This is a genomic window from Comamonas sp. E6 (assembly GCF_001010305.1).
In the GTDB taxonomy this organism is placed as follows: Bacteria; Pseudomonadota; Gammaproteobacteria; order Burkholderiales; family Burkholderiaceae_C; genus Comamonas; species Comamonas thiooxydans.
The window spans coordinates 1-56121 of the sequence record NZ_BBXH01000020.1 but is presented as its reverse complement, the minus strand read 5'-3'; the positions used below and the strand labels follow the sequence as shown (position 1 = coordinate 56121).

Sequence of the window (56121 nt, the reverse complement as noted above, 5' to 3'; positions counted from 1 at the left end):
CTGGTTCATCAGCATGGACTTGTTGGCGATCTGCAGCCACACGGCACCGGCAGCCTTGTCTTCCAGGCGCACGGTGCCCGTGGAAGTCTTGACGGGAGACATGTGGTACTTGAAGCCACGGCCGTCCACGATGAAGTAACCGGGGTTGGCGGTGTCGGCATTCACATTCACATAGGCACCAAGCTCGCAGGCAATGCGGCCCTTGTGCACGCGCTCGGCCACGGCCAGCTCTTCCGTGCCCAGTGCGGCGGAAGCCGGGCCGGCGGCCACGGCGGCGGCAGCACCCGCGCCACCTGCAGCTACGGCAGCGGCAGCCTTGCCCTTCTTGGAAGTAGTGGTGGCCTTCTTGGCGGCGGGAGCCTTCTTGGCGGCGGCCGCCTTGGACTTGGGAGCGGTTTCTGCCACGGCAGAGTGGCTGATTGCGACCAGGGGAGCGGCAATCATCAAAGTGGCGATCAGGGTCTTCATAGGAATTAGCTCCTGCAGACTTGTTATGAGTTCAACGGATTGAGGCCGGGGCAAACCAGGGTTGAACTTCAACCGGCAAGACCTGCCCCGTCTGGTGAGCGCGCTCCAGCAACTGCCAAAAATAGCGGTAGCTCGCGCGGTCGTGTAGTACACCACCAAAACTGATGGGCGCCCAATTCTGCACCGCTGCAGAGGTAAGTATTTGTGCCGCCTGTAGAACTTCGTCCTCTGCTGGCGCAAATGCACGCAGAATCGGGCGAATCTGGTCAGGATGGATGCTCCACATGCGTGTGTAGCCGAGCTCACGCGAGGCTTTTTGCGCACAAGCCTGCAAAGCTTCAGGATTCTTGAATTCCGTGACCACGCAGTGCGAGGGCACCTTGCCGTGGGCATGGCAGGCTGCCGCGATCTCGAGCTTGGCACGAACGACCAAGGGATGCTCGAACTGGCCCTGTGCCGTCATGGCGGAGGCCGGGATGGCGCCGCCGTGAGCCGAGACAAAATCCATCAGCCCGAAGGAGATGCTTTGCACGGCCGGGTGCGCGGCAATGTCGAAGGCCTGCTGCACGGCAGCAGGAGACTCAATCAAGACATGTAGCGGCACACGCTTGTCTGTCGCGCGCTGCAGGGCTGCTTCGGCCTTGATGACGTCATCCACCGACTCCACCTTGGGAATCATGATGTGGCAGAGCTTGTCCGCCGCGCCGCCGGCAATGATGTCCATGTCTGCCTGGAAATGAGCATGCTCCACCGCATGCACCCGGGCCGCCACGCGCGCGCCTTGAGCAGCTCCATTCGCCAGCTCGACCACCAGGCGAGCGTGCTCGGCCTCCTGGCCGACAGGAGCGCCATCCTCGCAGTCCAGCGTCACGTCGAACACACAGGTGCCGAACTCCTGCATCATCTCTGCCTGCAACTGCAGGCTTTTGCGCATGCGCGCTTCCACGCCGCTGTAGTGATCGCAGACGGGCAGACGCTGAGCGCCACCCTGAGCATCGAGCAGCACGGTGGCGGGATGAACCAGTTCTTTCGTCATGACTTGCGCTGAGCCACCATGAAAAGTCGGGGAAAAGCCAGCAGACGCTTGCCGTCGGCTCGCTCCGGATACGCCGCATCGATGCGGCTTTGATACTCGGTCAGATACTCGGCTTGCAGCTCCCGGGGCAAACCTTCCACGAAAGGCTTGAGGCCCGTGCTGCTGAGCCACTGCACAATCGCTGCGGCCGAGTCCATGGGATGCTGGTAGACGGTGTGCCACACATCCACGCTCGCAGCCTCATTGGCGGGAGCCGCCGGCTGGGGCGCTGCCAGCAGGTCGTAATACACCCCTATGGGCAAAATTTCGGTACGCACCTTGCTCGCGTCCCCGATGTGCGCCACAAACCGGGGCAACTGGGCGACTTCGCGCATGTTTCGGTGCGAGGGTTCCTGACGGTTGTCAGGCATCTGCACGGCCAGCACGCCACCGGGCGCCAGCAACGAAAACAGACGGGGAATCAGGCTCTCATGCTCGCCCACCCACTGGATGGAGGCATTCGCATAAATCAAATCAGGTGCTGGCTCACCTTCAGCAGGTGCCCAGGAGGCAATATCACCGGCCTCGAACCTGGCCTGCGGCAACTGCCTACGCGCAGTCTCCAGCATGGCTTCGGAATTGTCGACACCGAGCACATCGGCGCCGGGAAAACGTTCCACCAGAAGTTCGGTGGAGTTGCCCGGCCCGCAGCCCAGATCCACGATGCGGAGGCTGCGAGCGGGTGAATGCAAGCTGGAAGGTACTCTTGCCAGCAGTTCTGCCGCAGGGCGCGTGCGCTCATTGGCAAAGCGCAGATATAGCGCAGGGTTCCAGTCTTGCATAGGTTTTGCGCTGATTACAGCAGGTGCTTGACGCCGTCCTGCTCGCCTTGCAGCTCAGCCAGAGTCTTGTTGATGCACTCTTGCGAGAAGGCGTCGATTTCCAGACCTTCGACGATCTTGTATTCGCCGTCAGCTGTGGTGGTCACGGGGAAACCGAACACGATACCGGCGGGGATGCCGTACTCGCCGTTGGAAGGCACGCCCATGGTGACCCATTCGCCGTTGGAGCCCAGGGCCCAGTCACGCATGTGATCGATGGCAGCGTTGGCAGCCGAAGCAGCCGACGACAGACCGCGAGCAGCGATGATGGCGGCGCCGCGCTTGCCCACGGTGGGCAGGAACACGTTGGCATTCCATTCCTGGTCGTTGATGGCTTCCTTCACGGACTTGCCGTCCACGGTGGCGAAGCGGTAGTCGGCGTACATAGTGGGCGAGTGGTTGCCCCACACGGTCAGCTTCTTGATGTCGCCAACCTTGAAGCCGCCCTTGGCAGCCAGTTGGGAAGCAGCGCGGTTGTGGTCCAGGCGCAGCATGGCGGTGAAGTTCTTGGCGGGCAGATCGGGAGCCGACTTCATGGCGATGTAGGCATTGGTGTTGGCGGGGTTGCCGACCACCAGAACCTTGACATTGCGCGAAGCCACGGCGTTCAGAGCCTTGCCCTGGGCGGTGAAGATCTGGGCGTTGGCAGCCAGCAGGTCAGCACGTTCCATGCCGGGGCCACGAGGACGGGCACCCACCAGCAGAGCGTAGTCGGTGTCCTTGAAGGCGGTCATGGGGTCGGCGTGGGCTTCGATGCCGGCCAGCAGGGGGAAGGCGCAGTCTTCCAGCTCCATGATCACGCCCTTCAGAGCGTTTTGAGCCTTTTCGTCGGGGATTTCCAGCAGTTGCAGAATAACGGGCTGATCTTTACCCAGCATTTCGCCAGAGGCGATGCGGAACAACAGGGCGTAACCGATTTGGCCAGCTGCGCCGGTAACGGCGACACGGACGGGCTTCTTGCTCATGGTGAAACTCCAAGATTGGAAAAAATTGAGATGTTATGGGCGCCAGGTTGCACCAGCGTAACCACCAGTAGCGCAAGCTCCGCAAACATGCGGCAAGTGTACTGCTGAAATCAAAGCCCGGTCAATTTGTCTTATGTCTTATATAAGATATGATCTTCACTTAGCGACCAGAGTCAAATCGACTGTTTTTTGTGCATCGCATCGCGGAGGCGATACCTTCAAAACCAACTATGCCCAGCCCCCACAACACAGCCCCGGACAACAACGCCAGCCATAGCGGTGGTGCCGGCGTCTCCACCCCAGCCTTCAGCCCTCTGTACCAGCAGATCAAGGGCCTGATCCTGCAAAGTCTGGAAGCTGGCGAATGGCGCCCCGGAGAACTGATCCCCAGTGAAATGGAGCTGGCAGCACGCTTCAAGGTCAGCCAGGGCACGGTGCGCAAGGCAATCGATGAGCTGGCTGCCGAAAACCTGGTCATGCGCCGCCAGGGCAAAGGCACGTTTGTGGCCACTCACGCCGCCCAACAGGTGCAGTACCGCTTTCTGAATCTGCGCCCCGATGCTGGCGACCTGCAGGGCGAAGGCCGCGCAGAGCGCCACATCCTCGAGTGCCGCCGCCTGCGCGCGCCTGCCGAAGTGGCCCGCGCCCTGGCCCTGCGCACCGGCGACGCCGTGATGCATGTGCGCCGCACCCTGTCCTTTGCTGCAATCCCGACTATTTTGGAGGACATCTGGCTGCCTGGCAACGCCTTCAAGGGGCTGACGGCCGAACAGATGTCCAACTACCAGGGCCCCACTTACGCGATGTTCGAGCTCGACTATGGCGTGCGCATGGTGCGGGCCGACGAGAAAATTCGCGCCGTTCTGCCGGATGCCGAGCAAGCCCAGTTGCTGAACATTCCCAGCACCACGCCACTGCTCAGCGTGGAGCGAACTGCTTACACATACAACGATGTTCCCATGGAGTTACGACGCGGCCTGTACCGCACCGACACCCATCATTACCGCAATGCATTGAACTGAATCCCCCCGTAAAAGCGTTGATTGCAACAGAACCCAATCATCTGCTATGCAAATTCGGCTAACGGATTCTGCTGCATTGCAATAGAATTTTGTGTCGCTTCGCACTAGCGATTACAACGCAGTTACATCCACGAAAGTACCCTGCCATGACAGAGCAAAAAGCAAAACAGCGGCCAGAGTTCCGCAATATCAACTTCTTCTCGGACCTACCGACCTATCGCCTGCCCCTGGCAGGCATTGTGTCCATCTTGCACCGCGTCAGCGGCCTGCTGATGGCGATCCTGCTGCCGTTCATCATCTGGATGTTCGACAACTCGATCTCGTCGGAAATTTCGTTTGATTCCTTCACGTCGGTATTCGCAGGTCCCTTTGGCTGGTTTGCCAAGCTCGTCTGCCTGGCACTGATCTGGGCCTATCTGCACCACTTCTGCGCAGGTGTCCGCCATCTGGTGATGGACGTGAACCACCACGCCGTGAACAAGCAGACCGGCAAGTCCACCGCCGCCGTCGTTCTGTGCATCAGCGTTGCCCTGACCGTGGTGCTTGGCGCCAAGCTGTTCGGCCTGTACTGATCAGCGCCCAGTCAATAACACCTCACGATAAGGAAACAACCATGTCCGTGAATTACGGCTCCAAGCGCACCGTTGTCGGTGCGCACTATGGCACCCGCGACTTTCTGGCTCAACGCTCTACCGCCGTCCTGATGGCGCTGTACACCGTTGTGCTGCTGGTGCGCTTTCTGACGGTCGGCGGCCCCGTGGGCTACGAGCAGTGGGCCGGCATTTTTGCTCCCCAGTGGATGAAGTTTCTGACCCTGGCCCTCTTCGTGGCTCTGGGCTGGCATGCCTGGATCGGCGTGCGTGACATCTGGATGGACTACGTCAAGCCCGTGGGCCTGCGCCTTGCACTGCAAGTGGTCACCATTGTCTGGCTGGTCGGCTGCATCGGCTGGGGCATCCAGGTTCTGTGGCGTCTCTGATTGAGACACAGTCTCCACGATTGAAGGTTAAGAATGAGCTACTCCAAAGCAAATATCACCAAGCGCAAGTTTGACGTCGTGATCGTCGGTGCCGGCGGCTCCGGCCTGCGCGCTGCGCTGGAACTGTCGCGCGCCGGTCTGTCCGTCGCCTCGCTGTCCAAGGTTTTCCCCACTCGCTCGCACACTGTGGCCGCTCAGGGCGGCGTGTCCGCTTCGCTGGGCAATATGAGCGAAGACAACTGGCACTATCACTTCTACGACACCATCAAGGGCTCCGACTGGCTGGGCGACCAGGACGCCATCGAGTTCATGTGCCGTGAAGCGCCGAACGTCGTGATCGAGCTCGAGCACTTCGGCATGCCTTTCGACCGCAATGCCGACGGCACCATCTACCAGCGCCCCTTCGGCGGCCACACAGCCAACTACGGCGAAAAGCCCGTGCAACGCGCCTGCGCTGCCGCTGACCGTACCGGTCACGCCATGCTGCACACGCTGTACCAGCAGAACGTCAAGTCCAAGACCAACTTCTTCGTGGAGTGGATGGCGCTGGACCTGATCCGCAACACCCAGGGCGATGTGGTCGGCGTGACCGCACTGGAACTGGAAACCGGCGATCTGTACGAGCTGCACGCCAAGGCCGTGCTGCTGGCCACCGGCGGCGCCGGTCGCATCTTCCAGGCTTCGACCAATGCCTTCATCAACACCGGTGACGGCCTGGGCATGGCTGCTCGCGCCGGCATCCCGCTGCAGGACATGGAGTTCTGGCAGTTCCACCCCACCGGCGTGGCCGGTGCCGGCGTGCTGCTGACCGAAGGCTGCCGCGGCGAAGGCGCTATTCTTTTGAATAGCGAAGGCGAGCGCTTCATGGAGCGTTACGCTCCCACGCTGAAGGATCTGGCACCGCGTGACTTCGTGTCGCGTTCGATGGACCAGGAAATCAAGGAAGGTCGCGGCTGCGGTCCCAACAAGGACTACATCCTGATGAAGCTGGACCACCTGGGTGCCGAAACCATCCGCAAGCGTCTGCCTTCCGTGGAAGAAATCGGCCACAACTTCGCCAACGTGGACATCACCAAGGAACCCATTCCCGTGGTTCCCACCATCCACTACCAGATGGGCGGCATCCCGACCAACATCAACGGTCAGGTCGTGGTCTGGGACGGTCAGCAGAACAATGTGGTCAACGGTCTCTACGCCGTGGGCGAATGCTCGTGCGTGTCCGTGCACGGCGCCAACCGCCTGGGCACCAACTCGCTGCTGGATCTGCTGGTCTTCGGCAAGTCTGCCGGCAAGCACATCGTGGAATTCGTCAACGGCTTCGGCGCTCACCACGAAGTGCCCGCCGATGGCGCCGACCGCACCCTGGCCCGCCTCAACCAGCTGCAGGACTCCAAGGACGGCACGTACGCCCAGGACGTCGCTGGCGAGATCCGTCAATCCATGCAGACTCATGCTGGCGTGTTCCGCACGCAAAAGAGCATGGACGAAGGCGTCGCCAAGATCAACGCGATCCGCGACAAGGTCGGCTCCGTGACCCTGAAGGACAAGTCCATGGTGTGGAACACCGCTCGCATGGAAGCCCTGGAAGTGGACAACCTGATCGAAGTGGCACAAGCCACCATGACCTCGGCCGCAGCCCGCAAGGAATGCCGTGGTGCACACACCGTGTACGACTACGAGCACCCTGCCGACCACGCCGAATTCCCCCTGGGCCGCAACGACAAGGAATGGCTCAAGCACACCCTGTGGGACAGCGCGACCAACAGCCTGACCTACAAGCCTGTGAACCTCAAGCCCCTGACCGTTGCCAGCGTTCCTCCCAAGGTCCGCACGTTCTAATTCAGCAGCCCACGAGAGAAGATCAAAATGAAGCGCACATTCAAAATCTACCGCTACGATCCGGATAAAGACGCCAAGCCCTACATGCAAACAGTGCAAGTGGAGCTGGACGGTCACGAGCGCATGCTGCTGGACGCCCTGGTCAAGCTCAAGGCCATGGACCCCTCCATTGCCTTCCGTCGCTCCTGCCGTGAAGGCGTGTGCGGCTCCGACGCCATGAACATCAACGGCAAGAACGGCCTGGCCTGCCTGACGAACATGAACACCCTCAAGGGCGACATCGTTCTCAAGCCCCTGCCCGGCCTGCCCGTCATCCGCGATCTGATCGTGGACATGACCCAGTTCTTCAAGCAGTACCACTCGATCAAGCCCTACCTGCAAAGCGATGTCTACGCATCGCCCAGCAAGGAGCGCCTGCAGTCGCCCGAAGAGCGCGAAGAGCTCAACGGCCTGTACGAGTGCATTCTGTGCGCCAGCTGCTCCACCAGCTGCCCCTCGTTCTGGTGGAACCCCGACAAGTTCGTGGGCCCGGCCGGTCTGCTGCAGGCTTACCGCTTCATCGCGGACAGCCGCGACACGGCCACGGGCGAGCGCCTTGACAATCTGGAAGATCCTTACCGCCTCTTCCGCTGCCACACCATCATGAACTGCGTGGACGTGTGCCCCAAGCACCTGAACCCCACCGCAGCCATTGGCAAGATCAAGGAGCTGATGGTTCGTCGAACCGTCTGATGCTGATGACGAATACTCTGCTCGACGAACGTGAGCGCGACCTGCTGAGGTGGCGCAGCCGCCGTGGTCTGGTTGAGAACGATCTGTTCATCGAGCAGTTCTTCGCCACCTACGGAAGCCAGCTCACGCGGAGACACGCGACTGGCCTGTCTGCCTTGATGGATCTGGCAGACAACGACCTGATGGATCTTTTCTTGCGTCGCAAGGAACCTGAAGGACAACTCGATACCCAAGAAGTCAGGGAAGTGCTGGAGATGGTGCGCAAGCGCCAGCCCGGTAACTGTCCCCAGTAGGCTAGGCAAACTAGAGAAGGAAGTTTGGAAATGAAACTCGCTGACAACAAAGCAACGCTGTCTTTCAGCAATGGCGCTCCCAGTGTGGAAATGCCGGTGTACCAGGGCAATATCGGCCCGGATGTGATCGACATCCGCAAGCTCTATGCCCAGACTGGCATGTTCACGTATGACCCAGGCTTCCTCTCTACCGCCGCCTGCCAATCCGCCATCACCTACATCGATGGCGACAAGGGCGAGCTGCTGTACCGCGGCTACCCCATCGAACAACTGGCCAAGAACTGCAACTTCCTGGAAACCTGCTACCTGCTGCTGTACGGGGAACTGCCCAACGAGAAGGAAAAGGCCAACTTCGAAGAGCTGGTGACCAAGCACACCATGGTCAACGAGCAGATGCAGTTCTTCCTGCGCGGCTTCCGTCGTGACGCTCACCCCATGGCCGTGCTGACCGGTCTGGTGGGCGGCATGTCGGCCTTCTACCACGACAGCACCGACATCACCAACCCAGAGCACCGCAACATCGCTGCGATCCGCCTGATCGCCAAGATGCCTACGCTGGTCGCCATGGCATACAAGTACGGTATGGGCCAGCCCTACATGTACCCCAAGAACGACCTGTCGTATGCCGGCAACTTCATGCGCATGATGTTCGGCAACCCTTGCGAAGAGTACAAGGTCAACCCCGTGGTTGAGCGCGCTCTGGACCGCATCTTCATCCTGCACGCCGACCACGAGCAGAACGCTTCGACCTCCACCGTGCGTCTGTGCGGCTCTTCGGGCACCAACCCCTTCGCCGCCATCTCCGCTGGCGTGGCCTGTCTGTGGGGCCCTGCCCACGGCGGCGCCAACGAAGCCTGCCTGAACATGCTGGAAGGCATCCAGGCCAATGGCGGCATCGAAAAGGTCGGCGAGTTCATGGAACAGGTCAAGGACAAGACCAGCGGCGTGAAGCTGATGGGCTTTGGCCACCGCGTCTACAAGAACTACGACCCCCGCGCCAAGCTGATGCAGGAAACCTGCAACGAAATCCTGGCCGAGCTGGGTCTGGAAAACGATCCCCTGTTCGCCCTGGCCAAGAAGCTGGAAAAGATTGCTCTGGAAGACGACTACTTCGTCCAGCGCAAGCTCTACCCCAACGTGGACTTCTACTCCGGCATCGTGCAGCGCGCCATCGGCATCCCCGTCAACCTGTTCACCGGCATCTTCGCTCTGGCCCGTACCGTGGGCTGGATCGCTCAGCTCAACGAACAAATGGCCGACCCCGAGTACAAGATCGGCCGTCCCCGCCAGTTGTTCACCGGCTCCGTGTCGCGCGACGTCAAGCCTATCGCTCAGCGTTGATCGGCACACCCAGGCCCGGATTTCCGGGTCTCAGGGTGGCAAAAAGCCCGCAGACTGCAAAGTCTGCGGGCTTTTTTACGTGCCCCCCGATCTCAGCTTTGGTAAAACCATAGCTGGTTACGCAAGACACAGGTCGATTTCAAGTGTGAATCATCTCAGTATCCATTGATACAAGGCGCTAGCCGCTATAGAAATTTATAAATCGATCCACATCAGAAATGCGGAGCGAGCCCGGAATCGGCTCTTCTATACTGGTCTTCATGCACGCAAAACGACAACGCAATCTGGAGCTGGCCCATGCCGTGCTCGACTGGAACCAGCGCCACCTGAGTCGTCACACCACGCTGAGCCGCGAGCAGGTGGCCGAATGCTTTGCCGAGCAATTCGTGGTCGAGCCCAACGGCCGCCACTATGCAGCGGACCTCGAGAGCTATCGCGAGTTTCTCGAAGGCATGAAGCAGGACATGGAAGGCATTCGCTACGACATCCGGCACACCACGGCCGACGAAGACTCCGTGGTCTTTTCCATGGATGTCTGCATCACCAAGGCAGATGGCGGCGCCCAGCACTTTGTCGCCATGCTGCTCATGCGTTTTGACGAGCACGAAAAAGTCAGCCTGTGGCACGAGGTCTATCTGCCACGCCCTCAAGCCGGCGCGCAATAAGACCGCACCGCAGACCACTCCCGTCAGGGCACGAGCAAAATCGGCTGCTGGGCGCCATGCGCCTCCAGCTGCCGGTGGGCCTGCGCCGCATCGGCCAGCGCAAACTCCTGCGGCTCACCCATGCGGAAATGCTTTTTGCGCAGCGCCTCGAACAGGCGCGCGGCCATGGCATCGCGCTCTCTGGGCTTTTTGACGAAGTGAAACACCATGGGCCGGCACACGCTGTTCGACTTCGCGGCCAGACGCGCAATCTCCAGCGGCGGCACCGGACCGGAAGACTGCCCGTACATCACCAGCTGGCCGCCGATGCCCAGACTGGCCAGCGAGGCATCGAAACTGTCCTTGCCCACGCCGTCATAAGCCACATCCACGCCTTCGCCGCCGGTCAACTGCTGCACACGCACAGCCACATCCTGGGCGCCCACGCCGCGATAGCGGATCACCTCCACGCAGCCGGCCTGGTCGGCCTTTTTTGCCGTGGCATCGCTGCCTGCCGTGCCGATCACCATGGCCCCCAACTGCGTGGCCCACTGGCTCAGAATCTGCCCCATGCCGCCACCGGCGGCCTGCACCAGAATCCGCGATCCCTGGCTTACCCGAGCCACCCGGTGCAGCAGCACATCGGCCGTCAGCCCGCGCAGCAGGCTGGATGCGACCAGCGCATCGCTGAGGTCATCGGGCACGGCAATCAGCTCGTCGCCCGCAATCACGCGCTCGGCGGCGTAGATGGCATAGGCGCCAGAGACATAGCAGACCCGGTCGCCGGGCCTGAAGCGAGTCACGCCTTCTCCCACTTCTGCTACCACCCCCACGGCTTCGATGCCGGGCGTGCCCGGCAGCGCCAGCGTCTTGTAAAGCCCGGAGCGCACATAGATATCGTGAAAGTTCACGCCAATGCGCGTGTGTCGCACGCGCACCTGTCCAGCCGTCAGCGGCAGCGAAGCGACCGAGGCGATCTGCAGAACCTCGGGGCCTCCGTATTCCGTCATGACAATGGCTTGATGCGTGATCTGACTCATGGCTGATGCTCCTTGCGGGTTGTAATCCTGCGAATGTAGCCTGGGCCGCGCTTGTCCCTGCGCCTCGCTGCGACGCGGCAATTCCCGCACAATGCGCCTCCTGCACACCGCTATTGATTCTTCTATGTCTTTTGCCCCCCTAGGCCTGCGCGCCGAGCTTCTGGATGCCACACTCGATCTGGGTCTGCGCGACGCGACGCCGATTCAGACCGAGGCCATCCCCGCCGTGCTGGCCGGACGCGATCTCTGGGCCTGCGCGCCCACGGGCTCGGGCAAGACCATGGCCTATCTGCTGCCCCTGCTGCAGGCCTGGCTGGCGCAAAAGCGCGGCCACACCGGCTTTGTGCGGCCGCTGGCCACCTTGATTCTGGTGCCCACGCGCGAGCTGGCCCTGCAGGTTCATGAAAGCCTGAGCGACATCACGCGCCAACTGCGTGAGCAACCACGCAGCCGCGTGGTCTATGGCGGTGTCTCCATCAACCCGCAGATGATGCAGCTGCGTGGCAGCGCCGACTTTCTGGTCGCCACGCCGGGCCGCCTGCTGGATCTGGTGGAGCACAATGCCGTGCGCCTGAACGCAGTGCAGCATCTGGTTCTGGACGAGGCGGATCGCCTGCTGGACCAGGGCTTTGCCGAAGAACTCAACCGCGTGCTGGCCCTGCTGCCCGCCAAACGCCAAACCATGCTGTTCTCGGCCACCTTCCCGCAGAACGTGGAGGCGCTGGCCACCCGCCTGCTGCACGACCCCGTTCGGGTGCAGGTCGATGCCGACCAGGCCGCCGAGCATTCGACCAGCCCCGAGAACATCAGCCAGCGCGCCATTGCCGTGGACGGCACCCGCCGCACCCAGCTGCTGCGCCAGCTCGTCAAGCAAGGCGAGAACCAGCCCGAATGGGAACGAGCCCTGGTCTTTGTCGCCAAGCGCCACACCGCCGAAATGCTGGCCGACAAGCTCTACAAGGCTGGCATCTACGCCACCACCTTCCACGGCGATATGAGCCAGGGTGCGCGCAAGGACGTGCTCGACCAGTTCAAGGCCAAGCGCTGGCAACTGCTCATCACCACCGACCTGGCCGCGCGCGGTATCGATATCGCACAGCTGCCCACGGTCATCAACTACGACCTGCCCCGCTCGCCCGCCGACTATATTCATAGAATTGGCCGCACGGGTCGTGCAGGGCATGCTGGTTGCGCCATCACTTTTGTAAGCCCCGCCGACACCGCACACTGGAAGCTGATCTGCAAGCGCAATCAGCTGGAGATCGATCTGGAGCAAATCCAGGGCTTCGAGCCTACCGAAGCCCTACCGCCACCGCCGGTCGCGCAAGACGGCAACGGCGGCATCAAGGGCCGCAGACCCAGCAAGAAGGACAAGATGCGCGCCGCAGCTGCAGCCGCAAAGCAGCAGCCAGCCGATTAAGCTGCCGCGCAAGGCCGAGGACTCCCTCGCCTCAGCTCATCAAAAAGGCCGCCCTTGCGGCCTTTTTTGCGTCTGACAGAGACCGCCTTCAACCTGGCCGGACGCAGCCGCTCCCTCTTCCTGCCGCTTTTTCGACAGCGAAATCTCCAAATTTCCATAAACCCAATTGAAATTCAATCACCAATAGATAAGAACTATTCTTACATCCACCACACCGATAGTCATAGACATTAGGAAACATGGTTTACATGAATTTTTTAAATAAAAATTGGTAAGCCAGGTCCCTTGGCAGCACTGCGAACGCGAGCCAAGGATGTCACTGACCTGTCTGCATGCGTCTGTGAAGCGATGCAGGGGGGAACGGCAATGAAATCGTTGAAAACACTGGCAGGGTTGACCATCGTCATTGCCTGCTCCGCAGTCCAGGCCGACGAAGCCAATCAGTCTGCCGAGACCACTCAGCCCGTCGAGGTCAATCAGTCTGCCCAGGTCAGCCAGGCTGCGGGCGCATGGCATATCAATCTGCACACGGTCAGCCACCATTTCAGCGAACGGAAACGTGGCAAAACATGGAACGAGGAAAACCTGGGCCTGGGTATCAGACGAGAGTTTTCCAGCAATTTCTCCGTGCAGGCCGGCTTCTATCGCAACAGTATCGACCGCTGGAGCACCTACGCCATAGGCGAGTACACGCCGCTGACTTTTGGCAATCTGCACTCTGGCGTTTATGCCGGCTTGCGCACCAACTACACACGCCCCGTCATGGCAGCCGCCGGAGCCCTGGTGCGCTGGCAGGGTGAGCGTTACAGCGTTACGGTCCGCGCTGCACCAAAGATCTGCGGCCAATGCTCGGCTTTCATTGCGCTCGAGTTCGGCTGGAAACTGTGATCAATTTGTAAAACGGGTACGGAACCGCAGTGCATACATTGCCAATCAGCGTTGGCAGCACCAGAGAGCACGCTAAAGTGCCAGCTCACTGTGCTTTTTGATGCCCCATGCACGCAGACTCGAATTCCGCCCTCATCACCCGCCAGCTCGAAAAAAGCCGCCAGGCGCTGCTGGACCTATCCACACGCAACCGGCTGCTGAGCCTGCCTCAGGCCGCCACGGCACGCGTGCTGCATTTTGCGGATGAACGCACGGACGAGGTCTATCGCCTGCTGGCGGGCGAAAGCAAAGCCATGAGCTTTGCGCCGGCAAAGGCCGAGGAGGAGCAAGCAGCCGCAGACCCTGCAGAGGCCCAGGAGACACAGACCACCCTCGCCCTGCCCCAGCCCGAAGAAAGCGTCGACGAACAGCTCGATGCGCGCGGTGTGGCCCAGCGCCATCGTGACCTGAAATTGCAGACGCGCCTGTCCAGCGAGAAGCTGCAGCGCCGGCTACTGGACATGTATTCCGATGCCCGCACCTTCATCGAGGAACAGGGCGTCAACATCTTGTTTCTGGCGCTGGGTCAGCTGCAATGGTTCGACCGCAATGCTCCCGACAAGCCGCGTTTTGCGCCGCTGATTCTGCTGCCCGTAGCACTGGAGCGCAAAAGCGCGGCCGAGCGCTTCACCCTGTCCTGGTTGCAGGAAGACGCGGCGGAGAACCTGTCGCTGGCGGCCAAGCTCAAGGCCGACTTTGGCCTGGAGCTGCCCGAATTCAATGCCGGCGACGACTTCGCCCCCCGCGCCTATCTGGCCGCGGTCGCCGCCATGGCTGCAGCCCAGCCCGGCTGGCAAGTGTTGCCCGACGCCATGACGCTGGGCTTCTTCAGCTTTGCCAAGTTCCTGATGTACCGCGATCTGGACACTGCGACCTGGCCGCCGGAAAAGCGGCTGGACCAGCAGGCGCTGATTGCTGCCGCGCTGCAGGACGGCTTCGAGGCACGCGAACATCTGTTCCCCGAAGACGCCAATGTGGACCAACTGATCCCCGTCGACAGCCAGCGCCATGTGGTCGATGCGGACAGCTCGCAGTCACTGGCCATCGAAGCCGTGCGCCGCGGCGAGAACCTGGTCATTCAAGGCCCGCCGGGCACGGGCAAGTCCCAGACCATCACCAACGTGATTGCAGCGGCGATTGCCGACGGCAAGAAAGTGCTGTTCATCTCAGAGAAGATGGCGGCGCTTGAGGTGGTCAACCGCCGCCTCAAATCCGTGGGCCTTGGGCCTGCCTGTCTGGAACTGCACAGCCACCATGCCAACAAGCGCAAGGTGCTGGAGGAACTCAAGGCCACGCGCGATCTGGGCAAGCCGCGTGTGGAGCACCGCGAGCAAATCATCCATGAGCTGAGCAACGTGCAGCAGCAGCTCAACGCGCACAGCCAGACCATGCATCAGGCGCTGGCGCCCTGCACACTCACGCCCTACCAGATCCTGGGGCGGCTGGCGCGGCTGGATACGGTGCAGATCGCGCATCTGCCCGATCTGCTGCAAGGCGCACAGAACTGGTCACCCGAGGACTTTCATTCACGCCAGCAGATTGTCGAAGCACTGCGCCAGGCGGCATCCAAGGTGAGCCCGGTGGCCGGGCACCCGTGGCGCGGCGTATGCCATCCGGCGCTGCTCAAGCTGGATGCGCAACGCTTCGCCCAGCAACTGCCGACGCTGCAAGCAATGCTGGCCCGGTTGCAGCAGGATGCTGAGCTGCTGGCGCAATCCCTGAGCGCGCCGGCGGCACAGACTCTGCAGTCTCTGCATGAGCAGATCACGCTGGCGCAGCAGCTCGCCAGTGCCCCGTCCATAGACCGGCAGGCCGTCGCCAACAGCATCTGGGATCAGGGCCTGGGCCAGCTGCACAAGCTGGTCGAATGCGGCGCCCAGTTCAGCCTGCAAGCGCAGAGCCTGCGCGGCAGCTTTGCCGAATCCGCCTGGACGGCGGACTGGAATGCCCCACGCCAGAGCATCGCAGCACATGGCGATTCGCTGTTTCGCATTTTCAACAGCGGCTACCGCGCGGCGATTGCCAACCTCAAGGGCCAGCTGAAAACGACATTACCGAGCTCACGGGCAGAGCGTCTGAACCTGCTCGACAGCCTGATCGAAGCCCAGCAACTGCGCCAGAACCTGGGCCAGCAGCAGTCCCTGGGGGCAGATGCCTTTGGCAGCCTGTGGCTGGGCGAGCAAAGCGACTGGGCGCAACTGCAGGCCGTGCTGGGCTGGATGGCCGGCCCCGACGGACAGGGCCGCAGTGCCGCCTTTCGCCAGCTGTATGCCCAGCTGCCATCGCCCGCACATTGCGCGGACCTGGCCGTCCGGGCCAGTGCATCGCTGCAGGCATTCGAGGATGCTGCGCAAAGCTTGCTGGACGGCTACCGGCTCGAGACACAGGAAGCCTTTGGCGCCGCCGATCTGGCCCGCATCCCGCTGGCCGACTTTGGCGAGCGCCTTGCACAATGGGTCGCCGAGCCCAACGCCTTGCTGGACTGGACCTCGTACCACGCCACCCGTGAGCAGGCGCGTGCGGCCGGCATGGCCGTCCTGGTGCAGCAGCTCGAGAATGAATCCATTGCACAAGGAGCCCTGCCCGCCATCCTCGAACGCGCTTATTACGAAGCGCTGCTGCGTCAGGCCACTCAGGCTCACCCCGAGCTGGTCGCTTTCAACGGCGATCAGCACAGCCAGAAGGTGCGCCAGTTCCGGGCGCTGGATCTGGAGCGCATCGAACTCGCGCGCGCCCAGTCGGCACTCTCGCATTACGAGCAGGTGCCACGCAGCGCATCCGGCATGGGCCCGCTTGGCGTGCTCAATGGCGAGATTGCGCGCAAGCGCGGCCATATGCCGCTGCGCAAGCTGTTCAAGCTCGCAGGCGAAGCCGTCCAGGCCATCAAGCCCGTGTTCATGATGAGCCCGCTGTCCGTGGCCCAGTTTCTGGAGCCTGGTGCGGTCGAGTTCGATCTGCTGGTGATTGACGAAGCCAGCCAGATCGAGCCCGTGGATGCGCTGGGCGCCATCGCCCGCTGCAAGCAGCTGGTGGTGGTGGGCGACGACCGCCAGCTGCCGCCCACGCGTTTTTTCTCGCGCATGACCAGCGAGCAGGACGAGTTCGACGACGAGGACGAAGACCAGCTCATCGCCGGAGCTGCCGATGTGGAGAGCATTCTGAGCCTGTGCCTAGCCAAGGGCATGCCCCAGCTCATGCTGCGCTGGCATTACCGCAGCCGCCACCAGTCGCTGATTGCGGTGTCCAACCAGCAGTTCTACAACAGCAGCCTTTACGTCGTGCCCAGCCCCTACACGGCCCGCTCGGGCATGGGGCTGCGCTTTCACCATCTGCCCGAAGGCCGCTTTGACAGCGGCGCCAGCCGCATCAACCGCATCGAGGCCCAGACCATTGCACGCGCCATCATGCAACACGCACAGCAGTCGCCGCAGCTCAGCCTGGGCGTGGCCGCTTTCTCGCTGCAGCAAAAAGTCGCCATCCAGGACGAGCTGGAACTGCTGCGTCGCCAGCAGCCCGAGGCAGAGTCCTTTTTTGTGGCCCATCCCAACGAACCCTTCTTCATCAAGAACCTGGAAAACGTGCAGGGCGACGAGCGCGATGTGATCTTCATCTCGGTGGCCTATGCGCGCAACGCGCAGGGCTATCTGCCCATGCGCTTCGGCCCTGTGAGTGCCGATGGAGGCGAGCGCCGGCTGAACGTGCTGATCTCGCGTGCCAAGCAGCGCTGTGAGGTGTTTTCATCCATCACCGCCGACGATATCGACCTGGAACGCGGCAAGGGCAAGGGCGTGGCCGCGCTCAAGGTATTCCTGCAATACGCGGCCACCGGTCAGTTGGCCCTGGCCGGCATCAGCGGACGCGATCTGGAGTCGCCGCTCGAAGAAGATGTGTACGAAGCGCTGACGGCCCAGGGTCTGCAGGTGCAGACTCAGATCGGCATTGCGGGCTTTTTCATCGATCTGGCCGTGGTCGATCCAGAACAGCCGGGGCGCTATCTGCTGGGCATTGAGTGCGACGGCATGAGCTATCACCACAGCCGCTCTGCGCGCGACCGTGACCGCCTGCGCCAGTCCGTGCTGGAGAGCCAGGGCTGGACGCTGCTGCGCATCTGGGGCTGCGACTGGTTCCGCCAGCCGCGTGCCCAGACCGAGCGTGTCCTGGCCGCCGTCGAAGCTGCCAGGCAGCGCAAGCAGGCCGAACCAGTTCAGCCGCTAATGCCCACCCATCAGTCACAGACAGCCACAGAAGTCATAGAACGCGCAGCACGGTCCGATGCCGAAAGCGCCGAGACGGAATCGGCCGCAGGCCCTGACGACAGCCTCTATCAGGAAGCCCGCTTTGCCGTTCCCGCCGGAGAACTGCACAACCAATCCACCGCAAAGCTGGCCCAGCTGATGCACCAGGCAGTGGAGCTGGAAGGACCGATTCATTTCGACGAACTGGTCACCCGCATGCGTACGCTTTGGGGCCTGCAACGCGCCGGCAGCCGCGTGCGCGATGCGCTGGAGCAGGCACGCCAATCGCTGCTGGCCGATGAGGCACTGGCCGCAGAAGGGGAGTTTCTCGACCTGCCGGGACGAGCGGTGCGGGTACGCAATCGCGCAGAGGTCGGCTCGGCCAATCTGCGCCGCATCGATTGCCTGCCGCCAGCCGAGATCCGTGCAGCGATTGCCCTGGCCCTCAGGAGCAGCCTGGGCGGCCAGCGCGAGGAACTGCCCGCTGCTGTGGCCCGGCTGCTGGGCCTGAGCGCTGTCACCGCGCCGGTACGCGAGCTGGTGCTGACGCAGCTCGATGCGCTGCATGGCAGCGGCGCCGTGGCATTCAACGGGACGCTGTATCGACTACCGACCTGAGTCCTGAGTCAGTGGTCGTTGCTGACCTTGCGGTCCTCGCTCTTGGCCTCCTCCATGGCCTCGGGCTCCAGTTCCTCCGCCGAACGATTCAGGTGAACAAACACCCCCCAGCCGACCATGAGCATGCCGACGGCAATAACCAAGGCGGCGGAATACAGCAGCTTCTCGGGCTGCTCCTGGGCCTTGAAGGTGGCAACCAATCCCTCGACGGCCAGGGCGACCACCAGCACCACCATAAAGCGTGAGAGAAAGCGACGCACTCTTGTCGGGCCGCTGATATGGGCGTCGCGCACCACCTCTTCTTCAATCACGGTCTGGGAAATCTGCAGAGCCACCACGCCTGAGGCCAGAATGCCCAGCGCCTCCACCACATGCAGCGTGGCCTCCGGCTCCAGGCCGGCTGCAATCACGGCCCAGGCCTTGGTGACGGCCATCCAGATCAGGCACAACGCCGCCAGGCCGAACAGCAGGGCAATCAGCGAATGAGTCAGGGTGTAGAGCCAGTGAACAAACTTCATGAGCAACTCCAAGACCGTGTTGACGATCCATCGCCGTCCATGCTTGCAGACTTGATCTGGCCGCTTCGTAGGACAGTCAAGAAAACTGCTGGCTCAATGCAAAGAGCGCCCTGTTTGCCCTGAGCACTCCCCAAATCTGCCTACCATTGGCATATGCCTCGCCAGAACACCAGTCCCGCAGAGTTTCCGCCCGCCATTCTTTTGCAGATAACGCAGCTGGCCCAGCACATAGTGGCCCTGCGCAAGAGTCGGGGCGAAACACAGACGCAGTGGGCAGAGCGGCTGGGTATTTCCCAGCCCACCATGGCACGCATAGAGCGCGGCGACCCGGCCGTGGCCATGGCGACCTATGTGTCCTGCCTGTGGCAGCTCAATCCCGAGCTGGACCTGACCCGGTTGCTCGCACCCAAGGCTCCAGCCCTGGCACCCGCATCCCGCTCGGATGCCCCCTGCCTAGACAGGAAAAGAACTGCAGCGCCAAAGAGGGCCAAGTCCGCCGCCGAACCTGCCGTCGAGACCGCGAACCACGATGAGCAACAGGCGCAGATCGAGCGCAATTTTGCTGCAGCCAAGGCCGCTCTCGATTTCTTCAAGAGCCCTCTGTTCTGATCGGCTGACCGAAAACCGGCGGCTTCCGACAGGATGCCGCAAGCCCATCAGTCTCCGAACCGCTCCCGGTAAGCCACAGGTGTGATACCCAGCTTGCGCACGAACAGATGTCGCAGCGCCTGCTCCGAGCCCAACCCGACCTTGGCGGCCACGGTCTTGAGGGGCACAGAGCCCAGATTCTCCAGCAGCTGCTTGGCCCGCTCCAGGCGAGCGTTTTCCACAAAGCTGCTGGGACTGCAGCCGGTCTCCTGCTGAAAGACGCGGCGAAAATTGCGCTCGCTCATCGCTGCCTTGCCCGCCAGCAGCGCCAGCGGCATGGGCTGGTCCAGGTGCTCCAGCACCCACTGCTGAGCAGCCTGCACTGCGCTGTGCTGCGTGGCCTGTGCGGCCAGGGATACGCTGAACTGAGACTGGCCGCCGGGACGTTTGAGATACATGACCAGGTCGCGTGCCACCTGCAGTGCCAGCGCATGGCCGAAATCATGCTCCACCACCGCCAGCGCCAGATCAATGCCGGCAGTGACACCGGCCGAAGTCCAGAGCTGACGCATGCCGTCGCTGTCCTTGATTTCGTCGCACACATAGATCGCATCGGCATCCACCTGCACCCGCGGATAACGCTGGGCAAGCGCCCCGGCCACACTCCAGTGCGTGGCCGCGCGGCGATCATTGAGCAAACCGGCTGCTGCCAGAAAAAAACTGCCGCTGCACAGCGCGATCATGCGCCCGACCCCGGGAGCCACTCGCGCCACCCAGTCCACCAGCTCTGGCGAAGCCGCCAGCACCTGCTCGATATGGCGCGCACCCACCAGCAGCACCGTGCACCCCGTGCCCTCGGCCTCGACCTGCGCCAGGGTATGGCTGGCCTGCAAGCCCATCAAGGTGTCCGAGGGCACCAGACCGGCCTGTGACGCCACCACCCGCACCACATATCCGTCAGGCAGGCCTTTGTGCCGCAAATGCACATTGGCATAGTCAAACACGGACATGGGGCCTATGGCCTCCAGCGCCTTGAAGCCGGGGTAGACAACCAGATCGACGCGGTGGGCGCCAGCGTGATGGTGTTCCATACAAAAATCAGAGCAGTTCAAGCATATACAACCAGCGCTGCAGGCACTTGCAGCGCACGAGCCTCGACTATACGCAAGCCCTCTCGGCAGCTAGTGCAGGCAGTCGCATCCACTGCTAAAGTCCGGGGCTTCTGCCCTTTTTCCACCCATGATTCCCGGACCTCTTTTTACCCTGCCCATGCTGTTGCTGCTGCTCGCCCCCCTGGTGGCAGCCGGCCTGAGCCTGTGGCTGCTGCTGCGCGGGCTGTTCTGGTGGCTGCGCCATAGGCACACGCCCGCCTCCGAGCGCCCGCCGTTCTGGCACTGGCCCGTCGTGGTGGTGGCGATATTGGCCCTGGCCGGCGATCTCTGGGGCCTGGTGCTGGCGCGCAAGCTGGTACAGATTGAAGAGGCCGTGACACTGCGGGCCCACTATCGCGAAAGCCGACAGCGCTTTGTGCTGCCCGAGGACTTCCGCTATGGCGAGCAGCTATTCCCCAAAGGCACCTTGATCAACCGCTACGACGCCTTTGACAACGGCGAGCGCCAGCGACCGCTTGGCCTGCGAGGACTGAGTGCGGCGCGCTTTACGCAACCGGTGCAAATCGCAGGTGCCTGGGTCAGCGCCATCGACAACGGCGCATTGGAGCTTGCCCGCGACCAGCGCCTCGGTCCGGTGTTCCACTTCGATCCCGACGTCAACCCGGGTTATGGCGCCTGGGTGGTCGACCCGAAGCGCTCCTATCTGGAATGCCGCAAGGGCGATATCGCCAGCCTGCATGTGCCCTTGATCGACTATGACATTCAGGCCGAGTTTCTGGTCGGCGCCCCCGACGGCCCCGAGGCGCGCTACCGTCCCAGTCAATGGGGCTTCATCGATTGCCAGGAGGGCAAGCCCGCCATTGAGGTGCAGCCGGCCTATGACGGCCCGGCACCACCAGGCGCACACCTGCCGGTGTGGGGGACGCTGATACCGAATGAGGATTGAGCTGGAGACGCTAGGCGCACCAATACTCTGTGCTGCCCGCGATGATCCGACTCGGATGTAACGACCAGATCCTCCCCGATCAATGCTGCGACGCATGCAGCCCGAACCGCCAGCAAGAACGCGGTCAAGTTGCTGATGATGTTCAAGAGCCCTGCAGCGGCAGGATGGATGCTGGCCATGCCGTCCCTATGATGGCGGCCTCAGCCGGAGTGCAAAGCGGCCGATCAGGATTCATGGCATCGCCAGCCGACGGAAGACGATCCCGCGAACCGTGTGACATTCGGCCAAAGAGCCGCCATCTGCGGCCACGAATTTCCATAGGGCGACGGGATCGCCTACATTCACACTTCACAACCGGTGCGCCCAGTCAGGCCTTGGCCCTGCCCCGGGCAGCCACCGCATCCTCAGCCTTCCAAGAAAGACCTGCCCATGAAATCCCGCGCCGCCGTAGCCTTCAAAGCCGGAGAACCCCTGCAAATCGTCGAGATCGACGTCGCGCCGCCCAAGGCTGGCGAGGTGCTGGTCAAGATCACCCATACCGGCGTCTGTCACACCGACGCCTTCACCCTGAGCGGTGACGACCCCGAAGGCATCTTCCCCGCCGTGCTGGGTCACGAAGGCGCGGGCATCGTGGTGGAAGTGGGCGAAGGCGTGACCAGCGTCCAGCCCGGCGATCATGTGATTCCGCTGTACACCGCCGAATGCGGCGAATGTCTGTTCTGCAAGAGCGGCAAGACCAATCTGTGCGTGGCCGTGCGCGCCACCCAGGGCAAGGGCGTGATGCCCGACGGCACGACGCGCTTCAGCTACAAGGGCGAGCCCATCTATCACTACATGGGCTGCTCGACCTTCAGCGAATACACCGTGGTTGCTGCCGTCTCGCTGGCCAAGGTCAACCCTGATGCCAACCCCGAGCAGGTCTGCCTCTTGGGCTGCGGCGTGACCACTGGCCTGGGCGCAGTCAAGAACACTGCCAAGGTGCAGGAAGGCGACACCGTGGCCGTGTTCGGCCTGGGCGGCATCGGCCTGGCCGTGATCCAGGGCGCCAAGCTGGCCAAGGCCGGCCGCATCATCGCCGTCGACACCAACCCCGGCAAGTTCGACCTGGCCAAGACCTTCGGCGCCACCGACTGCGTGAACCCCAAGGACTTCGACAAGCCCATCCAGCAAGTGATCGTCGAGATGACGGGCTGGGGCGTGGACCACAGCTTCGAATGCATCGGCAATGTGGAGGTGATGCGCGCGGCGCTGGAATGCGCCCACCGCGGCTGGGGCCAGTCGGTCATCATCGGCGTGGCCGGTGCCGGTCAGGAGATCAAGACCCGCCCCTTCCAGCTGGTGACCGGCCGCAAGTGGCTGGGTACGGCCTTTGGCGGCGTCAAGGGCCGCAGCGAGCTGCCCGGCATGGTGGAAGATGCCATGGCCGGCAAGATTCAGCTCGAACCCTTCGTGACCCACACCATGGGCCTGAAGCACATCAACGAAGCCTTCGAGCTGATGCACGAAGGCAAGTCGATTCGCTCGGTGGTCAACTACGCCGACGCTTCGTAACTCCCTGAGGCGCTTTGCCTGGGCGGCCCTGCGCCTTCCCCCTTTCTCACTTCGCGGAAGGGGGACGACATCCTCGGTGCGCGGCGGCGCTTCCTCGGTGTCTCATCAATGGGCCGCGCTAGTTTTGAAGAACCACCCAGCGCTTTTAATTTCATAGCTGCTTGCGCATGCTTTGATTCATATTTATATATAAAACAGCTGCAAACGCTTGATTAACGAGCGCAAGCAGCTTTTCTTTTAGGAGTGACTGCCATGGAACTCAAGAACGCCCACGCCTGCTTTGGCGGCGCCCAGCGCTATTACGAACACCATAGTTCCGAGATCGGCCTCGCCATGAAGTTCTCGGTCTATCTGCCACCCAAGGCCGTGATGGGCGAGAAGGTGCCGGCCCTGCTCTATCTGGCGGGTCTGACCTGTACCGAGGAAACCTTCATGATCAAGGCCGGCGCCCAGCGCATGGCCTCCGAACTCAATATCGCCCTGATCTGCCCCGATACCAGCCCGCGCGGCGCGGGTCTGGCGGGCGAGGCCGACAGTTGGGACTTTGGCGTGGGCGCCGGTTTTTACCTGGACGCGACCACCCGGCCCTGGGCGCTGCACTGGCGCATGGAGAGCTACATCCTCAATGACCTGCTACCCCTGGTCGGCAGCAAGCTGCCCGTGAACCTGCAGCGTCTGGGCATCTTCGGCCACAGCATGGGCGGCCACGGCGCGCTGACCCTGGCGCTGCGCCACCCGGGCCGGTTCAGGTCGGTCTCGGCCTTTGCGCCGATTGCCAACCCGCTCAACTGTCCCTGGGGCCACAAGGCTTTCAGCGGCTATCTGGGCGAAGACAAGGCCGAATGGGCCAGGCATGACGCCAGCGAGCTCATGAGCGCGCAGACCGCAGCACCCTACCCCGCAGGCATCCTCGTCGACCAGGGCCTGGCCGACAAGTTCCTGATCGAAAAGCAACTGCTGCCCGAGGCCTTCGAAGCCGCCTGCGCCAAGGCTGGCCAACCGCTCACGCTGCGCCGGCATGCGGGCTACGACCATGGCTACTATTTCATTCAGAGCTTTGTCGACGACCATCTGCGCCACCATGCGCAGCAACTGGGCGCCTGATTCTTTGGAACGGGTTCGCGCGGCCGAGACTACCCAGCCATAGCTGTCACCCCACACGGGCAAAAGCCGCCTGACGGCGGTGTCTTCTTGATGCGGTCCGGCGCCGGATCAGTCCTCGGAGCGCTCCGATCTTCTCGCGCGCCGCTGCTGCTCGAGCTCATCGGCACGCTGGGTCTGTACATACAGCTGCTCCACCTGTTCGCGCGCCCAGGGCGTCTTGCGCAGAAATTTCAGGCTCGAAGAGATGCTGGGATCCAGGTTGAAGCAGCGCACGGGCACCCGGCGCCCCAGCTCGCTCCAGCCGTAGTAATCAACCAGATCGGTAACGATGCGCTCAAGCGTCAGCCCATGCAGCGGGTTGCGCGGTTGTTCTTGGGAAGTCATTCGCGCATTGTCGGGGAATCGCCCGGCAGAGACAGCCCCGGGGACAAGATCCGCTCTGCCCGGCCTGTCCGGGACAGCCTGTCCGGGCCTGCTTGTGCAGCCGGGCGCCACGCCAATGACATGGGTTTGGCTTTCCTGTGCGCCAGCAAGAGATCACACTTTTGGCAACCGGCCTGAGCGAAGACAGGTTCGCTTCAACGGCCATGACGAGGCGCGAAGGAGCAAAGAATGTCCAAGCAACAGCAAGTCCCCCAGACCAGGGGGGTGGCCGTGCAAATGCTGGCCACGCTCGACCTGGGCCCCGAGATCGAAGGCATGTCGGGGCGCCAGCTTCGCATGCGCCTGGTGACCATGGCGCCGGGCGGCGTGTTCGGCCCGCTTCACGACCACAGGGACCGACCCGGCATGGTCTACATCCTCGAAGGTTGCATCACCGACCACAGAGATGGCGTGGCCACCGACTACGGCCCGGGCGTGGGCTGGCCCGAAGACAGGAACACCACGCACTGGCTTGAAAACCGTTGCGCCGTGACGGCAGTGGAAATATCGGTGGACATCATCAGGCTGCAGCAGGCTTCAAACTAGGCGCTCTCACGCCAAGCATCTTCATGCAAGCCTCTGCCTCTGCCTCTGCCTCTGCCTCTGCCTCTGCCTCTGCCTCTGCCTCTGCCGCAGCTCAGGTGGCGCGTGACGCCTGGACCTCGTAGAGCCGCAGATCCCGCTGCCCGATTCCCAGAGTCGGCCAGGCGGCACGCCAGGCCTGGATATGCGCGGAGGCGAAATGTGCATCCAGCGCTGCCTGATCCACCCACAGCTCCTTCACATGGATCAGCCCCGGCACCAGCACATCCTCGGCATAGCCGTACTCGAGACAGCCGGGCTCGGCGCGGGATGCATCGACCATGGCACGCATGGCGGGCCGGGCAAGCGCCAGGTTTTCGGATGGCAAACGCACGGTACCCACGATCAACAGCATGTCTTCTCCTCTTGAGCACAAGCAAACATCGTAGCAAGCAGCGCCCGCTCTCTCTGCCCCGGGCGCAAAAAAGGGAGGGCCATGCCCTCCCTGAAACACCTTCCAGGTGTTGATGCTGATCAGCAGTCCTTAGGTCACGGGCTCTCAGGCTCGCATGAAAGACTCGAAATAGGCGCTCAGTGCAGCGTGGTCGCCCAGAGGCAGAACCTGGGCCACATACTGGTCGGGACGCACCACCACCAGAGCGCCCTGCTCGCGGTCGATGCCGCGCAGCTCGAAGATGTCCTGACCGGCATTCTTCAGATCGGGGCTGAACACTTTTTCATAGTCGATCATTCCCAGCTGGCCCTTGGACGGCAGCAACAGGGCCGGCAAGGTCTCCAGCGCCACCTCGGTATAGGCCTGCGGGAAGATGGCACGCAGATCGAAGATGCTGTCGATATCCTGGCCGGCCTGCGTGAAGCGGCGCAGCGGCGATGCCGCATCGCTCTCCAGGAAGCGGCACAGCGCCAGCAGGCCGGATTCGGGCTGCGCCAGGTCGTTCTGCCCTGCAAACGCATACAGGCGCCAGCGGCCATCGGCCTTGCCGCAGTGACCCAGCTGCACGGGCTTGGCATCGGAGACGCGCACCACCGGCGCGGAATGGAAGCGCATGCCCACGGTGAAGCCGCTGGCCAGTGCCTGATGCGTGGCCTGCCCGGTCAGCAGCGAGGGCGCATAGTGCGTGCCCACGCCGGCCGTGAAGCGGCCGTGCTGCTCGAAATACTTCTGGAATTCCTTGGGGTCCACACCGCCCTGACCGCCTTCCTTGGCCGGGTCGCTGAACATCTTGGCCCATTCGCGGTCGAAGTCGATCAGTTGCTGGGCCACGACCTGGCGCTCGGACGAATAGGTGTGCAGCAGCTCGGGCGCACATTGCTTGCGCAGCACGGCGGCCAGCTTCCAGCCCAGGTTGAAGCTGTCCTGCATGGAGAAATTCATGCCCTGGCCGGCCTTGGGGCTGTGGGTGTGGCAGGCATCGCCGGCGATGAAGACGTGCGGCAGGGGCGAGTCCGGTGTGGCCACGGCATCGGTCACATCGTCATATTTGGCGCAGATGCGCTGGCCGATCTCGTACACCGACCACCAGGGCACATTCTTGACGTCAAGCTTGTAGGGATGGAGCACGCGCTGGGCAGTTGCTATCAGTTGCTCCACCGTGATGTTGCGGCTGGCAACGCGCTCGTCGGCATCGAGCTTGTCCATCTCCACATAAAAGCGCACCAGATGACCGCCTTCGCGCGGGATGATGAGCACATTGCCCTGCTCGGACTGAATGGCCACCTTGTAACGCACATCGGGGAAGTCCGTCACGGCCAGCACATCCATCACGCCCCAGGCCTGGTTGGCCGAGTCGCCGACCAGCTGGCGGCCGATGGCCCGGCGCACATTGCTGCGCGCGCCGTCGCAGCCCACCACATAGCGGGCCTGCACGGTTTCGATCTGACCGGCATGGGCCGCGTCGCAGCGCTCCAGCGTCACGGTGACCGGATAGTCCGCTGCACCGTGGTCGACCTTCACATCCAGCACGCGGCGTGCGTAGTGCGGCTCCAGGCGGCTGGGCGAGTTGCGCATGCGCTCCAGATAGTGGTCGTGCACGCGCGCCTGGTTCAGGATGACGTGAGGAAACTCGGACAGACCGTCTTCCGTATCCTGCACGCGGCCATGGCGGGCGATCCGGCCGGGCTGGGCAGGATCGGGCTTCCAGAAGGTGACGTCGTTGATCCAGCAGGCCTCCTTGAGGATGGAGTCGGCAAACTCGAAGGCCTCGAACATTTCCATGGTGCGGCAGGCAATGCCGTCGGCCTGGCCCAGCTCCATCGGGCCTTCCTTTTGTTCCACGATGCAGGTGCGGATATCGGGGAAGGCCGCCAGCTGCGCGGCCAGCGTCAAGCCGGCAGGCCCGCAGCCCACGATCAGCACATCGACCTGCGAGGGCACGGTCTCGGTATGGGCAGGGGCCAGCGGCGAAGCTGGAGCGATCAAGGGGTTGCCAGGACGAAAACCGTTCAAATGAAACTGCATGGAGGCCTCAAGTTCTTCAAGTGCGCAGACGCCAGTGTCTGCCCAATCAGTCCGCACACAAATAGTATGTATGCATACCAAATGCATGCATCGTATTATTCGAAACTTGAAATGCCAACCCCACCTAGGGAAAACCATGATTAACTCTGCACTGCCAAACGTTGCCTCAGACAGCGCCAGCAGCCACCCTGTCTTTCCACGCCTGGAGGTGGAAACCTTTCCCGGCCACGGCATACGCCGCCTGCAACAGGTGGCCGTGGCCGTGTTCAGCCAGGCCACCGAAGCCTGGGGCGTGACGCCGCTGCAATTTGCCGTGCTACAAAAACTGGTGCATCTGCCGGGCATAGACCAGCGCACGCTGAGCATGGAAGTGGGCTTTGACAAATCCACCATCGGCGGCGTGATCGACCGGCTGGAAGCACGTGGTCTGTTGTTGCGCCAGCACACGGCCAAGGATCGCCGCGTGCGTCTGCTATCCCTGACGCCCGAGGGCGAAGCCCTGCTTGCCGACGCCGGCCCCTCCGTGCTGCAAGCCCAGCAGCAGATGCTGGACCCGCTGAGCGAGGCCGAACGCGAGCTCTTCACACAGCTGATGCGCAAGGTCATCGAGCATCACGAGCAGCTCGACCCCGAGGCGCAGACGCCCGCAGGCTGAGCCCAAACCGCAGAAAAAAAGCCCCGAGCCGTCAGGCCTGGGGCTTGGCTGTTCAGGGCCGGGCTCGCAACCGGATCTGCGAGCTTCCGAATCGCGCCCTAGAACGGCATTTTTCCGGCACGCATCTGGGCCGCGATCTGCGCCAGCACGGCCGGCAGATCGGCCACGCTGCGCACCACGTAATGGGCTCCGGCCTTTTTGAGCTTGGCTTCGGCCACGGCGACACGGGCCTCGACCTCTTGCTCGGGCGCCCTGGCAAACTCCTCCACGCTATAGCCGACCTCGTTGCCCGACAGGCTCAGGCCCACGGTCCACATGCCTGCGCGCAGACCTTCCTCGATGCCGGGCACGGTGTCATCCACCTTCACGCAGGCACGCACATCGCCAATGCCCAGCGCCAGCACATTGGCCAGTGCCATGAAGGGGCCGGGGCGGCCGCCGGCTTCGAGCTCATCGCCGGCCACCACATAGTCGGGCTTGAGGCCTGCGCCCTCGGCCTGCGGCAGCAACTGGTTGAGCACCTCGCGCGGGTAGCCCGAGCAGGAGCCGACCTTGAGACCATGGTCGCGCAGCCATTGCAGCGTCTGCACAGCGCCTGCTATGGGGGCCGAGAACTCGCCCACCTTGGCAATCTGCAGCGGCATGAAGCGCGCGTAGATGGCATCCACATCCTCGTTGGTCGGCGTCCGGCCAAAAGCGCTCTGCCACTGCGCAGCAATGCTTTCATCCTGCAGCAACTGGTGGATATGGTCCCATTTGGACAGGCCCATGGGCCCGCGCGCCTGGGCCAGGCTGATGCTGATGCCGAAGCTGGCAAAGGCTTCGACAAAGATTTGCGTGGGTGCGAGCGAACCAAAATCCACCAGCGTGCCGGCCCAGTCGAAGATGACGGCTTGGAGCGGTGACAGGTCGGCAGAGGGCTGGGACAGGACCAGGGTTTCGGCTTGAGCGATGGAGTTCATGATTTTTTCAGTGGTGACTTCAACAGAATGGAAAGCACAAAGGTGTCGACCTTGCGCGACTCAGCTCAGAGAGCGAATGAAGTTGCGACCGCGCGGGCCGCTAGCGGCTTTTTGCACCATGGCGCTCCAGGCGCCTGGCTGCACGCCATAGTGGGCCGGATCGGTGGCAACGCCCAGCCCTTGCAGAACGCAGCGCAGACGCTCGACGGCCACAGCAGGCGTGCCGGCATCGAAGATGGAGAGCAAGGCGGCATCGGCCACCGCATCCGCGCCCAGCGCCATCTCCAGCACCAGGGGCAGGCTGAACGAGCAGGCCAGGCCATGCGGCACGCCATGCTGCAGCGTGATGTCGTAGGACAGCGAATGTGCGAGCGCAGTCTTGGTGTTGGAAAAAGCCAGGCCGGCCATCAGCGCCGCCTCGGCCATCTCGCTGCGCAGCTGTGGGTTATCCAGATCCTGCATCAGCGCGGGCAGCGTGGCCAGCGTGCGGCGCGCCGACTGCACGGCCAGCGCCATGGAGACCGGGTTGCGGTTCACATTCCAGATGGATTCCAGCGCATGCGACAACGCATCCAGCCCCGAGGCCAGCGTGGCGCCGGCCGGCAGGCTGGTCATCAGCTCGGCATCGATGACCGCGGCCTCGGGCCAGGTGCAGGACTGGTGCAGCGAATACTTCTGGCCGGCGGCCTGATCCCAGATCGTGGCCCAGGGCGTGACTTCGCTGCCCGTGCCGGCAGTGGTGGGGATGGCGATCAGGGCCTTGTGCCCTCCCGCCCCCAACTGGCCGCCCTGCTTGAGCAACGCCCGCAGATCGGCAAAACGGCCACCGGGCGTATGACAGATCAAGGCCTTGGCCGAGTCGATGGCGCTGCCGCCCCCCAGGGCCACGATCACGGGCACCTCGGCATGGTCACGCTGCACCTGCTCGTACAGCGGCGCCAGCCACTGCACATCGGGATTGGGGGCAATACTGTCGATCACGCCGCGAAGCTGCGCTCCCAGCAGCTGGCGCATGCGCTGCACCAGGCCCAGGCTTTCAGCCTCGGGGAAAGTGACCAGCAGGCAGCTGCGCCCGGCCAGCAGGGCCGGCAGTTGATCGAGACTGTTGCGACCCACGCTGATATGCACGGGGTTGTGATAGGTCCACACGAGAAAGCCTTTTTGACGTTTTTTGAGCAAAATCGGCCCTTGACGCTTATGTACCAAGCGCTGATAGCTCATGTTTTTGATGGTTCAAGCACTGCGGCGCACACCGGCACCGCAGCGGAATCAGTGGCGAGTGCCTTGCTGTATGCGGCTGCGCAGCCAGTTCGATGCCATGTCGGCTGCAATCACCATCACCGTGATGACGATGATGCAGGTCGCAGTCTCCTGGTAGCGGAACAGCTTGAGGCTGCTGACCAGCTCGAATCCCAGACCGCCCGCTCCGACCATGCCCAGCACGGTGGCAGAGCGCAGATTGACTTCGAAGCGGTAGAGCACCACGGCAATCCAGGCGGTGATGACCTGGGGCACCACGCCAAAGGCGATGATCTGCAGCTGGCTGGCACCGGCGCTGCGCAAGGCCTGCAGCGGGCCGTCGTCGATTTCCTCGATGGCTTCGGCAAAGAACTTGGCCAGCATGCCCATGCCGTGCAGGGCCAGGGCCAGCACGCCGGGGAAGGGGCCCAGGCCCACGGCCGAGACAAATACCAGCGCCAGAATCAGCTCGTTGATGCTGCGGATCACATTGAGAAACTGGCGCGTGATGCGACGCAGCCAATGCCAGCCGTGCAGATTGCCGGCCGCGACAAAGGACAGCGGCAGCGCCAGAATCACGCTGAGCAAAGTACCCCAGATGGCGATCTGTATCGTCTCCAGCGCCGGTGCCCACAGGCGCGGCAGCATGCTCCAGTCGGGCGGCACCGAGCGCGAGAGGAAGTCGCCAATCTGCGGCATGCCGCCCGCCAGCTCGCTCCAGCTCATCTGCGCGCCCGCAGCGCTCCATTGCAGCACCCAGGCAATGATCAGGGCCAGCGCTGCATAGCCCAACCAGCCGCCCTTGCCTTGCGGACGCGCGGCCGTCCATTGCCAGTGATCTGGCGTGTGCTTCAAGCTCTGGCTGTTCATTGCAGACCTCCTGCGGCAGTGGCTGGCGACATCGCCCCGGGCAGCCAGTTGCCGACTGCGGTGCTGCTGACATGCAGCACGCCGCCCTGCTCTGCGGTATGTCCGGCGGGCTGAGGCTCGCCGCTGTAGATGGCGTTGAGCGCAGCCTCGTCCAACATCGCCGGTACGCCGTCAAACACCATGCGCCCTTGCGACAGGCCGACGATGCGATCGCCAAACTCCCGGGCGTAATCAACCTGGTGCAGATTGCAGACCACGGCAATGCCGAGCTCGCGCGTGGCATCGCGCAGATACTGCAGCACGCTGCGCGCGGTCTTGGGATCCAGGCTGGCCACGGGCTCGTCGGCCAGAATCAGCTGCGGCTGCTGGGCCAGCGCACGGGCAATGCCCACGCGCTGCATCTGCCCGCCCGAGAGCGCTTCGGTGCGCTCATCGGCCTTGTGGGCCAGGCCCACACGCTGCAGGCATGCATCGGCCAGTGCGATATCGCTTTGCTTGAACAGCTGCAGCACCGAGGCCAGCGTGCCGACCTGACCCAGCCGCCCCGTGAGCACGTTCTTGCGCACCGACAGGCGCTGCACCAGGTTGTGGTGCTGGAAGACCATGGCCACATGGCGGGCCAGCTCGCGGCGCGAGTGCCTGCGCATCAGATCGATGCCGCCCACCTGCAGTTGGCCGCTGTCGGGCTGGTTCAGCCCGTTCATGCAGCGCAGCAAGGTGGACTTGCCGGCACCCGACAGGCCCAGCATGACCACGAACTCGCCGGCCTTCACATCCATGTCTATGCCATGCAGCACATGGTTGCTGCCATAGCTTTTGCGCAGATTGCGGATGCTGATCATTTCATCTTCCCGAGGTCCAGATTCAGCGCCTTGGCGGTCTGGCGCACCACGTCATAGGCCTGATCGTTGGTGGGCGCAAAACCATTGAGCTCGCCACGGTCGCCCCAGGGCAGGCCCTTGATCTCGGCCAGTGCCGCAGCCACCTTCTTCTTGGTGGCTTCGTCGAGGTTCTTGCGCCAGGCCATGGGCGACTCAGGGATGTCCTTGGAGCGCCAGATAACCTGGAAATCCTCGGCCTTCACATGGCCCTTGGCCACTGCCGTCTGGAAGATGGGATCGGCCACGGCCGCCGCATCCACCTTGCCGTTGGCCACAGCCATGATGCTGGCGTCGTGCGAGCCCGAGAAAATTACGCGGGAGAAATACTTGTCGGTATCGATGCCCTCGCCCTTGAGGCCGGCCTTGGGAAACAGATGACCCGATGCCGAGCTGGGATCGACAAAGGCAAAGGTCTTGCCCTGCAACTGGGGCACGGTGCCCAGGCCCTTGTCCTTTTTGCTGATGATGATGCTGTTGTACGAGCTCTTGCCCGACTTCTTGGCCACGGGAATGGCGAATGCCTCTGCATTCGCCAACTGGCTGGCCAGCACATAGGAGAAGGGGCCGAAATAGGCCACGTCGATCTTGCCCGAGCGCATGGCCTCGATCACGCCGTTGTAGTCATTGGCCACAAAGGGCTTGATCTTCAGGCCGGTCTTGGCGGCCAGCTGGTCCATCACCTGCTGGCTGGCGCGCATCATGGCCTGGGCGTCTTCGGAAGGGATCAGGCCCACGCGCAACTCGGTGGGTTGCTGCGCCATGACGCCGGTGGTGGCGGCCAGGGTCAGGCTGGCGACTGCGGCTTTGAGCCATGTTTTGCGGGTCATCGTCACGGAATTCATCCTTTGCATGTGCGTGTGAAGTGCAGCTTTTCCGGGCTGCCGTCGCACCGTCATTGCAGTGCGTTGACGCAAATATTAGGGACGACATATGACTGTCATGTGAAGGTTTCAGAATCAGTTTTGACAGCTTCCATAGATCAAACCTTGAGATGAAACCTGCATGAGCACCGCCCGCTACCGAGCCTTTATCGCCGTGGCCCAGCAAGGCAGCCTGAGCGCCGCCGCCCGCGCTTTGGGCCTGAGCCAGCCCACGGTTTCCAGCCAGATCGCCACGCTGGAGCGGCAAAGCCAGATCGAGCTCTTCCATCGCCAGGGCTATCGCATGACGCTCACCGGCGCCGGCCACAAGCTCATGACGCTGGCACAGAAGCTGCTCGCGCTGGAGGCCGAAACCGAGTTCTTTCTGCGCGACTCGGGCCAGCTCAACCGGGGCGAGCTCAAGATCGGCGCCGTGGGGCCGTTTCATGTGATCGAGATGGTGGCGGCCTACAGCGCCCGCCACCCCGGCATGAAGCTGTCGATTCGCATGGGCAACTCGCAGCAGGTGCTGCACGATCTGGAGAACTACACCACCGATGTGGCGGTGCTGGCCGGTCTCTATGACAGGCCCGAGCTGCTGGCGCGCGAATATGCGCGCCACGCCATCATCCTGTTTGCCCATGTCGATCACCCGCTGGCAAGGCGCGAACAGGTCGAGCTGGGCGAGCTGCACGGCCTGCCGCTCTTGCTTCGTGAGCAAGGCTCGACCACGCGCACCGCTATCGAGAAAGCACTGCAGGCAGCCGGTGTGAAGCCCCGCACCCAGCTGGAGATCGGCAGCCGCGAAGCCATACGCGAGGCCGTTGCGCGCGGCCTGGGCATCGGCGCCGTGTCCGAAGCCGAATTCATTGCCGACCCGCGCTTTCGGCCGGTGCGCATTGCCGGCGACCCGGCCAGCACCACCACCTATGTCTATTGCATGAGGGAGCGCAGCGAAAGTCTGCTGGTGCGCTCCTTCCTCAAGGCCATTGAAGGCAGTACGGCCCCTGATCTGCCCGTACTGCGGACCGCTCCAAAACCCTTGGTCGCTCCAACGGCCAAGAAGCTGGCGTAATTCGTCAAACCCTCTGCCCCCCTTGCGCCGAGAATTTTTTGACAGTGCTGCCCGGGCGCCTCGGTCAGGACTCTCGCCGGGACGGTGCGGCGGCCAGGTACGGCGGTGTGCGGAACCAGCTGCCGGGCAGTCAAAAAATAGAGGAGACAATGATGAAACAAACCATGCTCTGGAAGGCCGTTGCTCTGGCAACCGGCATGAGCCTGAGTGCAGCGGCCATGGCGCAGCAAGCACCCTGGCCCGTCAAGCCCATACGCCTGGTGGTGGGCGGCCCGGCCGGCGGCAATGCCGACTCGCTGGCCCGCCTGTTGGCCGACGGCATGCAAAAACAGCTGGGCAAGCCCGTGATTGTCGAATCCAAGCCCGGCGCGGCCGGCGTGCTGGCCGTCAACGACCTGCTCGCCAACGGCAAGGATGCCCACACCTTCTTGCTGATCCAGGGCGGCATCGTCAGCGAGACGCCGCTGGCCTACAAAGTCAGCTATCAGCCCTTCAAGGATCTGAAACCCCTGGCCCAGCTCAGCCGCAACGGTCTGGTGCTGATTGCCAACAAGGACTTCCCGGCCAGTAATCTGCAGCAACTCGGCGACTACGGCAAAAAGCAGGCCGACGGACTGGACTTTGCCTCGTATGCCACGGGCATGCGCGGCCATACCTCGGGCATGCTGCTGGGGCAGTTGCTCAATATCAAGATGAAGCACCTGGGCTACAAGGGCTCCCCTCCGGCGCTCAGTGACCTGATGGGCGGCCATGTGCCGCTGATGATGGACGGGCTCACCACGGCCCTGCCGCTGATCAAGGCCGGCAAGGTCAAGCCGCTGGCCGTGAACTACCCCACGCGCATGGTGCAACTGCCCGATGTGCCCACCTTCAAGGAACTGGGCTACCCGCAACTTTCCGAGGTGAGCTGGTTCGGCGTCTGGTCGCGCCCGGATATCCCCGCCGATGTGCAGGCCAAGGTCAGAGAGATCGCGCTGCAGTATTTCAAGCAGCCCCAGCTCGAAGCCAGGCTCAGGGACATGGGCATGGAGTCGGGCACCGACGCGACCCCGGAAGCACTTATGAGCGAACTGCAGAAGGCCTATCAGCGCCAGCAGGCCTTGCTCAAGTCCATTGATTACCAAGCTCAGTAGTCAGTTCAGGTGTCCAAAAGGCCGGAGTCACGCCAGATTCCGGCTTCTTGCAACCGGGCAGCTGCAGCTCGCTGCGTCGACCCGTTCCGAGTCGGCACGCAACGGGCTGAGACAAAACATCAGAAAAGACTTTGCTGCGGCGACAGCAAGGAATGATGGTACTGATCGCAGTCCAGTTGCACACGCTCACGATTCAGCCCAAGCTTGCGGCAGGCCAGTGCAAAGCGTTGCGCCAGCATATCGGCCCAGGCGCCCGTTCCCTTCATGCGCTGGCCAAACCTGCTGTTGTAGACCTTGCCGTCGGCTCTGCCCGCTTCGCTGATCCCATGCAGATCCCGCACACGCTCCATCACGCGTTGGGCGCGCTCGGGATAGTGCAGCATCAGCCATTCATTGAACAGCGGAGCCACTTCCCACGGCAGACGCAGTACTGCATAAAAAGCCTGTCTTGCACCGGCCTCGCTGGCTGCAGCCAGCACCTGCTCCATATCGTCGTTCAGGAACGGAATCTGCGGTGCCAGGCTGACGCCTACGGGTATGCCTGCCTCGCTCAGGGTCCGAATCATGCGCAGCCGTCGATGCGGCGCAGCTGCGCGTGGTTCCAGCTGCCGGGCCAGCTCGGGCTGCAAGGTGGTCAGCGTCACATAAACGGCCACCAGATGCTGCTGTGCCAGCGGCACCAGCAAATCAAGGTCGCGCTCGATGCCGCTGCCCTTGGTGACGATGGAAAACGGATGCCTGGCCTGCGCCAGGACCTCTATCACGCGGCGCGTCAACCCGACTTCGCGCTCCACAGGCTGGTAGCAGTCCGTGACCGAGCCGAGCATGATGGGGGCCGCCACATGGCTGGGCCGGGATAACTCGGTGAGCAGCACCTCGGGCAGGTTCTGCTTGGCAATCAGCCGGGTTTCGAAATCCAGACCCGGCGAATAGCCCAGATAGCCATGCGTGGGCCGGGCATAGCAATAGATGCATCCGTGCTCGCATCCTCTATAGGGATTAAGCCCCAGATGAAAAGGCAGATCGGGCGATTCATGGCGGCTCAGGGCTGATTTGGCCCGCTCCCACTCCAGATGGGTGCACCAGGTCTTGACCTCCTCACCCTCTTCGCTTCCTTCATCCTGTTCGGACTTGCCCCAGCCGTCATCGAAACCCTGGCGCAGCTCCCGTGCAAACCGGTGCGTGATCTGGCTGGCAGCCCCTCGCCCCTTGATGAGCCGCACCGGCACATCGGTCCGAATGGATTCCAGTCCAGAGGATGAGGCAAGTTTCTTCATAAAACAACTGTACATAAATACAGTTATTCATTGCAAGAAATGGGCACTGACCATGGCTGCATCCCGGTCAATACGGTGAGGGTTGAGTGAGTCAGATCTGGATAGAAAATGACTGCGCCCATTGTTCTACAGGCTTAGCACGCTCCATTAACTAGAGCAAGTTCAAAGTCAATCCGCACTCAGTGAGTGCGAGATGGCTTGGCAGTTTGCGATTCAGCGCCGACAATCCCTTCAATGCACCAAGTTGGTGCCTTTCACTGAATGCCTTGGCCCGGACAACACCGTTGCCCGGGCTTTTGTCCGTTTGCGCAACGCCAAAGCGCCAACCACACCATCTCGCAAGGGAGTTACTACATGGAGCGCAAGCCCAATATCACTCTGTCCTCCTTGGACCTGGATCGCATTGAATCGCTGCTGGAAAAGAACAACAGCCAGTTCCCCGGCCGTGATGCACTGGAGGCGGAGCTGGACCGCGCGGATGTACTCGACCCCGCAGAAATACCCGCCAACGTGGTGACGATGAACTCCACCGTGCGCTTCACCATTCTCGAGATCGCCAAGACCAATACGCTGACACTGGTCTACCCCAAGGATATGGATGGCAGCGCCGACAAGGTCTCCATCTTTGCGCCAGTAGGCATCGCCCTGCTGGGCCTGTCGGTGGGCGATGAGTTCAAGATGCCCAGCCCTACCGGTCAGGTAACCGTGCGCGTGGATGCCATCGAGTTCCAGCCCGAAAGCGCGGGCGAGCTCCATCGCTGAACCGGCTCACCCAACAAAAAAGCAGCTCACCGGAGCTGCTTTTTTTGTTGTCTGGATCAGACTCAGCGCAAGCCGGCCAGCATGGTGGTCAGCAGACCCGCGCCAATCAAGCCTGCCTGCCAGCGCAGGGCCTGACTCCATGACGAAACATGGCGCTCCACCAGTTGATACAGCGCGTAGCCGGCAGTCAGTGAAAGCACAAAGGCAAACGGGATGCCCACCACGGCGGCTGTGACCGAACCATGCCAGAAATGGTTGACCACTGCGTTGACCAGCAGGCAGATGGAAAAGTGAATCAGGAATACCGAGTAGGAAATCTCTCCCAGGCGACGCAGCGGCGCAAAACCCTGCCAGCGGGCAATGACCTCGGTACGCATGCAAACGATCAGCAGCATCGCGGTCACGCCGGCGAGAAAAATGCGGTCGCGCCACTCATAGACCAGCGCGCCGATGATCAGAGCAGCAATCAGCAGGCCCCAGCTCCAGGCCGTCAGGCGCTTGTCTGCCGCCACTGCCCAGAAGGCCATCATGCCGATGCCATAGGCACCCATGAAATAAATCGCCCAGACATCCAGGTCTGCATCAAGATTGAAGCTCAGCAACGAAGCTGCCGTCCCCACAACCACCAGCCCCTGCATGCCAGTCACAGCCCAGGGCCACCAGCGCTTCATGGCCGTAGCACCCAAACGCTTCAGCGCCCATTGTTGCAGCCAGCGCACTCCGGCCAGCAACAGCACGGTCGCGGCGAACAGCTGAAAGTCTATGGACACATACCAGACACCAGCCGACAGTGACTCCTCGCCCACAATGCCCTGCAGCAGCAGAGCATGGGCCATGAGCTGCCATAGATCGGGGTCGGCGGACACGGACTCGTGATCGAACCAGGGACGAATCGCCGCAGACACCACAATCGTCACCACCAGTGCCACGGCATAAGGCACGACCAGACGCACAAAGCGCTTGCCGATCTTGGACCAGGGTGAATCAAACCGCGCCAGACCCATGGGAGCCAGGCTGGCTGCAGCCAGAAAACCGCCGATCACCAGAAAGATCTGCACGGCCATACGGGCGTACTCATAGAGCCAGTCCAGCAGGTCGGGCATGACAGGGTGAGCCACATCGGACATGGGGCCGTAGAAAGCCAGGTGATGCCAGACGATGGCAGCACAAGCCAGCCCCTTGGTACAGTCGATCAGGGCACTGCGGGAATGAGAGGAAATAGAACTTTGAACCATCAGATCACGGCCGCCCGCAGCCCATGGGCTGCCCGGCGGCAGGGTGAGTTTGCCCGGCAACAGGCAACGTAAAAAAGCCGACTTAAAACAGGATGGCGATTTTGCGCCGATTCCCAACAATTTGCTGACAGCGTTGCAAGTTTTACGAAACATATCTGCGCGAGCTTCATGCGCCAAGCATGAACAAAACCAGAGCGATTGCACTCCGGCTTGATTTCCCTGCCCCACTGAGAACCCCGGGCAAAGGCACAATGGAGGCCATGACGCAAGCCAAACCACTGTCGGAGCTGAGCCGACAATTTGTTTCGCATTTCGGCGAGATGGGCAGCCGCTGGGGCATCAATCGCACCGTGGGGCAGATCTATGCCCTGCTGTTCATTTCGCCCGAGCCGCTGAACGCAGACCAGATTGCCGACACGCTGGAATTTTCGCGCTCCAATGTGAGCATGGGGCTCAAGGAGCTGCAGGCTTGGCGGCTGGTTCAGCTGCGTCACCAGCCCGGCGACCGGCGCGAATACTTCCAGGCACCCGAGGATGTCTGGGAAATCTTCAAGCGACTGGCCGAAGAGCGCCGCCGCCGCGAGATCGAGCCCACGCAGTCCATGCTGCGTGCCGCCATGATGGAGGAAGCCAGCACCGACGAAGAACGTTACGCCCAGCAGCGCATGCGCGATATGCACGAGCTCATCGACAAACTGATGAGCTGGTTTGACGATGTTCAGCGTCTGTCGCCAGAGACCGCCATGCAGCTCATGGGCATGGGCTCCGCCGTGACGCGACTGCTGGACCTGAAAGACAAGATTACCGGGCGAGGCAAGTCAGGCTCGGAAGCCTGACGCCGACAACTCAGGTGCTGGCCCTGGGCACCAGCCTGAAGCCCAGATCCACGCTGGCCTCTCTGACGGTGTCCCCTGCCAGCAACTGCAGTAGCATGCTGGCAGCTTTTCTGCCCACTTCATCCCTGGGTGTATGGATAGTGGTCAGAGGCGGCACCATCTGATCACTGCCAGGAAGGTCGTTGAACCCGGCGATCGCCACCTGCTGCGGCACCTTGACCCCCATGCGATTGGCCTCCAGCAATGCGCCTTGTGCAATGTCGTCATTGCAGAAAAAGATGGCATCCACCGTAGTCTGCGCCTTGAGAAGTGTCTCAAACTGCCTTGCACCCAGCGCCAGCGATGAACGCTCGGGATTGAGAATCTCCAGGCTCTGGTCATACAGGCCGGCCTGTTTGAGCACCTGCCGATAACCTTCCAGACGCTGCATGACACGCGCGTCGAGCTGGGCTCCGCAAAATGCGATGCGTCTGTATCCCTTGTCCAGCAGATGACGGGTCATTTCAGCGCCAGCTGCAATCTGAGAAAAACCTACGCTGTAGCAATCGGGGCCCGTGCCGGGCTCGCGCAACTCCATGAGATGCACGCGCGGCACGGGATTGGCAGCCAATAATTTCCGCGACTCTTCGCTGTGATCAAACCCGGTCAGCAACAGCCCGGCAGGTCGCATGGGCAAATAGGCCCGCAGCAACTGCTCTTCCTCCGCAGGGTCGTAGTGGGTCACGCCGATCAGCATGTGATAGCCCTGGGCAAACAGCACCTTGTGCACAGCCTCCAGGACCTCCACAAACAAGGTGTTGGAGAGCATGGGCACCAGTACCAGCACCTGGGTGCTTTTTTGCGAGGCCAGTGCACGCGCAGCCAGATCGGGCACATAACCCAGAGAAGCCGCAACCTCGCGCACTTTGTCGACCAGGGCAGCAGCCACTCTGCGCTCTCCGCGCAAGGCTCTGGAGACCGTCATCGGACTCACGCCCGCAGCCTGTGCCACATCGCTGAGGGTGACACGCCCGCTGGCACGAGATCGCCTTGAAGAAGCGCTGTCTGCCGGGGTTTCACTCTTGGTACGGGTCTCGGGAGGCAAGGGAATCTCCTAGTCAGATGCCTGAGGTTTTTTGAGTATGATAGCGCTATCCAGACTTGAAATGAAGTCTGTAGAAGCAGCTTGATGAAAGCACTGACTTGCCTTCGACCAAGGTCTGAAGCCAATCGCAGAAAGCAGCAGGCTGCTCATTTTTTAACCACATCGGATAGCGCTATCCAAAAATGACTCAAAGCAAGATCCAGCCTCATGGCACCATGTCGGCACTCGTCGTCATGGGAGTTTCCGGCTGCGGCAAATCGAGCGCAGGAGAAGCCATCGCCCGTCAACTGGGGTGGACCTTGGTAGAAGGAGACAGCTACCACTCCCCCCAGAGCGTGGCCAAGATGCAGGCCGGCATTGCCCTGACGGATGCCGACCGCGAAGGCTGGCTGGAACGCCTGGCGCAGCGACTGGCTCAGGCAGATGCCGAACACGGCCTGGTGCTGACCTGCTCGGCGCTCAAGCGCAAGTACCGCGACCAGTTGCGCAGCGCCCAGCAGCTGGGTTTTGTGTTTCTCGATCTCGACTATGCCACGGCCCTGGAACGCGTCCAGACCCGACCCGGGCATTTCTTCTCGCCCGACCTGGTGGCCAATCAGTTCACGACGCTGGAAGACCCGCGTCAGGAGCCCGATGTTCTGACCGTCAGCGCCACCATGAATCTCAACGACATCGCGCTCGCGGCCCGGCAATGGGCAAGGCGCGAATCCCAAGCATAAAGACAGCAGGAGACAGCCAATGTCTGAAGATCGCAAAGAGGCACAGGGCCGCAAGCCATGGCTCAAGCGCCTGGCCGAAGGCCTGATGGTGCTGGCCCTGGCCGGCATGGTGGTTGCCGTTTTCGTCAACGTGGTGCTGCGCTACGTTTTCCACACCAGCATCGTCTCCTATGAGGAGATCTCGCGCCTGCTGTTTGTGTGGCTGGTGGCCATCGGCGCCATCGTGGCGGCTTTCGAAGGCGCCCACCTGGGCTTTGACATGGTGACATCGCGGGTCGGCCCGATCACCCGCAAAGTCCTGTTCTGGGTCTCGCAACTGCTGATCGGCACCTGCATGGCCCTGCTGCTGTGGGGCTCCTGGGAGCAGGTCGTTGCCGGCTGGAGCAGCTACAGCACCGTGCTGGGCTATCCCCTGGCTCTGGGCGCAGCGGCGACGCTGGTGCTGGCCATAGGAATGCTGCTGGTCGTGGTGCGCGACATGCTGCGCGGCACCCCATCCGAATCTTCTGAAACCAGCGTGGAGTAAGGAGAGCGCCATGGTCGTTACCCTGATTTTTCTCGTCGTGCTGATCGGCGGCATGGTGATAGGCATGCCGATTGCGCATGCACTGATACTCACCGGTGTCGCACTGATGTGGCACCTGGACTTTTTCGACACCCAGCTGCTCGCGCAGAACCTGCAAGCCGGGTTCGACAATTTCCCGCTGCTGGCCGTGCCATTTTTCATCCTCGCAGGTGAGCTGATGAATGCCGGCGGCCTGTCACGCCGCATCATCGATCTGGCCCGCGCCTTTGTCGGTCATATCCCGGGGGGCCTGGGCTATGTGGCCATCGGCGCAGCCGTGCTGCTGGCCTCAATGAGCGGATCGGCCATTGCCGACACCGCCGCGCTGGCCACCATCTTGCTGCCGATGATGCGCGACCAGAAGTATCCCGACAGCTACAGCGCCGGCCTGCTGGCTTCAGGCGGCATCATCGCCCCCATCATTCCGCCTTCGATGCCGTTCGTGATCTACGGCGTCACCACCAACACCTCCATCAGCAAGCTGTTTCTCTCGGGCGTCGTTCCCGGCCTGTTCATGGGCAGCTTTCTGATTGCTGCCTGGTGGTTCATCGCGCGCAAATACCAGCTGACCTCGGGTGAACGCGTGAGCTGGGGCCTGCGCCTCAAGGCACTGGCCAAGAGCTTCTGGGCCATGATGATGCCTGTCATCATTCTGGGCGGCCTCAAGGGCGGCGTCTTCACGCCGACCGAAGCCGCCGTGGTGGCCGCGGTCTACGCGCTGTTCGTGTCCATGGTGGTCTATCGGGAGATGAGCTGGAGCAGGCTCTACGAAGTCTTTCTGGGCGCATCCAAGACCACCGCCGTGGTGATGTTCCTCTGCGGTGCGGCCACTGTGACCGCCTACATGATCACGCTCGCCGACCTGCCCAATATGCTGGCCGACAGCTTCTCGGGCCTGCTGGATCAGCCCATGCTCTTCATGGCCGTGATGATGCTCTTCCTGCTCGTGGTCGGCACCGCCATGGATCTGACCCCGACCATTCTGATCTTCGGTCCGGTCTGCGCACCGCTGGCCGTCAAGGCCGGCATCGATCCCGTGTACTTCGGCTTCATGTTCATCTATGTGGGCTGTATCGGCCTGATCACCCCCCCTGTGGGCACGGTGCAGAACGTGGTGGCCGGGGTTGGCAGGCTGCGCATGGAAACCGTGATTAAGGGCACCAATCCCTTCCTGATGGTCTATGTGCTGCTGGCCGTGCTCTTCGTGATCTTCCCTCAGCTGGTCACGGGTCCGCTCAAATGGATGCACTGAGAACGGCATGCCATCCATGAAAGATCTTAGATTCATAGCATGGTGCGCACTGCAATCACGCGCATCACGACAGTTCCAATTTCATCAAAGGGCCCAGGCCCAATCAAGCAAGGAGACGGGTATGCGTATCAAATTTGCAGTCGCGGGCCTCACGGCAATGTTGCTGGCCGCCGGCGCCGTTCAGGCGCAGGACTTCAAACCCCGCCTGGTGCGGTTCGGCTACGGCCTGGTGGAAGACTCCAACCAGGGTCGTGCCGTGCGCATGTTCGCCAAGGAAGTGGAAAAGGCCAGCGGTGGCAAGATGAAGGTCCGCGCCATCGGCAACGCATCCCTGGGCTCGGACACGCAGATGCAGCAGGCCCTGATCGGCGGAGCCCAGGAAATGATGGTCGGCTCCACCGCCACGCTGGTGGGTCTGTCGCCCGAAATGGCGATCTGGGACACCCCTTTTCTGTTTGCCAACACCAAGGAGGCCGATGCCGTGCTGGACGGCCCCGTGGGAGAGAAGGTCAAGGCCACTCTGGAGCCCAAGGGCATGGTGGGTCTGGTCTATTGGGAAAATGGATTTCGCAATCTGACCAACAACAAGCGCCCCATCACCAAGCTGGAAGATCTGCAGGACGTGAAGCTGCGCGTGATGCAGAACAACGTCTTCCTGGACAGCTTCAAGACCCTGGGTGCCAATGCCGTTCCCCTGCCCTTCTCAGAGCTGTTCACGGCGCTGGAAACCAAGGCCGTGGACGGTCAGGAAAACCCCTTCAACACGGTGCTTTCGAGCAAGTTCTATGAAGTGCAGAAGTACCTGACCGTCTCCAACCATGTCTACAGCCCCTGGATCGTGACGGTCAGCAAGAAGTGGTGGGACACGCTGAGCCCTGCCGAGAAGAAGGTGCTGCAGGACGCGGCAATCAAGAGCCGTGAATTCGAGCGCAAGGACACGCGCGAAGAAGCCGCCAAGGCCCTGGCCGAGATCAAGACCAAGGGCATGCAGGTCAACGAATTGCCAGCCTCCGAAGCAGGCCGCATGCGCGACAAGCTCGGCACCGTCAATGCCGGCATTGCCAAGTCCGTGGGTCAAGGTACCTGGGACTCTGTGCAAGCAGCCGTCAAGCAAGCTCGCGCCAAATAAGCGAGCAACCATGGAGCCATGCCCCGGGCATGGCTCTGACTCATTCCAAGACAATGCCTGCGCCCCAAGCACAGGCCTTGCTGCCCAAGGACTTTCATCATGGCACTTCACCCCGTTCTGGACCAGGTGACGCGGCGCATCCAGGAGCGCAGCCGCGCCAGCCGCTCCGACTATCTGGCACAGGTCGATGCCATGGCCGCGCGCCCTCCACAAGTACGCACCATGGGCTGTGCCAATGTGGCCCACGCCTTTGCGGCTCTGCCCGGCACGGACAAGATTCGCATCGTTGAAGAAAAAGGCCCCAATGTCGGCATCGTCACGGCCTATAACGATGTGCTCTCCGCCCATGCACCGTTTGCGCATTACCCCGATATTCTGAAAGACGAGGCCAGGCGCAACGGCGCAACGGCTCAGGTGGCCGGCGGTGTGCCGGCCATGTGCGACGGCGTGACCCAGGGCATGCCCGGCATGGAGCTGAGCCTGTTCAGCCGCGACACGATTGCCATGTCCACCGCCGTGGCTCTCACACATGACACTTTCGATGCGGCCCTGATGCTGGGCGTCTGCGACAAGATCGTTCCCGGCCTGCTGATCGGCGCCCTGCACTTCGGCCACCTGCCCATGGTGTTCGTGCCTGCCGGCCCCATGACTTCGGGCCTGTCCAACAGCGACAAGGCCAAGGTACGCGAGCAGGCGGCGCAGGGCCTGGTCGGCCGGCAGGAGCTGCTCGCGGCAGAAAACGCGGCCTACCATGATCAGGGCACCTGCACCTTCTACGGAACGGCCAACAGCAATCAGATGCTGCTCGAAGCCATGGGCCTGCATGTTCCCGGCACAGCCTTCATCAACCCCGCCGACGCAGAGCGTGAACTGCTCACGCGCGAAGCCATGCGTACCGTGCTGTCCATCACCCGGGGCCGCCGCTTTGCCCCCATAGGGCATGTCGTGGACGAGCGCTGCATCGTCAACGCCATGGTGGCCCTGCTGGCGACCGGCGGCTCCACCAATCACCTGATCCACTGGGTGGCCGTGGCCCGAGCTGCCGGAATCGTCATCGACTGGGATGACTTCGAGCAGCTGTCCGCGGTGGTTCCCCTGCTGGCCCGCGTCTACCCCAATGGCAGCGCCGATGTGAATCAGTTCCAGGCCGCAGGCGGCCCTGGCTACGTGATCGCCCAGCTGCTGCAGGCCGGACTCATGCATGGCGATGTGCTTACGGTTAGGCCCGAGGGGCTGGCCGCCTTCGGGCGCATCCCCCATGTCGAAAACCATCAGTTGCAATGGCAGGATGCGGGCATCTCCGGCGATGACACTGTTCTGCGCCCTGCCAGCCGCCCCTTCAGCCCTACGGGCGGCTTGAAGCTGCTCAAAGGCAATCTTGGCCGCAGTGTCATCAAGATCAGCGCCGTACCTGAAGATCGCCACGCACTGCGGGCACCGGCATGGGTCTTTGATTCGCAGGATGAATTGCAGGCGGCCTTCAAATCCGGTGCGCTGGAGCAGGCCTGCCAGACCAATGGCTTCAATGGCGTCGTCTGTGTGGTGCGCTGGCAGGGTCCGCAGGCCAATGGCATGCCCGAGCTGCACAAGCTCACCCCTCCGCTGGCCGTTCTGCAAGGCAAGGGCTATGTCGTGGCCCTGGTCACCGACGGCCGCATGAGCGGCGCATCGGGCAAGGTCCCGGCGGCCATCCATGTCAGTCCCGAAGCGCTGGCTGGCGGCCCGCTGGCCAAGGTACAAAGCGGAGACATCATCGTGCTCGATGCCCCCACCGGCCTGCTGCAAGCCGAGCTGACGGATGCCGAATGGGAAGCCAGGCCGCAGGCCATCATGCCGCCAGCGTTGCAACAAGCCAATCACCGCGGCCTGGGCCGTGAACTGTTTGCCGGATTCCGGCGCAATGCGCTGAGCGCAGAAGAAGGAGCTTGCACATGGCTGCTCAAATGACCGCCTTGTCCATCATGCAGGATGCACCGGTGATTCCGGTCATCGTGCTGCACAACGCAGAGCATGCGGTGCCCATGGCCAAAGCACTGCTGGCCGGCGGCATCAGGGTTCTGGAGGTCACGCTGCGCACGCCTCAGGGCCTGGCCTGCATAGAGGCCATCGCCAAGCAACTGCCCGAAGCCATCGTCGGTGCGGGCACCGTGCGCAATGCAGCCGATGCCGCGGCGGCTGCTCGGGCCGGCGCAAGGTTTGCCGTCAGTCCCGGCTATACCAGCAAGCTGGGCCATGCCTGCCGCGATCTGAACCTGCCGCTGCTGCCCGGTGTTGCAACCAGCAGCGAAATCATGATGGCTCAGGAAGATGGCTTTACCGAGCTCAAGTTCTTCCCCGCCGTGCAGTCGGGCGGCATCCAGATGCTGAAGGCCTGGCAAGGTCCGTTCGGAGAGCTGCGTTTCTGCCCCACGGGCGGCATCTCGCCCGGCAACGCGGCGGAGTTTCTGGCGCTGTCCAATGTGGTCTGCGTGGGCGGCTCCTGGCTGGTCCCCGCCAGTGCCGTGGAGAGTGGCAACTGGTCACTTATAACCGAGCTGGCTCAGGCCACGCAGGCGTTGAGAAGCTCTCGCACGGCCTGAGCAAGACAAGGCCTCATCCATAAAAAAAGCCCGGTCAGCTCCAAGCCGACCGGGCTTTTCCATGTCTTGGCGACTCAGGCATCCGGCAGCGACTTGGTTCGCTCCAGAAGCTTGCGACGCGTTGCCTCGTCATCCATCAACTCGAACCAGATCGCATTGAGCACGGCAAAGGCTGCTGCCAGCGGCAGACCCAGCAACCAGGCGAAATACCACATAAGTTTCCTTTCATTCGGCCCATCCAATGCATGGGCCAACAATATTCGAACCGCCCCCCACACAGAAGGAAGAACGCAGCATGGCGTCCGAGGGGCGTCCCATCTCAATACGAGTGGCCCTGACCGGTCACGATGGCCTTCACGTCCACCTTGCCTCGCAGCACCGAGTACACCCAGCTGGTATAGGCCAGGATCAAGGGCAGGAAGATCAGCACGCAGACCAGCATGATGAACAGCACAACATGGCTGGAAGACGAGTCCCAGACCGTCAGACTGAAGCGCGGATCAATGCTGGAGGGCAGGATCATGGGGAACATGGCAGCGCCCACGGTCAGGATGATTCCGGCAATCGCCAGGCCGCTTGCCAGCAGCGCCAGCCACTCGCGACGGCTGCGCAAGCCGATGGCCACGACCAGCGGCATGAGCAGGCCGATACCGGGCACCAGCCAGAGCATGGGATAGGACTTGAAGTTGGCCATCCATGCACCGGCAGCCACGGCTGCGGTCTTGTTCAAGGGGTTGGAGGGACCGACGGGGTTGATCTCGCTGGTAATCACATAGCCGTTGATGCCTGTAGCCAGCCACAGGCCGGCAGCCGCAAACAGCACGGTGGTCAGCATGGCAAACCATGTGCCGTACCTGGCGGCGCGGCTGGCGACTTCGCCGTCGGTCTTGAACATCAGCCAGGCCGCACCATGCATGAGCAGCATGGACAGCGAGACCAGACCGCACAGCAATGCGAAAGGCGTGAGCAAGCCGAAGAAGCTGCCATCGTAGTAAATGCGCATATCGTCACCCAGACGAAATGGCACGCCGAGGATCACATTGCCCACTGCCACGCCGAACAGCAGCGCTGGCACCAGACCCGTGATGCACAGCACCCAGTCCCAGCGGTTGCGCCAGGCTGCATCTTCATGTTTGCTGCGGAACTTGAACGCCACGGGACGCAGGATCAGCGGCACCAGCACGGCAAACATGGCCAGATAAAATCCCGAAAAGGACACGGCGTAAAGCTGGGGCCAGGCCGCAAAGATGGCACCACCACCCAGAATCAGCCACACCTGATTGCCTTCCCACACGGGGCCGACGGAGTTGATGGCCGTACGGCGCTCAACATCGGTCTTGGCCGTGGCGCGCAACAGGCCCATGGCGCCGAGGTCAAAGCCGTCGGTGACGGCAAAGCCCACCAGCAGCACGCCGAGCAGCAGCCACCAGATGAGGCGCAGCACGTCATATGAAATCAGTTCATGCAAGATCATTTGGTTGCTCCTCTCAGCTTTGGCCGCGTGCCAGCTTCTTGATCATGGGTTCGTAGAGGCTGAGGTGAGGTTCGCTCTCATGCTCGGGGCCCTTCTTGATGGCCTTGACCATCAGCTTGAGCTCGATAACCAGCAGCACGGTGTAAATCAGCACAAAGCCGGCAATGGTCAGCAACAGCGTCTTCGCGCCCAGATTGGAAACCGCCATGGCCGTGGGCAGCACGCCTTCGATGATCCAGGGCTGACGACCCAGCTCGGCCACCACCCAGCCGCATTCGGCGGCGATCCAGGGCAGCGGAATCGAGAACACGGCAACCTTGAGCAGCCAGGGGTAGGCATCAAGCCTGTGGCGGGCAGCCAGCCAGAAGAAGGTGCCGGTCAGCACGATGAAGAACATGCCCAGGGCCACCATGATGCGGAAGGTCCAGAACAGCGGACCGACCGGCGGCACGGTATCCATTGCTGCCTGATGGATCTGTGCTTCGGTCGCCTTGCGTGGGTCATCCACATAGCGCATCAGCAGCAGGGCGTAACCCAGATTGGCGCCATTGTTCTCAAAGCGCAGACGTGCCTCGGCGGGAATCTCGGCATCGGTCCTGGCCTTGCGAATGGTCTGCAACGCGTCATAGGCGTCGATACCGTTGCGGATATTGCCCTCCGCACTCTTGACCAATTCGTTGATGCCGGGAATTTGGGTGTCCAGCGAACGCGTACCGATCAGGCCCATGACCCATGGGATGTGCACGGCAAAATGGGTCTCGCGCGCCTCGCGGTCGGGGAAACCAAAGGCCGTGAAAGAGGCCGGTGCGGGCTCGGTCTCCCACATGGCTTCGATCGACGCCAGCTTCATCTTCTGGTGTTCCGAGGACAGGTAGCCGGATTCGTCACCCAGCACTACCACCGACAGCGAAGCAGCCAGACCAAAGGATGCGGCCACCGTCATCGAGCGCTTGGCCAGATGGATGTGACGACCCTTGAGCAGATACCAGGCCGAAATACCCAGCACGAACAGCGAGGCCATGACATAGCCCGCCGACACCGTGTGCACAAACTTGGCCTGTGCCACGGGATTGGTGAGCACGGCAAAGAAGTCATTCACTTCCATGCGCATGGTCTGGGGGTTGAAAGTAGCACCCACGGGGTTCTGCATCCAGCCATTGGCGACCAGAATCCATAGTGCCGAGAAGTTGGTGCCTATGGCCATCAGGCAGGTGACGATCAGGTGCTTGACCTTGGAGAGGCGATCCCAGCCAAAGAAGAACAGGCCGACAAAGGTTGCCTCCATGAAGAAGGCCATCAAACCCTCGATCGCCAGCGGCGCACCAAAGATGTCGCCCACATAGTGGCTGTAGTAGCTCCAGTTCATGCCGAACTGGAACTCCATCACCACGCCGGTGGCCACGCCCATGGCGAAGTTGATGCCGAACAGCACGCCCCAGAACTTGGTCATGTCGCGCCAGATGGCTCGTCCGGTCATCACATACACCGTCTCCATGATGGCAACGAGTATGGACAGGCCCAGTGTCAGCGGCACAAACAGAAAGTGGTAGAGCGCCGTTATCGCAAACTGCAGTCGCGATAAATCGACGATGTCGAGGTCCATGGTCAGGTCCTTTCTCTCGGTACTTCAAAAATCAATCGGAAAAACATATGGACTGCGGTGCAACAGCACCCAGCACATCGGGTCGCAGCCTTGCCATCAACTGCTCAAACTCTGGCGTGCCGCGCAGGGCTTGCGCTCTTACCTGTCCTGCCTGCAGATACACAATGCGATCGGCGAGGCTCGCCTCACGCTGCCAATGCGTGGCAAAAATCAGCGTTCGCGAGCCGCTCTCAGCCGCCTGCACCAACCGCTTCAGCACATCGGCAGCAGTGACGGCATCCAGTCCCTCGGTCACCTCATCAAGCAGCCAGCAGCGGTCCGGGCTCAGCAGCAGTCTGGCCAGTGCCAGCCGGCGCGACTGGCCTCCGGACAGACCCAGGCCGCCTTCACCCAGCATGGTGTCCAGCCCCTGTGGCAGGGCCATGACGTCGCTTCTGAGACCTGCAGCCTGCAGGACGCCCCACAGTTGCTCATCGTCGGCCTTGGCATCGGCAAGCCTCAGGTTGTTGCGCAGGCTGTCCTGAAAAAGCTCGGTTCTCTGTGTCATCCAGCTGCAGCCGCAGGCCTGAACCACGCCTTCGTCCGGCTGCAGCTCACCCGCCATCAAATGCAGCAAGCTGGTCTTGCCTGCACCGCTGCTGCCGATCAGCGCCACGCGCTCGCCCTGGCGCACGTTCAGGTCTATCGGACCCAATTGACGAAGTCGGACAGACTGCAGGCTGACGGCCAGCTTCTGCACAGGCTGCTGCGGACTCTCTGCCGCTTCGGCCTTGGCCGCCAGCGGTGGAGCCAGCCTGCGCAGCGCCAGCCAGGTACGCCCGGCCTGTTCTGCCCCTCTGCGCAGAGCTGCAAACGGCTCCATTGCCGACAGTGCCAGCAAAATACCCAGCGCAGCAACCGGCGCGTTGATGCGGCCCTGTTCCATCAACCAGGCCATCAACAGCACGGATGCGCTCAAAGTAATGGCAGACACCGCACCATAAGCCTGGGCGGCAGCCGCTTCGGATTGATAAAGCCGCTCATCGGCCTGGGCGCAGCGCGCATCGCTGTGCAGCACTTGCTGCACCTGGGCAGGCAACTGGCCTGCCATTAGCAGCTCGGTCTGGCCTGCAACCAGATCCACGGTTTGGGCACGCATGGCCTCCAGTGCCATGGCACGGCGTACAGCGGCCTTGCGGCTGCGCAAGCCATGCCACAGGGCAATGCCCCAGCCAGTCAGCAGCATCCACGCCAGGGTCAACAGGCCCAGCCACCAGCGCATGAACCCGTAGGCCAGAGCCGCCAGCAAGGCCGCGCCCAGCGCCGCTACGGCGGGCACCAGCAGGCGCAGATAAAGATTGTCCAGGGCATCCACATCGGAGGTCAGACGCTGCAACAGCCTGGCCGGGCGCTGCAGCAGCAGACGGGCGGCCTGCGGGCGAGCCCAGCTCAGGAACAGTCTCTGGCGCAAAGCGGCCAGCACAGCCAGTGTGGCGTCGTGAGTCACCAGGCGCTCGGCATAGCGGGCACCGGTGCGGCCCACAGCCAGCAGGCGAATGCCGGCCGAGGGCATGAACACATCGAACACCAGGGCCGTGGCAGGCACCAGCCCGGCCAGGGCCGTGGCCGTGATGAACCAGCCCGACAAACCCAGCAATGCCATGCCCATCAGCACCGTAAGCGCTGCCAGGGCGGCACCTCCCAGCCAGAGCTTGTGCGGCGCCATCTGGCCCAGCAGCTTCAGCATCTCGCGCATTGAAATGGCTCGCATCTTCATGGCTGCGGCTCCCGCGCCGGTCGCAGCAGCGGCAGCTCGATCACGCGATCCATGGCAGCGGCCAGCTGTGCATCGTGGGTGGCGACCAGCATGGTGCGCCCCCTGGCCATATGGCGCAGAGACTGCGTAATCTGGGCTGCTGTCTCGGGATCCAGATGAGCAGTAGGTTCATCGACCAGCAGCAGTCCGGCCCGTGTCTGCGCGGCCATACGTGCCAGAGCCAAACGTACCACCTCGCCACCGGAAAGGCCTGCGCCGCCCTCACCCAGGCTTGCGCCGGGGCGATGCTCCAGGGCCTCATCAAGTGCCGCCAGCTGCGTAGCTTCGGCAATCTGCTTGGGTCCTACCGAGCTGCGCCCCAGCGCAATATTGCGCGCGGCCGAGCCGGCAAAGACATGGGGCAACTGACCCAGCCAGGCCATGCGCCGGCGCAGCTGGGTAGCACTGCCGGCCTCAAGCGTTTGCCGGTCGATTTCGATACGGCCTTGCTGTACCGGCAAAAGGCCAGCAATCTGCGCCAGCAGCACGGATTTGCCGCTGCCGCTGGGACTCCACAGCGCCACATGCTCGCCGGCCTGTATGTGCAAAGACAGCGGCGCGAGGCTGGAGTCACTGCCTGGCGCCTGAACCTTGAGTCCCGAAACGCTTACGGACACAGGCTGGCCAGGCCATGACTGCTCATCGACCGGAGATGCTTCAGCGGCATGTTGTGCACCGACAATCTGCATGGACTGCGCCTGCATGCTCTGCAAGGTCTGCAGTGCGGCCTCGCCTGCGGCTCTGTCATGCCAGACGGCCGAGAGATCGCGCAAAGGCTCGAAAAATGCCGGCGCCAGCAGCAGCACGAACATGGCTTGGCCCAGACCGAGCTTGTCGCCCCAGGCGCCGAAATTCAGCGTGCCCAGCAGGTGAAAACCTATATAGACGGCCACCATGGCCACACCCAGTGCCGAGAAAAGCTCCAGCACCGCAGAAGACAGAAAGGCAATGCGCAGCACGCGCATGGTGCGGGTGCGCAGGTCTTCGGCATGGTCACGCAGCCGCTGGCCCGTCAGCTCCACGGCATGCAGTGCACGTAGCGTGCTCAGGCCACGCAGGCGGTCCAGCAAGAAAGCGTTCATATGACCGAGCTGCAGCATCTGCTCTTCGCTGGCCGCCTTGGCACGCCAGCCCACGATCGCCATGAAAAGCGGAATCAGCGGCGCGGCAACCATCAAAATCAGAGCAGCGACCCATGACTGCAAGGCCACGGCAGCCAAAATCACCAAGGGCAGCAAACGCACACGCCACATCGCGCTCTGGTAACGCGCCAGCCACGGAACAATGGCCTCGGCCTGCTCGGCCATGGCGCTAGCCGCCTGGCCGGAAGCTGGGCGGCTCTTGTCCAGCGGCGATGTCTGAGCCAGCGACTGCGCCACCCGGGCGCGCAAGCTGCTGAGCTGCGCGCGCGCTGCACGGTTAGCCAGCATGCCGCCATGGCCTTCTGCCCAGGCTCGCAGCAAGCCCAGCAACAACACGCCAGCAGCCATGGGCCAGACGGCCGCCATGCCCTGACCGTTGGCCATGAGTTGCACAGCCCAGGCCAGCAAGGCTGCCTGCGGCAGCCATATCAGCCCGGCAAACACCTGCCACACAGCTCCCGCGCTAGGGCGACGGATGACGCTCGCCAACTCAGCATGTGCTGTATCGACCTGGTTGTCGGTGGAGGAAGAAGGGGTGTGTTGCATTTCTCAATTTTCAGTATTTACTGAAATTAACGGAATACTACTCTTCTTTTGACAATCATCATGACTTGATATGCAAAAGCCAATTGCAGGACCAGGCCTACATTGATACGCATCAACTCCGAAGCGATTTAACAAGGGTTAACCCTTGCACAAGTCGTGCTTGAGCAACATCAAGCGAGCAAGCCGCCCATAAAAAACGGCGTCCGAAGACGCCGTTGGCACAGAAGATAGTGAACTGCCTCAGGCAACCAGCAGGCTTGCCTTGGCTTCGGCGTACTCACGCTTGAGGCGAGCCACCAGCTCCGCCGTGGACTGCACCTTGTCAATGGCACCGATACCCTGCCCACAACCCCAGATATCTTTCCAGGCCTTTTGCGCACCACCGCCAAAATTCATCTTGCTGGGGTCTGATTCGGGCAGGTTTTCCGGATCCAGACCGGCCGCACGAATCGAAGGTGCCAGATAGTTGCCATGCACGCCTGTGAACAGATTGCTGTAGACCACGTCGTCGGAGCTGCCCTCGACGATCGCCTGCTTGTAGGCTTCTACGGCGCGCGCCTCGTCGGTGGCAATGAAGGCCGATCCGATATAGGCAAAGTCCGCCCCCATGGCCTGGGCCGCCAGAATCGAGCCACCCGTGGCAATCGAGCCGGACAGCGCCAAAGGGCCGTCAAACCATTGGCGAATTTCCTGCACCAGGGCAAATGGACTCTTCACACCCGCATGGCCGCCAGCACCGGCTGCCACGGCGATCAGGCCATCGGCACCTTTTTCAATGGCCTTGCGAGCAAACTTGTTGTTGATGATGTCGTGCAGCACCACACCGCCCCAGCCATGCACGGCCTGATTCACATCTTCACGCGCACCCAGGCTGGTGATGATGATGGGCACCTTGTACTTGGCGCAGACCTGCATGTCGTGCTCCAGACGGTCATTGCTCTTGTGCACGATCTGATTGATGGCGAATGGTGCAGAAGGGCGATCGGGATGTGCCTTGTCCCAGGCCGCCAGAGTCTCGGTGATCTCTGCCAGCCAGTCCTCCAGCTGCTCGGCCGGGCGGGCATTGAGAGAAGGCATGGAGCCGACGATACCGGCCTTGCACTGCTCGATGACAAGCTTGGGATTGCTGATGATGAAAAGCGGCGAGCCGATGACAGGCAAAGCCAGCTTTTTGAGGGCGGGTGGCAGCTTGGACATATGTTGTCTCCTTCTTCGTTTTATCAATAAAAAAGGGCTGCAGCGTTTGTTCCAGATACGCCGGCAGCTCTTATTTCAGAAGCAGTTCGGAGGACGGCTCACTGTTTGCACCCCTGTGCCGACGGTGAAGCCAGTCCTACTGGCCTTTGGCCAGTTTCGCCTGCCATGGCGCCACTCCCTGTCCCCAGGGCAACAGTTTTTGCCTTCTCTGTGTACGGAGGAGCATCGTGATGGGAGCAGGCGCAAAAAAGGCCTGAACGCGGTGCTGCGTCAGGCCTTGGTTTCTTACTGCGTCACACGCCCGGCGGCATTGACGATGGACAGGTCCACATATTTGGATCCCACTTGCCCGGGCTTGAAGTTCACCCAGTAGCCGCCCAGGTCATAAGACTCCAGCCCGCGCAAGGCGGCACTCATTTTTTCCGGCGTCACCGGCTGGCTGCGACGCATGGCCTCCACGATGACTTTGGCATTCACAAAGCCTTCCATCATCGCAAAGCTCACCGGAACGTCCAGGGACTTGCCCGCAGCAATCGTCGCGTCGCGAAACTCCTTGTTGAGCTTGCCCGAGACCTTGTAGGGACTGGGCACCACCTGGGCAATCGACAGACCGCTCATGTACTCCACAGGAAGACGCTTGGCCAACTGCTCGATATCGGCCTCGGCCGTGGCATAGACCTGGGCGGTACCGCCCTCCATGCGATATGCCTCGACAAATGCCGCCGTGGCAGGGCTGGAAGCCACCAACAGGATGGCTTGAGGCGAAGTCTTCGCAGCCTGCAGCTCCTGCACAGCCTTGTCCGAGCCACCTCGGCTCTTGAGCATGGCCGATGCGACCAGCTTGGCCCCGCTGGGGTTCACGGCCTTGGTCACCAAGGCCGTCAGCTCCTGTGCATCGGGACGCTCCTCGAACACCAACGCCAGCCGCGTGATGCCTACGGTGGCCAGGTGGGTGGAAATCTTTGCGATCTGCTCGACAAGCCCTGCACGCGTGGAGAACATCTGGGGTGATGCCAGCACACGGGTATCCGTGCTCTGATAACCCACCAGCGGAATCTGCGAGCCATCCAGAGCCTTGCTCTCCAGCAAGGCCAAGAGATTGCGATTGCCGAAATAGCCTGCCAGTACCACGGGCTTGGATTCGCTCAGCAGCTTGCGCGTCTTGGTCACGGTCTCTTCGGGATGGCCCACATCATCGAGCACGGCCAGCTCCACAGGCTGGCCCTGCACACCACCGGCCTTGTTGACCTGGTCAAAGTACAGACGCATGCCCTGCGCATAGGCCCGCCCCTGACTGGCTTCGGCCCCCGACATCGGGGCCACCTGCCCTACCGTCCAGGCCTGTGCCACCAAAACAGCACCTGCACACATGGCGACCAAACCGGCTCGCGCCAACACCCAATGCTTGCGATTCATTCAGAGTCTCCCTCTCCATCAATGCAGTGGGTCTGAAGCGCCCATGCAGCTGCCGAATTATTGTTGATGACCTGACCTGTACGAGCCAGGCGCCCATGGAAAAAGAGGGGCTTGAAGCCCCTCTTTTGATGTGCGCCAAATTACAGCGCGTTGACCAGTTCGGGCACAGCCGT

Annotated in this window: 52 protein-coding genes (1 of these 52 only partly in view); 27 read left to right on the top strand and 25 right to left on the bottom strand. The window is 62.3% G+C overall.

Features of this window, described 5'->3' with window-relative positions; genetic code table 11:
- The 4 genes in view from CSE6_RS17995 to CSE6_RS17980 are tightly spaced (at most 31 nt apart) and all read right to left on the bottom strand, a layout consistent with a single transcriptional unit that may run on beyond the window.
- Positions 1–468, bottom strand: the 5' portion of a protein-coding gene (locus CSE6_RS17995) for a hypothetical protein (RefSeq protein ID WP_059441149.1). 105 nt of this gene lie to the left of the window's left edge; only the first 468 of its 573 coding nucleotides appear in the window; it begins with the start codon at positions 466–468; its stop codon lies off the left edge, out of view.
- Positions 469–499: 31 nt separating this feature from the next.
- Positions 500–1504 carry a CoA ester lyase gene (locus CSE6_RS17990; protein ID WP_034356844.1) on the bottom strand — a complete coding sequence of 335 codons (1005 nt, stop codon included), beginning with the start codon at positions 1502–1504 and terminating at the stop codon, positions 500–502.
- Positions 1501–2325: a trans-aconitate 2-methyltransferase gene (gene tam / locus CSE6_RS17985; RefSeq protein WP_034356847.1), complete on the bottom strand. Its 825-nt coding sequence runs from the start codon at positions 2323–2325 to the stop codon at positions 1501–1503. Before tam ends, CSE6_RS17990 begins: the two co-directional genes overlap by 4 nt.
- A 14-nt stretch (positions 2326–2339) precedes the next feature.
- Entirely contained in the window at positions 2340–3329 is a 990-nt protein-coding gene (locus CSE6_RS17980; protein WP_003063568.1) for a malate dehydrogenase, read from the bottom strand.
- Positions 3330–3559: 230 nt separating this feature from the next.
- Here CSE6_RS17980 and CSE6_RS17975 point away from each other — a divergent pair, with 230 nt between their 5' ends.
- From CSE6_RS17975 to CSE6_RS17940, 8 genes are all read left to right on the top strand, one after another.
- Positions 3560–4351, top strand: coding sequence for a GntR family transcriptional regulator (locus CSE6_RS17975; protein ID WP_012839254.1), 792 nt, complete (start codon positions 3560–3562; stop codon positions 4349–4351).
- Between the two features lie 146 nt (positions 4352–4497).
- Positions 4498–4923 carry a succinate dehydrogenase, cytochrome b556 subunit gene (gene sdhC / locus CSE6_RS17970; protein ID WP_003063573.1) on the top strand — a complete coding sequence of 142 codons (426 nt, stop codon included), beginning with the start codon at positions 4498–4500 and terminating at the stop codon, positions 4921–4923.
- A 41-nt stretch (positions 4924–4964) separates the two neighbouring features.
- The gene (sdhD, locus tag CSE6_RS17965; protein WP_003063575.1) at positions 4965–5330 is read left to right on the top strand and encodes a succinate dehydrogenase, hydrophobic membrane anchor protein; all 366 of its coding nucleotides are present in this window, start codon (positions 4965–4967) and stop codon (positions 5328–5330) included.
- 33 nt (positions 5331–5363) lie between these two features.
- Positions 5364–7169 carry a succinate dehydrogenase flavoprotein subunit gene (gene sdhA, locus CSE6_RS17960; protein WP_034356849.1) on the top strand — a complete coding sequence of 602 codons (1806 nt, stop codon included), beginning with the start codon at positions 5364–5366 and terminating at the stop codon, positions 7167–7169.
- Between the two features lie 27 nt (positions 7170–7196).
- Positions 7197–7901 (top strand): succinate dehydrogenase iron-sulfur subunit, encoded by a 705-nt coding sequence (locus tag CSE6_RS17955; protein WP_003053210.1) that lies wholly within the window; start codon positions 7197–7199, stop codon positions 7899–7901.
- Entirely contained in the window at positions 7901–8194 is a 294-nt protein-coding gene (locus CSE6_RS17950) for a succinate dehydrogenase assembly factor 2 (RefSeq protein WP_003053208.1), read from the top strand. The genes CSE6_RS17955 and CSE6_RS17950 overlap by 1 nt, the downstream gene beginning before the upstream one ends.
- 30 nt (positions 8195–8224) lie before the next feature.
- The gene (locus CSE6_RS17945; RefSeq protein WP_003063579.1) at positions 8225–9535 is read left to right on the top strand and encodes a citrate synthase; all 1311 of its coding nucleotides are present in this window, start codon (positions 8225–8227) and stop codon (positions 9533–9535) included.
- Positions 9536–9795: 260 nt separating this feature from the next.
- Positions 9796–10200 carry a nuclear transport factor 2 family protein gene (locus CSE6_RS17940; protein ID WP_238585735.1) on the top strand — a complete coding sequence of 135 codons (405 nt, stop codon included), beginning with the start codon at positions 9796–9798 and terminating at the stop codon, positions 10198–10200.
- 23 nt (positions 10201–10223) lie between these two features.
- Here the strand turns inward: CSE6_RS17940 and CSE6_RS17935 are convergent, their stop codons facing one another.
- Entirely contained in the window at positions 10224–11219 is a 996-nt protein-coding gene (locus tag CSE6_RS17935) for a quinone oxidoreductase (protein ID WP_034407103.1), read from the bottom strand.
- Between the two features lie 124 nt (positions 11220–11343).
- Here CSE6_RS17935 and CSE6_RS17930 point away from each other — a divergent pair, with 124 nt between their 5' ends.
- From CSE6_RS17930 to CSE6_RS17920, 3 genes are all read left to right on the top strand, one after another.
- Positions 11344–12639, top strand: coding sequence for a DEAD/DEAH box helicase (locus tag CSE6_RS17930; RefSeq protein WP_059441148.1), 1296 nt, complete (start codon positions 11344–11346; stop codon positions 12637–12639).
- A gap of 366 nt (positions 12640–13005) precedes the next feature.
- Positions 13006–13527, top strand: a complete 522-nt coding sequence (locus CSE6_RS17925) for a hypothetical protein (RefSeq protein WP_059441147.1) — start codon at positions 13006–13008, stop codon at positions 13525–13527.
- Positions 13528–13634: 107 nt separating this feature from the next.
- On the top strand, positions 13635–18419 hold the full coding sequence (locus CSE6_RS17920) for a DUF3320 domain-containing protein (RefSeq protein ID WP_059441146.1): 4785 nt from the start codon (positions 13635–13637) through the stop codon (positions 18417–18419).
- A gap of 8 nt (positions 18420–18427) precedes the next feature.
- Here the strand turns inward: CSE6_RS17920 and CSE6_RS17915 are convergent, their stop codons facing one another.
- Positions 18428–18937, bottom strand: a complete 510-nt coding sequence (locus CSE6_RS17915; protein WP_003063591.1) for a hypothetical protein — start codon at positions 18935–18937, stop codon at positions 18428–18430.
- 153 nt (positions 18938–19090) lie between these two features.
- Here CSE6_RS17915 and CSE6_RS17910 point away from each other — a divergent pair, with 153 nt between their 5' ends.
- Complete coding sequence (locus CSE6_RS17910; protein WP_012839262.1) at positions 19091–19546, top strand: helix-turn-helix domain-containing protein; 456 nt, start codon at positions 19091–19093, stop codon at positions 19544–19546.
- A gap of 47 nt (positions 19547–19593) precedes the next feature.
- On the opposite strand, the gene CSE6_RS17905 is transcribed toward CSE6_RS17910, so the two are convergent.
- A complete protein-coding gene (locus CSE6_RS17905; protein ID WP_003063594.1) occupies positions 19594–20616 on the bottom strand; it encodes a GlxA family transcriptional regulator in 1023 nt (340 codons plus the stop codon).
- Positions 20617–20764: 148 nt separating this feature from the next.
- Between CSE6_RS17905 and CSE6_RS17900 the strand changes: the two genes are divergently transcribed.
- The 3 genes from CSE6_RS17900 (at position 20765) to fghA (ending at position 24238) form a co-directional block, all read left to right on the top strand.
- The gene (locus CSE6_RS17900) at positions 20765–21583 is read left to right on the top strand and encodes a hypothetical protein (protein ID WP_224648538.1); all 819 of its coding nucleotides are present in this window, start codon (positions 20765–20767) and stop codon (positions 21581–21583) included.
- A gap of 429 nt (positions 21584–22012) precedes the next feature.
- Positions 22013–23134, top strand: coding sequence for an S-(hydroxymethyl)glutathione dehydrogenase/class III alcohol dehydrogenase (locus CSE6_RS17895; protein ID WP_059441145.1), 1122 nt, complete (start codon positions 22013–22015; stop codon positions 23132–23134).
- Between the two features lie 252 nt (positions 23135–23386).
- On the top strand, positions 23387–24238 hold the full coding sequence (fghA, locus tag CSE6_RS17890) for an S-formylglutathione hydrolase (protein ID WP_059441144.1): 852 nt from the start codon (positions 23387–23389) through the stop codon (positions 24236–24238).
- A 108-nt stretch (positions 24239–24346) separates the two neighbouring features.
- Here fghA and CSE6_RS17885 read toward each other — a convergent pair whose 3' ends face one another.
- Positions 24347–24622 (bottom strand): VF530 family DNA-binding protein, encoded by a 276-nt coding sequence (locus CSE6_RS17885; protein WP_045840395.1) that lies wholly within the window; start codon positions 24620–24622, stop codon positions 24347–24349.
- 228 nt (positions 24623–24850) lie between these two features.
- Here CSE6_RS17885 and CSE6_RS17880 point away from each other — a divergent pair, with 228 nt between their 5' ends.
- The gene (locus CSE6_RS17880) at positions 24851–25207 is read left to right on the top strand and encodes a cupin domain-containing protein (protein WP_034356876.1); all 357 of its coding nucleotides are present in this window, start codon (positions 24851–24853) and stop codon (positions 25205–25207) included.
- A 91-nt stretch (positions 25208–25298) separates the two neighbouring features.
- On the opposite strand, the gene CSE6_RS17875 is transcribed toward CSE6_RS17880, so the two are convergent.
- Positions 25299–25598, bottom strand: coding sequence for a putative quinol monooxygenase (locus CSE6_RS17875; protein ID WP_034356878.1), 300 nt, complete (start codon positions 25596–25598; stop codon positions 25299–25301).
- A 144-nt stretch (positions 25599–25742) separates the two neighbouring features.
- Entirely contained in the window at positions 25743–27662 is a 1920-nt protein-coding gene (locus CSE6_RS17870; RefSeq protein WP_034392280.1) for an FAD-binding monooxygenase, read from the bottom strand.
- A gap of 136 nt (positions 27663–27798) precedes the next feature.
- Between CSE6_RS17870 and CSE6_RS17865 the strand changes: the two genes are divergently transcribed.
- Positions 27799–28317 carry a MarR family winged helix-turn-helix transcriptional regulator gene (locus CSE6_RS17865; protein ID WP_034356884.1) on the top strand — a complete coding sequence of 173 codons (519 nt, stop codon included), beginning with the start codon at positions 27799–27801 and terminating at the stop codon, positions 28315–28317.
- A 98-nt stretch (positions 28318–28415) separates the two neighbouring features.
- Here the strand turns inward: CSE6_RS17865 and phnX are convergent, their stop codons facing one another.
- The 5 genes from phnX to phnD form a co-directional block, all read right to left on the bottom strand.
- Complete coding sequence (gene phnX / locus CSE6_RS17860) at positions 28416–29279, bottom strand: phosphonoacetaldehyde hydrolase (RefSeq protein ID WP_034392285.1); 864 nt, start codon at positions 29277–29279, stop codon at positions 28416–28418.
- Between the two features lie 60 nt (positions 29280–29339).
- Positions 29340–30428, bottom strand: coding sequence for an iron-containing alcohol dehydrogenase PsrA (psrA, locus tag CSE6_RS17855; protein ID WP_059441179.1), 1089 nt, complete (start codon positions 30426–30428; stop codon positions 29340–29342).
- Between the two features lie 120 nt (positions 30429–30548).
- Positions 30549–31388, bottom strand: coding sequence for a phosphonate ABC transporter, permease protein PhnE (gene phnE / locus CSE6_RS17850; RefSeq protein ID WP_059441143.1), 840 nt, complete (start codon positions 31386–31388; stop codon positions 30549–30551).
- Complete coding sequence (gene phnC, locus CSE6_RS17845) at positions 31385–32230, bottom strand: phosphonate ABC transporter ATP-binding protein (protein WP_059441142.1); 846 nt, start codon at positions 32228–32230, stop codon at positions 31385–31387. The genes phnE and phnC overlap by 4 nt, the downstream gene beginning before the upstream one ends.
- Complete coding sequence (gene phnD / locus CSE6_RS17840; RefSeq protein ID WP_082085702.1) at positions 32227–33096, bottom strand: phosphonate ABC transporter substrate-binding protein; 870 nt, start codon at positions 33094–33096, stop codon at positions 32227–32229. Before phnD ends, phnC begins: the two co-directional genes overlap by 4 nt.
- A 175-nt stretch (positions 33097–33271) precedes the next feature.
- Here phnD and CSE6_RS17835 point away from each other — a divergent pair, with 175 nt between their 5' ends.
- Both CSE6_RS17835 and CSE6_RS17830 read left to right on the top strand, forming a co-directional pair.
- Complete coding sequence (locus tag CSE6_RS17835) at positions 33272–34204, top strand: LysR substrate-binding domain-containing protein (protein ID WP_059441141.1); 933 nt, start codon at positions 33272–33274, stop codon at positions 34202–34204.
- A gap of 152 nt (positions 34205–34356) precedes the next feature.
- On the top strand, positions 34357–35337 hold the full coding sequence (locus tag CSE6_RS17830) for a tripartite tricarboxylate transporter substrate binding protein (RefSeq protein WP_059441140.1): 981 nt from the start codon (positions 34357–34359) through the stop codon (positions 35335–35337).
- 119 nt (positions 35338–35456) lie between these two features.
- Here the strand turns inward: CSE6_RS17830 and CSE6_RS17825 are convergent, their stop codons facing one another.
- Positions 35457–36614 carry a PA0069 family radical SAM protein gene (locus tag CSE6_RS17825; RefSeq protein ID WP_059441139.1) on the bottom strand — a complete coding sequence of 386 codons (1158 nt, stop codon included), beginning with the start codon at positions 36612–36614 and terminating at the stop codon, positions 35457–35459.
- A gap of 354 nt (positions 36615–36968) precedes the next feature.
- On the opposite strand from CSE6_RS17825, the gene rnk reads away from it, so the two are divergent.
- The gene (gene rnk, locus CSE6_RS17820; RefSeq protein ID WP_003063629.1) at positions 36969–37376 is read left to right on the top strand and encodes a nucleoside diphosphate kinase regulator; all 408 of its coding nucleotides are present in this window, start codon (positions 36969–36971) and stop codon (positions 37374–37376) included.
- A gap of 62 nt (positions 37377–37438) precedes the next feature.
- Here rnk and CSE6_RS17815 read toward each other — a convergent pair whose 3' ends face one another.
- Entirely contained in the window at positions 37439–38611 is a 1173-nt protein-coding gene (locus CSE6_RS17815) for an acyltransferase (protein ID WP_034392334.1), read from the bottom strand.
- A 251-nt stretch (positions 38612–38862) separates the two neighbouring features.
- On the opposite strand from CSE6_RS17815, the gene CSE6_RS17810 reads away from it, so the two are divergent.
- A complete protein-coding gene (locus CSE6_RS17810) occupies positions 38863–39447 on the top strand; it encodes a GbsR/MarR family transcriptional regulator (RefSeq protein WP_003053080.1) in 585 nt (194 codons plus the stop codon).
- A 10-nt stretch (positions 39448–39457) separates the two neighbouring features.
- Here CSE6_RS17810 and CSE6_RS17805 read toward each other — a convergent pair whose 3' ends face one another.
- Positions 39458–40531 carry a LacI family DNA-binding transcriptional regulator gene (locus CSE6_RS17805; RefSeq protein WP_034380738.1) on the bottom strand — a complete coding sequence of 358 codons (1074 nt, stop codon included), beginning with the start codon at positions 40529–40531 and terminating at the stop codon, positions 39458–39460.
- Positions 40532–40713: 182 nt separating this feature from the next.
- Between CSE6_RS17805 and CSE6_RS17800 the strand changes: the two genes are divergently transcribed.
- From CSE6_RS17800 to eda, 6 genes are all read left to right on the top strand, one after another.
- Complete coding sequence (locus CSE6_RS17800; protein ID WP_045840389.1) at positions 40714–41250, top strand: gluconokinase; 537 nt, start codon at positions 40714–40716, stop codon at positions 41248–41250.
- 19 nt (positions 41251–41269) lie between these two features.
- The gene (locus CSE6_RS17795; RefSeq protein WP_034392301.1) at positions 41270–41776 is read left to right on the top strand and encodes a TRAP transporter small permease; all 507 of its coding nucleotides are present in this window, start codon (positions 41270–41272) and stop codon (positions 41774–41776) included.
- A gap of 10 nt (positions 41777–41786) precedes the next feature.
- Positions 41787–43067: a TRAP transporter large permease gene (locus tag CSE6_RS17790; protein WP_034392303.1), complete on the top strand. Its 1281-nt coding sequence runs from the start codon at positions 41787–41789 to the stop codon at positions 43065–43067.
- Positions 43068–43188: 121 nt separating this feature from the next.
- Positions 43189–44196 carry a TRAP transporter substrate-binding protein gene (locus tag CSE6_RS17785; RefSeq protein ID WP_003053068.1) on the top strand — a complete coding sequence of 336 codons (1008 nt, stop codon included), beginning with the start codon at positions 43189–43191 and terminating at the stop codon, positions 44194–44196.
- 99 nt (positions 44197–44295) lie between these two features.
- A complete protein-coding gene (gene edd, locus CSE6_RS17780; RefSeq protein WP_059441138.1) occupies positions 44296–46143 on the top strand; it encodes a phosphogluconate dehydratase in 1848 nt (615 codons plus the stop codon).
- On the top strand, positions 46128–46775 hold the full coding sequence (gene eda, locus CSE6_RS17775; RefSeq protein ID WP_003053064.1) for a bifunctional 4-hydroxy-2-oxoglutarate aldolase/2-dehydro-3-deoxy-phosphogluconate aldolase: 648 nt from the start codon (positions 46128–46130) through the stop codon (positions 46773–46775). Before edd ends, eda begins: the two co-directional genes overlap by 16 nt.
- 74 nt (positions 46776–46849) lie before the next feature.
- On the opposite strand, the gene cydX is transcribed toward eda, so the two are convergent.
- The 7 genes from cydX to CSE6_RS17740 form a co-directional block, all read right to left on the bottom strand.
- Positions 46850–46990, bottom strand: a complete 141-nt coding sequence (cydX, locus tag CSE6_RS17770) for a cytochrome bd-I oxidase subunit CydX (RefSeq protein ID WP_003053063.1) — start codon at positions 46988–46990, stop codon at positions 46850–46852.
- Positions 46991–47094: 104 nt separating this feature from the next.
- Complete coding sequence (cydB, locus tag CSE6_RS17765; protein ID WP_003053061.1) at positions 47095–48249, bottom strand: cytochrome d ubiquinol oxidase subunit II; 1155 nt, start codon at positions 48247–48249, stop codon at positions 47095–47097.
- 13 nt (positions 48250–48262) lie between these two features.
- On the bottom strand, positions 48263–49852 hold the full coding sequence (locus tag CSE6_RS17760; RefSeq protein WP_034356909.1) for a cytochrome ubiquinol oxidase subunit I: 1590 nt from the start codon (positions 49850–49852) through the stop codon (positions 48263–48265).
- A gap of 31 nt (positions 49853–49883) precedes the next feature.
- A complete protein-coding gene (locus CSE6_RS17755) occupies positions 49884–51608 on the bottom strand; it encodes an amino acid ABC transporter ATP-binding/permease protein (protein ID WP_059441137.1) in 1725 nt (574 codons plus the stop codon).
- A complete protein-coding gene (cydD, locus tag CSE6_RS17750; RefSeq protein ID WP_193751143.1) occupies positions 51605–53335 on the bottom strand; it encodes a thiol reductant ABC exporter subunit CydD in 1731 nt (576 codons plus the stop codon). The genes CSE6_RS17755 and cydD overlap by 4 nt, the downstream gene beginning before the upstream one ends.
- A gap of 240 nt (positions 53336–53575) precedes the next feature.
- The gene (locus tag CSE6_RS17745; RefSeq protein WP_034356911.1) at positions 53576–54532 is read right to left on the bottom strand and encodes a nitronate monooxygenase family protein; all 957 of its coding nucleotides are present in this window, start codon (positions 54530–54532) and stop codon (positions 53576–53578) included.
- A 285-nt stretch (positions 54533–54817) separates the two neighbouring features.
- Positions 54818–55948 (bottom strand): ABC transporter substrate-binding protein, encoded by a 1131-nt coding sequence (locus CSE6_RS17740; RefSeq protein WP_034356912.1) that lies wholly within the window; start codon positions 55946–55948, stop codon positions 54818–54820.
- Between the last annotated feature and the right edge of the window lie 173 nt (positions 55949–56121).

Excerpts from the sequence above, each read along its gene's own strand:
- CSE6_RS17990 (WP_034356844.1), bottom strand. The coding sequence starts at position 1,504 with ATGACGAAAGAACTGGTTCATCCCGCCACCGTGCTGCTCGATGCTCAG.
- tam (WP_034356847.1), bottom strand. The coding sequence starts at position 2,325 with ATGCAAGACTGGAACCCTGCGCTATATCTGCGCTTTGCCAATGAGCGC.
- CSE6_RS17980 (WP_003063568.1), bottom strand. The coding sequence starts at position 3,329 with ATGAGCAAGAAGCCCGTCCGTGTCGCCGTTACCGGCGCAGCTGGCCAA.
- CSE6_RS17975 (WP_012839254.1), top strand. The coding sequence starts at position 3,560 with ATGCCCAGCCCCCACAACACAGCCCCGGACAACAACGCCAGCCATAGC.
- sdhC (WP_003063573.1), top strand. The coding sequence starts at position 4,498 with ATGACAGAGCAAAAAGCAAAACAGCGGCCAGAGTTCCGCAATATCAAC.
- sdhD (WP_003063575.1), top strand. The coding sequence starts at position 4,965 with ATGTCCGTGAATTACGGCTCCAAGCGCACCGTTGTCGGTGCGCACTAT.
- sdhA (WP_034356849.1), top strand. The coding sequence starts at position 5,364 with ATGAGCTACTCCAAAGCAAATATCACCAAGCGCAAGTTTGACGTCGTG.
- CSE6_RS17955 (WP_003053210.1), top strand. The coding sequence starts at position 7,197 with ATGAAGCGCACATTCAAAATCTACCGCTACGATCCGGATAAAGACGCC.
- CSE6_RS17950 (WP_003053208.1), top strand. The coding sequence starts at position 7,901 with ATGCTGATGACGAATACTCTGCTCGACGAACGTGAGCGCGACCTGCTG.
- CSE6_RS17945 (WP_003063579.1), top strand. The coding sequence starts at position 8,225 with ATGAAACTCGCTGACAACAAAGCAACGCTGTCTTTCAGCAATGGCGCT.
- CSE6_RS17940 (WP_238585735.1), top strand. The coding sequence starts at position 9,796 with ATGCACGCAAAACGACAACGCAATCTGGAGCTGGCCCATGCCGTGCTC.
- CSE6_RS17935 (WP_034407103.1), bottom strand. The coding sequence starts at position 11,219 with ATGAGTCAGATCACGCATCAAGCCATTGTCATGACGGAATACGGAGGC.
- CSE6_RS17930 (WP_059441148.1), top strand. The coding sequence starts at position 11,344 with ATGTCTTTTGCCCCCCTAGGCCTGCGCGCCGAGCTTCTGGATGCCACA.
- CSE6_RS17925 (WP_059441147.1), top strand. The coding sequence starts at position 13,006 with ATGAAATCGTTGAAAACACTGGCAGGGTTGACCATCGTCATTGCCTGC.
- CSE6_RS17920 (WP_059441146.1), top strand. The coding sequence starts at position 13,635 with ATGCACGCAGACTCGAATTCCGCCCTCATCACCCGCCAGCTCGAAAAA.
- CSE6_RS17915 (WP_003063591.1), bottom strand. The coding sequence starts at position 18,937 with ATGAAGTTTGTTCACTGGCTCTACACCCTGACTCATTCGCTGATTGCC.
- CSE6_RS17910 (WP_012839262.1), top strand. The coding sequence starts at position 19,091 with ATGCCTCGCCAGAACACCAGTCCCGCAGAGTTTCCGCCCGCCATTCTT.
- CSE6_RS17905 (WP_003063594.1), bottom strand. The coding sequence starts at position 20,616 with ATGGAACACCATCACGCTGGCGCCCACCGCGTCGATCTGGTTGTCTAC.
- CSE6_RS17900 (WP_224648538.1), top strand. The coding sequence starts at position 20,765 with ATGATTCCCGGACCTCTTTTTACCCTGCCCATGCTGTTGCTGCTGCTC.
- CSE6_RS17895 (WP_059441145.1), top strand. The coding sequence starts at position 22,013 with ATGAAATCCCGCGCCGCCGTAGCCTTCAAAGCCGGAGAACCCCTGCAA.
- fghA (WP_059441144.1), top strand. The coding sequence starts at position 23,387 with ATGGAACTCAAGAACGCCCACGCCTGCTTTGGCGGCGCCCAGCGCTAT.
- CSE6_RS17885 (WP_045840395.1), bottom strand. The coding sequence starts at position 24,622 with ATGACTTCCCAAGAACAACCGCGCAACCCGCTGCATGGGCTGACGCTT.
- CSE6_RS17880 (WP_034356876.1), top strand. The coding sequence starts at position 24,851 with ATGTCCAAGCAACAGCAAGTCCCCCAGACCAGGGGGGTGGCCGTGCAA.
- CSE6_RS17875 (WP_034356878.1), bottom strand. The coding sequence starts at position 25,598 with ATGCTGTTGATCGTGGGTACCGTGCGTTTGCCATCCGAAAACCTGGCG.
- CSE6_RS17870 (WP_034392280.1), bottom strand. The coding sequence starts at position 27,662 with ATGCAGTTTCATTTGAACGGTTTTCGTCCTGGCAACCCCTTGATCGCT.
- CSE6_RS17865 (WP_034356884.1), top strand. The coding sequence starts at position 27,799 with ATGATTAACTCTGCACTGCCAAACGTTGCCTCAGACAGCGCCAGCAGC.
- phnX (WP_034392285.1), bottom strand. The coding sequence starts at position 29,279 with ATGAACTCCATCGCTCAAGCCGAAACCCTGGTCCTGTCCCAGCCCTCT.
- phnE (WP_059441143.1), bottom strand. The coding sequence starts at position 31,388 with ATGAACAGCCAGAGCTTGAAGCACACGCCAGATCACTGGCAATGGACG.
- phnC (WP_059441142.1), bottom strand. The coding sequence starts at position 32,230 with ATGATCAGCATCCGCAATCTGCGCAAAAGCTATGGCAGCAACCATGTG.
- phnD (WP_082085702.1), bottom strand. The coding sequence starts at position 33,096 with ATGACCCGCAAAACATGGCTCAAAGCCGCAGTCGCCAGCCTGACCCTG.
- CSE6_RS17835 (WP_059441141.1), top strand. The coding sequence starts at position 33,272 with ATGAGCACCGCCCGCTACCGAGCCTTTATCGCCGTGGCCCAGCAAGGC.
- CSE6_RS17830 (WP_059441140.1), top strand. The coding sequence starts at position 34,357 with ATGAAACAAACCATGCTCTGGAAGGCCGTTGCTCTGGCAACCGGCATG.
- CSE6_RS17825 (WP_059441139.1), bottom strand. The coding sequence starts at position 36,614 with ATGAAGAAACTTGCCTCATCCTCTGGACTGGAATCCATTCGGACCGAT.
- rnk (WP_003063629.1), top strand. The coding sequence starts at position 36,969 with ATGGAGCGCAAGCCCAATATCACTCTGTCCTCCTTGGACCTGGATCGC.
- CSE6_RS17815 (WP_034392334.1), bottom strand. The coding sequence starts at position 38,611 with ATGGTTCAAAGTTCTATTTCCTCTCATTCCCGCAGTGCCCTGATCGAC.
- CSE6_RS17810 (WP_003053080.1), top strand. The coding sequence starts at position 38,863 with ATGGAGGCCATGACGCAAGCCAAACCACTGTCGGAGCTGAGCCGACAA.
- CSE6_RS17800 (WP_045840389.1), top strand. The coding sequence starts at position 40,714 with ATGACTCAAAGCAAGATCCAGCCTCATGGCACCATGTCGGCACTCGTC.
- CSE6_RS17795 (WP_034392301.1), top strand. The coding sequence starts at position 41,270 with ATGTCTGAAGATCGCAAAGAGGCACAGGGCCGCAAGCCATGGCTCAAG.
- CSE6_RS17790 (WP_034392303.1), top strand. The coding sequence starts at position 41,787 with ATGGTCGTTACCCTGATTTTTCTCGTCGTGCTGATCGGCGGCATGGTG.
- CSE6_RS17785 (WP_003053068.1), top strand. The coding sequence starts at position 43,189 with ATGCGTATCAAATTTGCAGTCGCGGGCCTCACGGCAATGTTGCTGGCC.
- edd (WP_059441138.1), top strand. The coding sequence starts at position 44,296 with ATGGCACTTCACCCCGTTCTGGACCAGGTGACGCGGCGCATCCAGGAG.
- eda (WP_003053064.1), top strand. The coding sequence starts at position 46,128 with ATGGCTGCTCAAATGACCGCCTTGTCCATCATGCAGGATGCACCGGTG.
- cydX (WP_003053063.1), bottom strand. The coding sequence starts at position 46,990 with ATGTGGTATTTCGCCTGGTTGCTGGGTCTGCCGCTGGCAGCAGCCTTT.
- cydB (WP_003053061.1), bottom strand. The coding sequence starts at position 48,249 with ATGATCTTGCATGAACTGATTTCATATGACGTGCTGCGCCTCATCTGG.
- CSE6_RS17760 (WP_034356909.1), bottom strand. The coding sequence starts at position 49,852 with ATGGACCTCGACATCGTCGATTTATCGCGACTGCAGTTTGCGATAACG.
- CSE6_RS17755 (WP_059441137.1), bottom strand. The coding sequence starts at position 51,608 with ATGAAGATGCGAGCCATTTCAATGCGCGAGATGCTGAAGCTGCTGGGC.
- cydD (WP_193751143.1), bottom strand. The coding sequence starts at position 53,335 with ATGCAACACACCCCTTCTTCCTCCACCGACAACCAGGTCGATACAGCA.
- CSE6_RS17745 (WP_034356911.1), bottom strand. The coding sequence starts at position 54,532 with ATGTCCAAGCTGCCACCCGCCCTCAAAAAGCTGGCTTTGCCTGTCATC.
- CSE6_RS17740 (WP_034356912.1), bottom strand. The coding sequence starts at position 55,948 with ATGAATCGCAAGCATTGGGTGTTGGCGCGAGCCGGTTTGGTCGCCATG.